Annotated in this window: 57 protein-coding genes and 1 pseudogene (2 of these 58 cut by a window edge); 28 read left to right on the top strand and 30 right to left on the bottom strand. The window is 71.8% G+C overall.

Translation table 11 applies throughout. The features are described from left to right. From OG446_RS20705 to OG446_RS20695, 3 genes are all read left to right on the top strand, one after another. On the top strand, positions 1-81 hold the end of the coding sequence (locus OG446_RS20705) for an ABC transporter ATP-binding protein (RefSeq protein ID WP_328895442.1). It extends 1,056 nt beyond the left edge of the window; only the last 81 of its 1,137 coding nucleotides appear in the window; the start codon falls outside the window, past its left edge; the stop codon is at positions 79-81. 207 nt (positions 82-288) lie between these two features. Continuing rightward, complete coding sequence (locus OG446_RS20700; RefSeq protein ID WP_328895441.1) at positions 289-702, top strand: hypothetical protein; 414 nt, start codon at positions 289-291, stop codon at positions 700-702. A gap of 34 nt (positions 703-736) precedes the next feature. Beyond that, complete coding sequence (locus OG446_RS20695) at positions 737-1,447, top strand: nucleotidyltransferase family protein (RefSeq protein ID WP_328895440.1); 711 nt, start codon at positions 737-739, stop codon at positions 1,445-1,447. A gap of 109 nt (positions 1,448-1,556) precedes the next feature. Here the strand turns inward: OG446_RS20695 and OG446_RS20690 are convergent, their stop codons facing one another. From OG446_RS20690 to OG446_RS20640, 11 genes are all read right to left on the bottom strand, one after another. Next, positions 1,557-3,191, bottom strand: coding sequence for a DoxX family membrane protein (locus tag OG446_RS20690; RefSeq protein ID WP_328895439.1), 1,635 nt, complete (start codon positions 3,189-3,191; stop codon positions 1,557-1,559). A gap of 191 nt (positions 3,192-3,382) precedes the next feature. Beyond that, a complete protein-coding gene (gene rlmB / locus OG446_RS20685) occupies positions 3,383-4,339 on the bottom strand; it encodes a 23S rRNA (guanosine(2251)-2'-O)-methyltransferase RlmB (protein WP_328895438.1) in 957 nt (318 codons plus the stop codon). A gap of 82 nt (positions 4,340-4,421) precedes the next feature. Beyond that, positions 4,422-5,825 (bottom strand): cysteine--tRNA ligase, encoded by a 1,404-nt coding sequence (gene cysS, locus OG446_RS20680; RefSeq protein ID WP_328895437.1) that lies wholly within the window; start codon positions 5,823-5,825, stop codon positions 4,422-4,424. Positions 5,826-5,939: 114 nt separating this feature from the next. Next, entirely contained in the window at positions 5,940-6,344 is a 405-nt protein-coding gene (locus OG446_RS20675) for a PPOX class F420-dependent oxidoreductase (protein WP_328895436.1), read from the bottom strand. Then, positions 6,341-7,606 carry an MFS transporter gene (locus OG446_RS20670; RefSeq protein ID WP_328895435.1) on the bottom strand — a complete coding sequence of 422 codons (1,266 nt, stop codon included), beginning with the start codon at positions 7,604-7,606 and terminating at the stop codon, positions 6,341-6,343. The genes OG446_RS20675 and OG446_RS20670 overlap by 4 nt, the downstream gene beginning before the upstream one ends. Next, positions 7,603-9,327 carry an ABC transporter permease subunit gene (locus tag OG446_RS20665; protein ID WP_328895434.1) on the bottom strand — a complete coding sequence of 575 codons (1,725 nt, stop codon included), beginning with the start codon at positions 9,325-9,327 and terminating at the stop codon, positions 7,603-7,605. The genes OG446_RS20670 and OG446_RS20665 overlap by 4 nt, the downstream gene beginning before the upstream one ends. Before the next feature lie 4 nt (positions 9,328-9,331). After that, a complete protein-coding gene (locus tag OG446_RS20660; protein WP_328895433.1) occupies positions 9,332-10,852 on the bottom strand; it encodes an ABC transporter substrate-binding protein in 1,521 nt (506 codons plus the stop codon). A 27-nt stretch (positions 10,853-10,879) separates the two neighbouring features. Further along, the gene (locus tag OG446_RS20655; RefSeq protein WP_328895432.1) at positions 10,880-11,473 is read right to left on the bottom strand and encodes a GNAT family N-acetyltransferase; all 594 of its coding nucleotides are present in this window, start codon (positions 11,471-11,473) and stop codon (positions 10,880-10,882) included. Positions 11,474-11,675: 202 nt separating this feature from the next. Then, positions 11,676-12,182, bottom strand: a complete 507-nt coding sequence (ispF, locus tag OG446_RS20650; RefSeq protein WP_328895431.1) for a 2-C-methyl-D-erythritol 2,4-cyclodiphosphate synthase — start codon at positions 12,180-12,182, stop codon at positions 11,676-11,678. Further along, complete coding sequence (gene ispD, locus OG446_RS20645) at positions 12,172-12,918, bottom strand: 2-C-methyl-D-erythritol 4-phosphate cytidylyltransferase (protein ID WP_328895430.1); 747 nt, start codon at positions 12,916-12,918, stop codon at positions 12,172-12,174. Before ispD ends, ispF begins: the two co-directional genes overlap by 11 nt. 449 nt (positions 12,919-13,367) lie before the next feature. After that, positions 13,368-13,850, bottom strand: a complete 483-nt coding sequence (locus OG446_RS20640; protein ID WP_006380568.1) for a CarD family transcriptional regulator — start codon at positions 13,848-13,850, stop codon at positions 13,368-13,370. 702 nt (positions 13,851-14,552) lie between these two features. Here OG446_RS20640 and OG446_RS20635 point away from each other — a divergent pair. Then, positions 14,553-15,227 (top strand): DUF461 domain-containing protein, encoded by a 675-nt coding sequence (locus OG446_RS20635; protein ID WP_328895429.1) that lies wholly within the window; start codon positions 14,553-14,555, stop codon positions 15,225-15,227. A 170-nt stretch (positions 15,228-15,397) separates the two neighbouring features. Here OG446_RS20635 and OG446_RS20630 read toward each other — a convergent pair whose 3' ends face one another. Together OG446_RS20630 and OG446_RS20625 are read right to left on the bottom strand one after the other, a co-directional pair. After that, positions 15,398-16,078: a response regulator transcription factor gene (locus tag OG446_RS20630; RefSeq protein ID WP_073733027.1), complete on the bottom strand. Its 681-nt coding sequence runs from the start codon at positions 16,076-16,078 to the stop codon at positions 15,398-15,400. After that, on the bottom strand, positions 16,075-17,349 hold the full coding sequence (locus OG446_RS20625; protein ID WP_219570657.1) for a sensor histidine kinase: 1,275 nt from the start codon (positions 17,347-17,349) through the stop codon (positions 16,075-16,077). Before OG446_RS20625 ends, OG446_RS20630 begins: the two co-directional genes overlap by 4 nt. Positions 17,350-17,547: 198 nt before the next feature. On the opposite strand from OG446_RS20625, the gene phoU reads away from it, so the two are divergent. Together phoU and OG446_RS20615 are read left to right on the top strand one after the other, a co-directional pair. Continuing rightward, complete coding sequence (phoU, locus tag OG446_RS20620; RefSeq protein ID WP_148019406.1) at positions 17,548-18,225, top strand: phosphate signaling complex protein PhoU; 678 nt, start codon at positions 17,548-17,550, stop codon at positions 18,223-18,225. A gap of 195 nt (positions 18,226-18,420) precedes the next feature. After that, on the top strand, positions 18,421-18,570 hold the full coding sequence (locus OG446_RS20615; RefSeq protein ID WP_187285195.1) for a hypothetical protein: 150 nt from the start codon (positions 18,421-18,423) through the stop codon (positions 18,568-18,570). Between the two features lie 90 nt (positions 18,571-18,660). Here the strand turns inward: OG446_RS20615 and OG446_RS20610 are convergent, their stop codons facing one another. Further along, positions 18,661-19,989, bottom strand: coding sequence for an MDR family MFS transporter (locus OG446_RS20610; RefSeq protein ID WP_328895428.1), 1,329 nt, complete (start codon positions 19,987-19,989; stop codon positions 18,661-18,663). Positions 19,990-20,173: 184 nt separating this feature from the next. Here OG446_RS20610 and OG446_RS20605 point away from each other — a divergent pair, with 184 nt between their 5' ends. The 4 genes from OG446_RS20605 (at position 20,174) to OG446_RS20590 (ending at position 22,425) form a co-directional block, all read left to right on the top strand. After that, a complete protein-coding gene (locus tag OG446_RS20605) occupies positions 20,174-20,932 on the top strand; it encodes a phosphoglyceromutase (RefSeq protein WP_326659314.1) in 759 nt (252 codons plus the stop codon). Positions 20,933-21,069: 137 nt separating this feature from the next. Continuing rightward, the gene (locus OG446_RS20600) at positions 21,070-21,879 is read left to right on the top strand and encodes a hypothetical protein (RefSeq protein ID WP_328895427.1); all 810 of its coding nucleotides are present in this window, start codon (positions 21,070-21,072) and stop codon (positions 21,877-21,879) included. 58 nt (positions 21,880-21,937) lie between these two features. After that, the gene (locus OG446_RS20595; RefSeq protein ID WP_148019431.1) at positions 21,938-22,186 is read left to right on the top strand and encodes a hypothetical protein; all 249 of its coding nucleotides are present in this window, start codon (positions 21,938-21,940) and stop codon (positions 22,184-22,186) included. Beyond that, positions 22,183-22,425 carry a hypothetical protein gene (locus OG446_RS20590; protein ID WP_328895426.1) on the top strand — a complete coding sequence of 81 codons (243 nt, stop codon included), beginning with the start codon at positions 22,183-22,185 and terminating at the stop codon, positions 22,423-22,425. Before OG446_RS20595 ends, OG446_RS20590 begins: the two co-directional genes overlap by 4 nt. A 281-nt stretch (positions 22,426-22,706) precedes the next feature. Here OG446_RS20590 and OG446_RS20585 read toward each other — a convergent pair whose 3' ends face one another. Further along, complete coding sequence (locus tag OG446_RS20585; RefSeq protein ID WP_328895425.1) at positions 22,707-23,504, bottom strand: hypothetical protein; 798 nt, start codon at positions 23,502-23,504, stop codon at positions 22,707-22,709. A 245-nt stretch (positions 23,505-23,749) separates the two neighbouring features. On the opposite strand from OG446_RS20585, the gene OG446_RS20580 reads away from it, so the two are divergent. Next, positions 23,750-24,757: a phosphotransferase family protein gene (locus OG446_RS20580; RefSeq protein WP_328895424.1), complete on the top strand. Its 1,008-nt coding sequence runs from the start codon at positions 23,750-23,752 to the stop codon at positions 24,755-24,757. 28 nt (positions 24,758-24,785) lie between these two features. Here OG446_RS20580 and OG446_RS20575 read toward each other — a convergent pair whose 3' ends face one another. The 3 genes from OG446_RS20575 to mshA all read right to left on the bottom strand — a co-directional run bounded on the left by OG446_RS20575 (position 24,786) and on the right by mshA (position 28,615). Then, positions 24,786-26,507, bottom strand: a complete 1,722-nt coding sequence (locus tag OG446_RS20575) for a glycosyl hydrolase family 28-related protein (protein WP_328898355.1) — start codon at positions 26,505-26,507, stop codon at positions 24,786-24,788. Positions 26,508-26,671: 164 nt separating this feature from the next. Then, positions 26,672-27,199, bottom strand: a complete 528-nt coding sequence (locus OG446_RS20570) for a YbjN domain-containing protein (RefSeq protein WP_328895423.1) — start codon at positions 27,197-27,199, stop codon at positions 26,672-26,674. Positions 27,200-27,250: 51 nt separating this feature from the next. Beyond that, entirely contained in the window at positions 27,251-28,615 is a 1,365-nt protein-coding gene (gene mshA / locus OG446_RS20565) for a D-inositol-3-phosphate glycosyltransferase (protein ID WP_328895422.1), read from the bottom strand. 242 nt (positions 28,616-28,857) lie between these two features. On the opposite strand from mshA, the gene OG446_RS20560 reads away from it, so the two are divergent. From OG446_RS20560 to OG446_RS20550, 3 genes are all read left to right on the top strand, one after another. Further along, on the top strand, positions 28,858-29,634 hold the full coding sequence (locus OG446_RS20560; RefSeq protein WP_328895421.1) for a class I SAM-dependent methyltransferase: 777 nt from the start codon (positions 28,858-28,860) through the stop codon (positions 29,632-29,634). A gap of 262 nt (positions 29,635-29,896) precedes the next feature. Further along, positions 29,897-30,955, top strand: coding sequence for a C40 family peptidase (locus OG446_RS20555; RefSeq protein WP_328895420.1), 1,059 nt, complete (start codon positions 29,897-29,899; stop codon positions 30,953-30,955). 321 nt (positions 30,956-31,276) lie between these two features. Further along, the gene (locus tag OG446_RS20550) at positions 31,277-32,617 is read left to right on the top strand and encodes a PP2C family protein-serine/threonine phosphatase (RefSeq protein ID WP_328895419.1); all 1,341 of its coding nucleotides are present in this window, start codon (positions 31,277-31,279) and stop codon (positions 32,615-32,617) included. Here the strand turns inward: OG446_RS20550 and OG446_RS20545 are convergent. The 4 genes from OG446_RS20545 to OG446_RS20530 all read right to left on the bottom strand — a co-directional run bounded on the left by OG446_RS20545 (position 32,599) and on the right by OG446_RS20530 (position 34,871). Further along, the gene (locus tag OG446_RS20545; RefSeq protein ID WP_328895418.1) at positions 32,599-32,934 is read right to left on the bottom strand and encodes a DUF2516 family protein; all 336 of its coding nucleotides are present in this window, start codon (positions 32,932-32,934) and stop codon (positions 32,599-32,601) included. The two genes, OG446_RS20550 and OG446_RS20545, sit on opposite strands and share 19 nt — an antisense overlap. 117 nt (positions 32,935-33,051) lie before the next feature. Continuing rightward, positions 33,052-33,687 (bottom strand): hypothetical protein, encoded by a 636-nt coding sequence (locus OG446_RS20540; protein ID WP_328895417.1) that lies wholly within the window; start codon positions 33,685-33,687, stop codon positions 33,052-33,054. 43 nt (positions 33,688-33,730) lie between these two features. Then, positions 33,731-34,195 (bottom strand): helix-turn-helix domain-containing protein, encoded by a 465-nt coding sequence (locus OG446_RS20535; RefSeq protein ID WP_328895416.1) that lies wholly within the window; start codon positions 34,193-34,195, stop codon positions 33,731-33,733. A gap of 229 nt (positions 34,196-34,424) precedes the next feature. Continuing rightward, positions 34,425-34,871 carry a MarR family winged helix-turn-helix transcriptional regulator gene (locus OG446_RS20530; RefSeq protein WP_328895415.1) on the bottom strand — a complete coding sequence of 149 codons (447 nt, stop codon included), beginning with the start codon at positions 34,869-34,871 and terminating at the stop codon, positions 34,425-34,427. A gap of 109 nt (positions 34,872-34,980) precedes the next feature. Here OG446_RS20530 and OG446_RS20525 point away from each other — a divergent pair, with 109 nt between their 5' ends. From OG446_RS20525 to OG446_RS20505, 5 genes are all read left to right on the top strand, one after another. After that, positions 34,981-35,904, top strand: a complete 924-nt coding sequence (locus tag OG446_RS20525) for an alpha/beta hydrolase (protein ID WP_328895414.1) — start codon at positions 34,981-34,983, stop codon at positions 35,902-35,904. Between the two features lie 135 nt (positions 35,905-36,039). After that, the gene (locus OG446_RS20520) at positions 36,040-36,552 is read left to right on the top strand and encodes an NUDIX domain-containing protein (protein WP_328895413.1); all 513 of its coding nucleotides are present in this window, start codon (positions 36,040-36,042) and stop codon (positions 36,550-36,552) included. A gap of 127 nt (positions 36,553-36,679) precedes the next feature. Next, positions 36,680-37,774, top strand: coding sequence for a MerR family transcriptional regulator (locus tag OG446_RS20515; protein ID WP_328895412.1), 1,095 nt, complete (start codon positions 36,680-36,682; stop codon positions 37,772-37,774). A gap of 163 nt (positions 37,775-37,937) precedes the next feature. Next, positions 37,938-38,675 carry an alpha/beta hydrolase gene (locus tag OG446_RS20510; protein ID WP_328895411.1) on the top strand — a complete coding sequence of 246 codons (738 nt, stop codon included), beginning with the start codon at positions 37,938-37,940 and terminating at the stop codon, positions 38,673-38,675. Between the two features lie 231 nt (positions 38,676-38,906). Continuing rightward, a complete protein-coding gene (locus tag OG446_RS20505) occupies positions 38,907-39,740 on the top strand; it encodes an NAD(P)H-binding protein (RefSeq protein WP_328895410.1) in 834 nt (277 codons plus the stop codon). Between the two features lie 92 nt (positions 39,741-39,832). On the opposite strand, the gene OG446_RS20500 is transcribed toward OG446_RS20505, so the two are convergent. The 3 genes from OG446_RS20500 to OG446_RS20490 form a co-directional block, all read right to left on the bottom strand. Next, the gene (locus OG446_RS20500) at positions 39,833-40,228 is read right to left on the bottom strand and encodes a GNAT family N-acetyltransferase (RefSeq protein ID WP_328895409.1); all 396 of its coding nucleotides are present in this window, start codon (positions 40,226-40,228) and stop codon (positions 39,833-39,835) included. A gap of 80 nt (positions 40,229-40,308) precedes the next feature. Beyond that, positions 40,309-41,046: a hypothetical protein gene (locus OG446_RS20495; RefSeq protein ID WP_328895408.1), complete on the bottom strand. Its 738-nt coding sequence runs from the start codon at positions 41,044-41,046 to the stop codon at positions 40,309-40,311. A 244-nt stretch (positions 41,047-41,290) separates the two neighbouring features. Further along, the gene (locus OG446_RS20490) at positions 41,291-42,238 is read right to left on the bottom strand and encodes a helix-turn-helix domain-containing protein (protein ID WP_328895407.1); all 948 of its coding nucleotides are present in this window, start codon (positions 42,236-42,238) and stop codon (positions 41,291-41,293) included. Between the two features lie 100 nt (positions 42,239-42,338). On the opposite strand from OG446_RS20490, the gene OG446_RS20485 reads away from it, so the two are divergent. Further along, the gene (locus OG446_RS20485; protein WP_328895406.1) at positions 42,339-43,370 is read left to right on the top strand and encodes a saccharopine dehydrogenase family protein; all 1,032 of its coding nucleotides are present in this window, start codon (positions 42,339-42,341) and stop codon (positions 43,368-43,370) included. Positions 43,371-43,391: 21 nt separating this feature from the next. Here the strand turns inward: OG446_RS20485 and OG446_RS20480 are convergent, their stop codons facing one another. After that, positions 43,392-44,219 (bottom strand): alpha/beta fold hydrolase, encoded by an 828-nt coding sequence (locus tag OG446_RS20480; RefSeq protein WP_328895405.1) that lies wholly within the window; start codon positions 44,217-44,219, stop codon positions 43,392-43,394. A gap of 76 nt (positions 44,220-44,295) precedes the next feature. On the opposite strand from OG446_RS20480, the gene OG446_RS20475 reads away from it, so the two are divergent. Beyond that, entirely contained in the window at positions 44,296-44,904 is a 609-nt protein-coding gene (locus OG446_RS20475; protein WP_328895404.1) for a sigma-70 family RNA polymerase sigma factor, read from the top strand. 3 nt (positions 44,905-44,907) lie between these two features. Here the strand turns inward: OG446_RS20475 and OG446_RS20470 are convergent, their stop codons facing one another. After that, entirely contained in the window at positions 44,908-46,314 is a 1,407-nt protein-coding gene (locus OG446_RS20470) for an MFS transporter (RefSeq protein ID WP_328895403.1), read from the bottom strand. Positions 46,315-46,616: 302 nt separating this feature from the next. Here OG446_RS20470 and OG446_RS20465 point away from each other — a divergent pair, with 302 nt between their 5' ends. Further along, positions 46,617-46,949, top strand: coding sequence for a hypothetical protein (locus tag OG446_RS20465; protein ID WP_328895402.1), 333 nt, complete (start codon positions 46,617-46,619; stop codon positions 46,947-46,949). A gap of 5 nt (positions 46,950-46,954) precedes the next feature. Here OG446_RS20465 and OG446_RS20460 read toward each other — a convergent pair whose 3' ends face one another. Next, positions 46,955-48,070, bottom strand: a complete 1,116-nt coding sequence (locus OG446_RS20460; protein WP_328895401.1) for a DUF4037 domain-containing protein — start codon at positions 48,068-48,070, stop codon at positions 46,955-46,957. A gap of 123 nt (positions 48,071-48,193) precedes the next feature. On the opposite strand from OG446_RS20460, the gene OG446_RS20455 reads away from it, so the two are divergent. From OG446_RS20455 to OG446_RS20440, 4 genes are all read left to right on the top strand, one after another. Next, entirely contained in the window at positions 48,194-48,682 is a 489-nt protein-coding gene (locus OG446_RS20455; protein WP_327171999.1) for a MarR family winged helix-turn-helix transcriptional regulator, read from the top strand. Between the two features lie 119 nt (positions 48,683-48,801). Beyond that, positions 48,802-50,292: a DHA2 family efflux MFS transporter permease subunit gene (locus OG446_RS20450; protein ID WP_328895400.1), complete on the top strand. Its 1,491-nt coding sequence runs from the start codon at positions 48,802-48,804 to the stop codon at positions 50,290-50,292. Between the two features lie 55 nt (positions 50,293-50,347). Next, positions 50,348-50,872, top strand: coding sequence for a pyridoxamine 5'-phosphate oxidase family protein (locus OG446_RS20445; RefSeq protein ID WP_328895399.1), 525 nt, complete (start codon positions 50,348-50,350; stop codon positions 50,870-50,872). Between the two features lie 64 nt (positions 50,873-50,936). Then, on the top strand, positions 50,937-51,455 hold the full coding sequence (locus tag OG446_RS20440; RefSeq protein WP_328895398.1) for a DUF2199 domain-containing protein: 519 nt from the start codon (positions 50,937-50,939) through the stop codon (positions 51,453-51,455). 16 nt (positions 51,456-51,471) lie between these two features. On the opposite strand, the gene OG446_RS20435 is transcribed toward OG446_RS20440, so the two are convergent. Further along, positions 51,472-52,155 (bottom strand): TetR family transcriptional regulator, encoded by a 684-nt coding sequence (locus OG446_RS20435; RefSeq protein WP_389054860.1) that lies wholly within the window; start codon positions 52,153-52,155, stop codon positions 51,472-51,474. A 36-nt stretch (positions 52,156-52,191) separates the two neighbouring features. Beyond that, entirely contained in the window at positions 52,192-53,004 is an 813-nt protein-coding gene (locus tag OG446_RS20430) for a TetR/AcrR family transcriptional regulator C-terminal domain-containing protein (RefSeq protein ID WP_328895396.1), read from the bottom strand. Positions 53,005-53,091: 87 nt separating this feature from the next. Here OG446_RS20430 and OG446_RS20425 point away from each other — a divergent pair. Beyond that, a pseudogene (locus OG446_RS20425) lies at positions 53,092-54,046 on the top strand (ATP-binding cassette domain-containing protein). Continuing rightward, positions 54,039-54,739: the 5' portion of an ABC transporter permease gene (locus tag OG446_RS20420; RefSeq protein WP_328895395.1), read on the top strand. Its footprint extends 76 nt past the window's final position; 701 of the gene's 777 nt are visible here — the first part of the coding sequence; the start codon lies at positions 54,039-54,041; its stop codon lies off the right edge, out of view. The pseudogene OG446_RS20425 and the gene OG446_RS20420 overlap by 8 nt, the downstream one beginning before the upstream one ends.

Genomic DNA, 54,739 nt, shown 5'->3' with positions numbered 1-54,739 from the left:
GGCACCAAGCTCCACGTCGTGCCCCGCCCGGACGAGCTGCACGTCTTCGCGACGTCGACGGGTGAGCGTCTCACCGCCTGATCCCGCACACGCACCGCGACGGCCCCGCACGTTCTCCGTGCGGGGCCGTCGCGCGTTCGGGGGTTTGGGGCGACGGGGGCAAATTCCCCGGCACAACGGTCATTTCACTCCGGGACGTCAACACGGGATTCGAAAAGCAGACTCGAACCGTCCCTCGCGCGAGTGACGTAATGTCGTCAATTCATCACTGCCCGCTACGCTCGCTCCGTGACCCACACCGCGCGCCGTATCGGCCGAACTCTCGCTTTCGTCCTGCCTGTCGTCATGGTCCTGTCCGGGACCCTCGCGGTCACCGCCGTGCCGTGGGCAAATCACAACTCCGAGTCGACGTTGCTCACCGCGTCGGCCCAGACCGTCTCCAAGCGCGCCAAGGCGCGCACCCCGCAGGACATCCTGCGCGACAAGCTCCTCCTGGAGCTCCAGGAGAAGGACCCGGGTGTCGCACTGACGGATCTCCAGCGGGCCGTGGAGGGGCGTCCGTCGCTCGCGCGGCACTGCATGTCGATCGCGAAGGCGCTGGGCAAGGCCGCGGTCGAGCAGTACGGTCCGACGCGCGCGCACCGCTTCTCCCGTCCGGTCTGTGACACGTCGTTCGCCTCGGGTGTCGCGCAGTTCAGCTGACCGTCCCGGCCGGGCACGGCATATCGTGCCTGGCATGCATACGTTTCCGACGCAGGCCGTGATCCTGGCGGGTGGCCAGGGGTCACGGCTGCGCCCGTACACCGATGACCGCCCCAAGCCGATGGTCGAGATCCCGGGTACCGGGACGCCGATCATCGGCCATCAGCTTGCCTGGCTGGCCGCCGAGGGCGTGACCGACGCCGTGGTGTCGTGCGGGCATCTCGCCGAGGTGCTGCAGGAGTGGCTGGACGCGGCGGTGCTGCCGTTGCGGGTGACGACGGTGGTGGAGTCCGAGCCGCTGGGCCGCGGTGGCGGGCTGAAGTACGCGGCGGCCCGGCTGCCCGATCCGGAGCAGCCCTGGTACGCGACCAACGGTGATATCTGGACCCGTTTCTCGTTGCGTGAGATGGCCGCGTTCCATGCGGAGCGTGATGCGACCGCGACGCTGGCGCTGGCTCGTCCGCGCATTCCGTGGGGTGCGGTGGAGACGGATGCGTTCGGGCACATCACGGACTTCATCGAGTCTCCCCCGTCGCCGTATCTGATCAACGCGGGTGTGTACGTGTTCTCTCCCGCGTTCACGGGGATGCTGCCGGACCGGGGTGACCATGAGCGGACGACGTTCCCGAGGCTGGCGCGGGAGCGCAGGCTGGCCGGGTATCCGTTGCCGCACGGGGCGTACTGGCGGGCCATCGACACGGCGAAGGACCTGACGGAGGCGGCGAAGGAGCTGGACGGGCGGTAGGTCTCCTCCCTCCCTGGTCGCATCGCACGTCCTGGTCACATCGCACGCCGAAGGGGCGGGCACCGGATTCACTTCCGGTGCCCGCCCCTCCTGCGTGGCGTGGTGGGTGTCAGCCGAGGAGGCCGCCGATGGGGTTGCGGCCGCCGCCACCGCCACCGTCGCCGCTGGTGCCGCCCGTGGAGCCGGTGCCGGGGTCCGTGCCGCCGGTGGTGGAGCCGCCGGTGGGGCCGGAGGAGCTGGGGCCGGAGCTGCTGGAGGGGGGCTGCTGGGGGGTGGTCTGCTGCGGGGTGGTCTGTCCGGTGCCCTGGGTCTGGCTGGGCTGGCCGGCTCCGGCGGCCTGGCCGGACTCGCGGACGCTGTCCGTGGCGGGTGTGGAGGCCTTGGCGGACGGGGTGCGGGGTGCGGTGGTGCGGGAGGGGGTGGGGTGCTGTCCGGTCGGGGTGTGGGAGGCCTTGCCGCTGCGGGACTTGTCGGGGAGCGGGGTGCCGGGGAGCTGGTTGGTGGGGACGCCGTTCGGGCCGGGGACGGTGACGACTTCGGTGGAGCGGACGGCGCCGCCGAGCATGGAGCCGATGAGGAGGGTGAGGCCGACGACGACGGTGGCGACGACGGCGCCGCGGCGCAGGACGCGGCGGCGGAGGTCCCAGATCTCGGAGCGGGGGCCGAGCTTGCGCCAGGCTTCTCCGGCGAGTCGTCCGTCGACGGAGTAGACGGGGGCGCCCGCGATGACCAGGGGGCTCCAGGCGGCGAGGTAGATGATGTCGGGTGCGTCGTAGACGGCGACGGTGCGCCAGCTGACGGTGACCAGGAGGGCGGCGGACAGGAGGGCGCCGATGGAGGCGGCGACGCGCTGCCAGAGGCCGAGGACGGTGAGGACGCCGACGACGACCTGGAGGAAGGCGATGGTGAGGCCGGCGCCGACGGGGTGGGAGAGGGCGAAGTCGCGCAGGGGTTCGGCGAGGGCCCAGGGGTGGAGCGAGGTCAGCCACTTGACCATGGAGCCGCGGTCGCCGCCGTCGAAGTAGACGGGGTCGCAGAGCTTGCCCATGCCGGCGTAGATGGAGATGAAGCCGAGGAAGACGCGCATCGGCAGGAGGACGACGCCGAGGTTCATGCGGCGGCCGGGGTAGTACGCGTGCCGGACGGTGTCGTTTCCGGTGCGGCGGTCGCGGGTGTCGGTGATGTCGTCGCCGTCGTAGGCGTCGCGGTCGTGTCCGTCGGTGTCGTACGGGCCGGGCTCGACGGGGTCGTAGGCGCCGACGGCCTGGCGCATGGGGGGCAGCAGCGGGCCGCCGGGGCGGCGTGGCTGGTGCGGTGCGGTGATGACGGGGTTGGGCTGGGTCTCTTCGAGGCGCGGGATGACCTGGGTGCCGGGGCTGCCGGGTCCGCTGTCGAACTCGTAGGAGGCGTAGGGCTCGTACGGGTCGTAGGCGGTGTCGGGCCGGCCCGCGGTGGAGTTCCGTACGGCCTGGAGGAGTCCGCTGGCGCCGGGGTCGCCGGGGGCGGACCTGCCGCTCCACACGACGGGGGCGCGTCGGCCGCGTCCGGCCCCGGTGCCGCTCATGGCGGGGATCCTGGGTGCTCCGGCGGGTGCCACACCGCGCAGCCGTGCGCGCTGGCCGGGGGCGAGCTGCACCCGGAAGCTGGCGTGGTTGACGATGACCTGCGCGGGGTCGCAGTCCACCTTGGCCATGCTCAGGGCGGGTTGTTCGTCGAACCGAGGCGTTCTGGTGTCCACACTCATCTAACCGAGTGATGTGTGTTTAGGACACTGCCTTGACGGTGTCGAAGTGTCCGAGGCCCGTCAACAGGGGGTGGTGGGGTGCGCCGGGGCGTGCGGATGCCCGGATGCGCCCCCCCGGTGCGGGCCCGGTCGGCCGCCGCCTGTGCGGGTGGTCCTGCGGGACGGGCCGTGCGGCCCGTCCCGGCGGTGGATCAGGCGCGGCGGCGTGCGACCTCGTACATCACGATGCCGGCGGCGACGCCGGCGTTGAGGGATTCGGCGCCGCCCGGCATGGAGATGCGGACCCGGTAGTCGCAGGTCTCGCCGACGAGGCGGCCGAGGCCCTTGCCCTCGCTGCCGATGACGATGACGACGGGGCCGCCGAGGGCTTCGAGGTCCTCGACGGTGTGCTCGCCGTCGGCGGCGAGGCCGACGATCGCGATGCCTTCCTTCTTGTACGCCTCCAGTGCCCGGGTCAGGTTGGTGACGCGGGAGACGGGCGTACGGGCGGCGGTGCCGGCGGAGGACTTCCAGGCTCCGGCGGTCATGCCGGCGGCGCGGCGCTCGGGCACGACGACGCCGTGGCCGCCGAAGGCGGAGACGGAGCGGACGATGGCGCCGAGGTTGCGCGGGTCGGTGACGCCGTCGAGGGCGACGATCAGCGGGTCCTCGCCGTTGTCGTAGGCGGCGGCGGTGAGGTCCTGCGGCTCCGCGTACTGGTACGGCGGGACCTGGAGGACGAGGCCCTGGTGGTTGAGGCCGTTCGTCATGCGGTCGAGCTCGGGGCGCGGGGCTTCCATCAGGTTGATGTTGCCGCGTGCGCCGGCGAGCTGGAGGGCCTCGCGGACGCGCTCGTCGTTGTCGATGTACTGCTGGACGTAGAGCGTGGTGGCGGGCACGCCGTCGCGCAGGGCCTCGAAGACGGGGTTGCGGCCGACGACCATTTCGGAGGTGCCCTTGACGCCGCCGCGCCGGGGGGCGGGGCGGCGGTTGGCGGCCTGCTTGGCCTTGGCGGTGGCGATGCGGTTCTTCTTGTGCTTCTTGCGCTCCTCGGCGGGCGGCGTCGGCCCCCGGCCTTCGAGGCCACGGCGCCGCTGGCCACCGCTGCCGACCTGCATGCCCTTCTTGTTGGACGTGCGGCGGTTCCTGCGCTGGCTGTTCCCGGCCATGACCTACCTGTTTCGTTGCTTCAGACGTGCGTACGTATAAGTGAAAGTGTGCCGCCCGGCGGGCCGGGCGGCACATGGAGGACTACTGGCGCGGGCCGAGTGTCCACCGTGGTCCGGTGGGGCTGTCCTCGATGACGAGCCCGGACTGGTTGAGCTGGTCGCGGATGGCGTCGGCCGAGGCCCAGTCCTTGCGGGCCCGTGCGGACTGGCGCTGGTCGAGGACGAGGCGTACGAGGGTGTCGACGACGCCGTGGAGGTCGTCTCCGCGGTCGCTCTCGCCGGCCCAGTGCTCGTCGAGCGGGTCGAGGCCGAGGACACCGAGCATGGCACGGACCTCGGCGAGGCGTGCGACGGCGGCTTCCTTGTCGTCGGCGGCGAGGGCGGAGTTTCCCTGGCGGACGGTGGTGTGGATGATCGCGAGGGCCTGCGGGACGCCCATGTCGTCGTCCATCGCCTCGGCGAAGGCGGGCGGCACCTCGGAGGCGGGGGCGACGGTCTCGCCGGCCTTCTCGGTGACGCGCTGGACGAAGCCCTCGATGCGCGCGAACGCGGATTCGGCCTCGCGCAGGGCTTCCTCGCTGTACTCGATCATCGACCGGTAGTGCGGGGTGCCCAGGTAGTAGCGGAGCACGATGGGGCGCCAGGCCTTGACCATCTCGCTGACGAGGACGGAGTTGCCGAGCGACTTGGACATCTTCTCGCCGGCCATGGTGACCCAGGCGTTGTGCACCCAGTACTTCGCGAAGTCGTCGCCGTAGGCCTTGGCCTGGGCGATCTCGTTCTCGTGGTGCGGGAAGATCAGGTCGATGCCGCCGCCGTGGATGTCGAAGGCGGTGCCGAGGTACTTGTGCGCCATGGCGGAGCATTCGAGGTGCCAGCCGGGGCGGCCGCGGCCCCAGGGGGTCTCCCAGCTGGGCTCGCCGGGCCTGGACGCCTTCCACATGGCGAAGTCGCGCTTGTCGCGCTTGCCGGTCTCGTTGTCGCCGGAGGGCTGGCGCAGGTCGTCGAGGTCCTGGTTGGAGAGTTCCAGGTAGCCGGGGAACGAGCGGACGTCGAAGTAGACGTTGCCGTCGGCCGCGTAGGCGTGGCCGCGCTCGATGAGGCCGCGCATCATCTCGATCATCTCGGTGATGTGGCCGGTGGCGCGGGGTTCGTAGGTGGGCGGCAGGCAGCCCAGCGCGTCGTAGCCGTCGTTGAAGGCGCGCTCGTTCTCGTAGCCGATGGCCCACCAGGGGCGGCCCTGTTCGGCCGACTTCTTGATGATCTTGTCGTCGATGTCGGTGACGTTCCGGACGAACGTCACGTCGTAGCCGCGGTAGGCGAACCAGCGGCGCATGATGTCGAAGTTCAGTCCGGACCTGATGTGCCCGATGTGCGGGGCGGCCTGGACAGTCGCGCCACAGAGGTAGATCGAGACACAGCCCGCTGTGAGCGGGACGAAGTCACGGATCTGCCGGGCGCTGGTGTCGTACAGGCGAATAGTCACGCCTCAAGGGTAGTGGGCGCGCACCAGTGCCCCGCGACCCCTTGGAGGATTGCGTGGACAGTTGTTACGGCTCCGGGCGGGCCGGAGCCGTGAGGGGTGATCGTCGGGGACGGCTCAGATGCGTCCGACGACCTTGCGGGGCGTGATCCGGACGACGACGCGGGGGTCGTCGTCGCCGGAGGCGGGGTTGAAGTCGGCGTACTTCTTGCCGGTGTACTTCTGTGACAGCTCGTCGATGAGTTCCTGGCCGCCTTCGGTGGTGAGGGTGGCGGTGCCGCGGATCTCGGCGTAGGTGTACGGGGCGTCGAAGGGCTGGACGACGACGGAGACGCGGGGGTCGCGGGCGAGGTTCTGTTCCTTGCGGCGGCCGGTGGTGGTGGAGATGAGGACGTCGTCGCCGTCCCGCTTCACCCAGACCGGGGACACCTGGGGGCTTCCGTCGGGCTGGATGGTGGCGACGGTGACGAAGACCGGGGTGTCGAGCAGCGCCTTGAGGTCTTCGGAGAGTGCGGCGGTCATGGCGTACGTCCTCCTGAGCGGGTCGGTGATGTCTCTACGCCTACCCTGCCCGCGCTTCCTCGTCCCTGTTTCGGGTCCGCGCCCACCGGAAGGGTCAGTGCGAGGGCGGCGCCGGCCAGCGGGACGGCGGCGAGGGCGGCCCAGCGGACGGGTGCGGGGGCGTCGAGGAGGGCGCCGGTGGCGGCGCTGCCGCCGAGCACGGCGAGCCCGGAGACGGAGGAGAGCGCTCCGGTGGCGAGGCCCAGGTGCCGGTCGTCGACGAGATCGGGTACGAGGCCGCGGGCGGCGGGCACGAGGAGCATCTGGCCGAGGGTGAGGAGGACGACGAGGGCGGCCGGGGGCAGCAGTCCGGCGGGGCCGGCCGGGGTCAGGGGTACGGCGGCGAATCCGGCGGCGACGGTGACGAGCCCGGTGACGAGGGCGGTGCGCGGGGCGAGCCGGTGGGCGGACCAGCGGGTCAGGGGCAGCTGGGCGAGGACGACGAGGAGGGAGGAGAGGGCGAAGAACCAGCCGAGGGCGGCCTGGGATCCGGTGGTGCGCTGCACCTCGGCGGGCAGCGAGAGGTAGAGCTGGTTGTACGCGACGAGGTAGCTGCTGTACGCGAGGCAGAGCAGCAGGAACGGGCGCTGGGTGAGGACGTGTCGTACGGCAGCCGTGGTGCGTACGGCCGTACGGGTGACGGGGTCGCGGTGCGGCATGAGCCGGGCGTGCCCGGCGAGGACGGCGACGAAGACGAGGACGCCGGCGAGGCAGGAGGCGCGGAAGCCCCCGTCGAGGAGGAGCAGCAGCGAGCCGAGGAGCGGGCCGAGGAAGGCGCCGGCCTGTCCGGCGGCGGAGAACCGGGCGAGTACGTGGGCGCGGGGGGTGCCGGTGCGCTGTTCGTGCCGGACGGCTTCGCGGGCGGTCTCGGACTCGACGGCGGGTGAGAAGAGGGCGGCGGCGAATCCGGTGAGCAGGACGGCGCCGATGACGGTGGCGGTGGATCCGGCGAAGGCGAGCCAGCCGAATCCGGCGATGCGCAGGGCGCAGCCGGTGAGGACGACGGGGCGGGGGCCGTAGCGGTCGGTGAGGGCGCCGCCGATGACGAAGAGGCCTTGCTGGCTGAAGGTGCGCAGGCCGAGGACGAGGCCGATGAGCCAGCCGGTCATGCCGAGGCCGGTGCCGAGATGGGTGGCGAGGTAGGGCAGGACTGCGTAGAAGCCGGTGTTGAAGGCGAACTGGGTGGTGGTGAGGAGGCGGAGGTAGGGGGTGGTGGTGCTCATCCGGTGCGCTTCCTGGCTCCGGCGCCTCGTACGGCCGCTGCCGTGAGGGCGGCGAGGGCGCCGAGGACGGCGAGGGCGGCGGCGGGGGCGAGAACGGACCAGGGGGCGCGTTCTGCGTAGGGGAGGTTTTCGGAGAGCATGCGCCCCCATTCGGGTGAGGGCGGCTCGGTGCCGAGGCCGAGGAAGCCGAGGGAGGCGAGGGCCAGGGCGATGGCGGGGATGCGCAGGGCGGCGTGGCGGGCGACGGGGGGCAGGACGCCGGGCAGGAGGTGGCGGCGCAGCAGGTGGAGTCGTCCGGCGCCGAGTACCCGGGCGGCGGCGAGGTGCGGGGCGGCGCGTTCCTGGGTGTACAGGGCGGCGGTGTGGGCGGCGAGGGGCGCCCAGGCGACGGCGGTGACGGCGGCTGCGGCGCTCCAGGGGCCGGGGCCTGCGATGCCGGCGACGACGAGGCCGGTGAGGATCGCGGGCAGGGCGTTGGCGGTCTCGGTGAGCGCTCCGGCGCCCGCGGCTCCGAGGGCGAGGCCGAGGAGGAGGGTGGCGGCGGAGACGGCGAGGGCGGTCAGGGCGGTGCGGGCGGCTCCGTGGCCGAGGCGGGCGAGGATGTCGCGGCCGAGGGAGTCCGTGCCGAAGGGGTGGGCGGTGGAGGGTCCGGCGAGGCGGGCGGCGGCGTCGATGTGGAGCGGGTCGCGCAGGAGTCCGGCGAGGGTGACGGCGGCGAAGAGTGCGGCGAGGAGGAGTGCGCCGGTGATCAGGGACCGGCGTGCGCGGGCGGCCGGCGGGACGAGGGCGGGCAGGGCGCCGTCGTCGAGGGCGGGGCCGAGGAGGGCGCGTGCGGTGAGGCGGGTGGTGAGTCCGGCGGCGGTGCCGAGGAGCAGCAGGAGCAGGACGCAGGCCTGGAGGACGGGCAGGTCCTGGGCGAGGGCGGCGGCCAGGGCGGTGCCCCCGAGGCCGGGGATGGCGTAGAGGGTTTCGACGGCGACGGCTCCCCCGGTGAGTCCCACGACGACCATGCCGAGCTGGGGCAGCAGGCCGGGCAGAGTGCGGCGCAGGGCGTGGCGGGCGGTGCGGTGTCCGGGCATACCGGCCGCGACGGCGGCGCGGGCCCAGGGTTCGGCGAAGGCGGCGGGCAGTGCGTCGTCCAGGAGCCGGCCGAGGAGGGCGCCTGCGGGGATGCCCATGGCGAGGGCGGGCAGCACGGTCTGTGCGGGGGTGCCCCAGCCGAGTGCGGGGAGCCAGTCGAGCCGTACGGCGACGGCGGCGGCGAGTACGGCGGCGATGAGGAATTCGGGGAGGGCGGCGAGGACGGCGGCGCCGGTGCCGGCTCCTGCGGTGACGTTCCGGTGGTGTGCCCCGCGGCGCAGGGTGCGGGCGGCGAGGGCCGCGGCGGTCAGGACGGCGACCAGGAGCGAGGCGCCCATGAGGGTGAGGGAGACCCCGAGGGCGGGTATCGCGTCCGGCGCGACGGGCTGTCCGGAGACCCAGGAGGTGCCGAGGTCGCCGCGCAGGAGTCCGGCCGACCAGTCGCCGAGGAGGTGGAGGGGGCTGCCGTCCAGGCCGGTCTCGGCGCGGATGGCGTCGAGGGTCTCAGGGGTGGGCGGCCGGTCGGCGTAGCGGGCGTGCAGGATCGTGAGGGCGGGATCGGTGCGGGTCAGGCGGGGCAGCAGTCCGATGACGGCGAGGACCGCGAGGAGTGCGGTGAGCCGGCCGGCCAGGTGCTTCACCGGTTCATCCGAGGCGGGTGTCTGCGGTGATGAGGGTGCGTTCCAGGGGGTCGAGGGAGACGCCTTGGACGCGGCTGTCGTCGTAGCCCTGGACGAAGCGTTCGTGGAGCAGCGGCACGAGGGCGTCGGTGCCGAGGACGTCGGCCTCGGCACGTGCGGCGGCGGTGTGGCGGGCGTCGGTCCCGGCGGTGGCGGCGGCCTTGTCCACGGCGGCGTCGACGCGCTTGTCGCAGAGCTGGGAGATGTTGAAGCTGCCGTCGCAGGTGAAGTCGGAGGCGAGGTAGGAGACCGGGTCGGCGGTGTCCAGGAGGGTGTTGCGCGCCTGGATGAAGGCGTCGTACTTCCCGGCGAGTGCGTCGGCCTCCAGCTGGGCGTAGTCGCGGACGACCTGCTTGACGGTGAAGCCGCGCTTGGTCAGCTGCTGCTGGACGACGGTGGCGACCTCGGGGAGTTCGGGCCGGTTGGTGTAGGTGGCGAGGACGATCTCCTTCGTCCTGGCGACCTGTGCCTTGTCGGCTGCCTTCGCCCGGCCGGCGGGGGTGGTGCGGGCGTCGTCGGCCCAGGGGACGCCGGGGCCGAGGAGGCCCTGTGCGGCGTCGGCACGGCCTTCGTAGACGGCCTTGACGAGGGCCTTGGAGTCGATGGCCTCGCGGGCCGCGGCGCGCATCGCGGGGTCGGCGAAGACGCCGTGCTGGGTGTTGAGGGAGAGGCCGTTGGTGCGGGCGGAGGGGAACTCGTGGACGAGTCCGTCGCCGAGGAGGGAGGCCTGGGAGATCGGTACGTACTCGGCGACGTCGACGGCCTCGGTGCGCAGGGCGTTGGCGCGGGCGGTGCCGTCGGCGACGAAGGTGACGTCGGCGCCGGGGGCCTTGGCCTTGTCGCCCCAGTAGGTGTCGTTGCGTTCGAGGGTGGCGCTGACGGCGCCCTTGACGGCGGCGAGCGTGAAGGGGCCGGTGGCGTGTCCGGCCGGGTCGACCCCGGCGCCGGTGTAGGCGGCGGCGGACAGGATCGTGAGGGAGGGGTTGGCGAGGCGCTGGGGCAGCAGGGGGTCGGCCTCGTCGGTGACGATCCGTACGGTGTCGGCGCCCCGGGCCGTGGCGGTGAGGCCGGTGTCGGACAGGACGCGGGGCTTGGGCGACGCCTTGCCGGCCGCGGTCAGTGAGCGGACGACGGCGGCGGGGTCGACCTTCGTGCCGTCCTGGAAGGTTGCCCTGCGCAGGGTGAAGGTCCACTCCTTCGCGCTGTCGCGCTTCCAGGAGGCGGCGAGTGCGGGCTTCGCCGTGCCGTCACGGCCGAGGGTGGTGAGGCCCTCGATGACCGCGAGGCGGCTGAGGGTGACGGCGTCGTCGCCGTAGGGGGACATGGCCTGGGCGGGCGGGAAGGCCATGACGACCCGGAGGCGCTGTCCGCCGGCCGCGGCACCGTCGGACGCGCCGCCGGAGCAGGCGGTGGCGAGCGGGACGAGGAGGGCGGTCGCGGACAGGGTCAGCGGCAGCGCGGAGCGACGGCGTCGGGGCGTGAGCATGGCAACGACCTTATATGAAAATGATTGTCATTTAGAACGGAGGGGTCGCATCGCTTCCGGCGGCAGCGGCAGCTCGAAGTGGACGATGCCCTGCCCCCCACCGGGCAGCGCGCGCTCGTCGCACACCTCCCGCGCCAGCGACCGCCAGAACGGCTCGGCACCCGGCACGGCGGGATCGGTGTGCAGGTAGATCGCTTCGTACCCGCCGGCCCGCGCGACGAAGTCGCAGAGCTCGCGCACCATCCGGCGCGCGAGGCCGTACCTGCGGTGCTCCGGCGCGACGTAGACGCGGCAGAGCTGGGCGGTGCTGCCGGACGGGAAGCGGTCGGCGACCCACTGCGGATTGGGCGGCGCCTGCGGGCCCCGGTCCCGTACCGCACCCGTCGCGACGATCTCGCCGTCGCGCTCGGCCACCAGCAGGGTGCAGCGCACGGGGCGCAGGTAAGCGGCCTCGGGATCGATGATGTCGGCGTGCCAGCGCGGTACGTAACCGGAGCGCAGGTCGCGGTAGACGGTGTCGAGCATGACGGCGCGCGCGCCGCCGACGTCCGGCGGTCCGGCGGTGCGCACGACGTACCCGCCGGCCTCGGCCCGTACCGGAGCGATCGTCGTCGTGCTCATCCCGGAGCTTCACCGTCCCTTGTGCGCCACGTCATTGCCGTACCAGCGTACGTGCAAGTGATGTGCAACAAGCCTGCGGGCTCCGGGGACCCCCAGGTCGGGCCCACCGACGGTGATTCAGTCCGCGTCCGTGCAGGACGAAGCCGAGCAGGGTGCTTGCCTGGGCGACGCCGGAGCAGACCCCGGAGCGGCGGCGGGCGGATCAGCCGGTGCGGTAGACCAGGGCCGTCGCGATGCCGGCGATGCCCTCGCCCCGGCCGGTGAAGCCGAGCCCGTCGGAGGTGGCGGCGGAGAGCGAGACGGGTGCGCCCACGGCGGCGGACAGGACCTTCTGCGCCTCGTCGCGCCGCTTGCCGATCTTCGGGCGTACGCCGACGACCTGGACGGCCACGTTGCCGATCTCGAAGCCCTCGGACCGGACGATCCTGGCCGCCTCGGTCAGCAGCGTGACACCCGCGGCGCCGGACCACTCGGGGCGCCCGGTGCCGAAGTGCTGCCCGAGGTCGCCGAGGCCGGCGGCCGAGAAGAGCGCGTTGCAGGCGGCGTGCGCGACGACGTCGGCGTCGGAGTGACCGGCGAGGCCGGGACCCTCGCCCTCCCACAGCAGGCCCGCGCACCACAGCTCACGGCCCTCCTCGAAGGCGTGGATGTCGGTGCCGATCCCGACGAGCGGGATCACGGGTGTGGTGCCGGAAACCTCAGAAGCCATCGTTCGCCCTCCTGCGTGCGAGAACCGCCTCGGCCAGGACCAGATCCAGCGGCCGGGTCACCTTGAACGCCTCCTCGTGGCCGGGCACGACCACGACGGTCGCCCCGAGTCGCTCGACCATGCCCGCGTCGTCGGTCGCGCCCTCGCCGCTGACGGCGACCTCCTCGTGGGCCCGCATCAGCGTGTCGCGGTCGAAACCCTGCGGGGTCTGCACCGCGCGAAGCCGGGCCCGCACCGGGGTGGAGAGCACCGGCTCGGGCTCCCCCGGCGCCCCGGGCTCGACCTCCTTGACGGTGTCGGCGAGCGGCAGCGCGGGGACGACGGCGGGCGCCCCGTCCCGTACGGCCTCGATCACCGCGTCGACCGTGTCGACGGGCACGAGCGGGCGGGCCGCGTCGTGGACGAGGACGACGCCGATGTCCTCGGGCAGCGCGTCGAGGCCGAGCCTCACCGACTCCTGCCGGGTCCCGCCTCCGGGCACCACCAGGAAGTCGGTGCGCTCGGGCAGGGCGTGCTCGTCGAGCAGGTGCCTCACCTCGGGCGCGCCCTCGGGCGGCGCGACGACCACGACCAGGGACACATGGCGGGAGGCCGCCATGGCCCGGACGGCGTGGATGAGCATGGGCGTCCCGCCCAGCGCACGGAGCGCCTTGGGGGCGCCCGGGCCGAGCCGCACGCCGCGGCCGGCCGCGGGAATCACGGCGGCGGTGCGGTAAGGACGCGATTGATCAGACATCGGTTGCACTCCGAAGCATCGGCATGTTTGTCTCCACGGCCGACGTGGGTATGGCCACAAGCGAGCCGGGCGCTACGCCATGACTCGACCGGGACCCTTTCCGTGACCCCGGGCGAGACGGGTACCACCCCGGCCGCTCGGGATCGGCCTCACACGTCGACTTCACAAGATCGCGAGCAAAGTACCGGGGGATCGTCGATGAGGCCAACGCATCGGCGTATCGGGGAGAACATCCGGTTTCATCAGGCCACGGCCACGCCGCCCGCAGGCGTCCGCCGGACCGGATGCGCCGCCCGGTATGCCGCGTGCCACAGCCGGACACCGCACAGTCGGACATGCACAGCCGGGCATGCACACCCGGACATGCCGCAGCGCCCGACGACACACACCGTGAAAACGGCTGGTCAGCGGGCACCGCGGCACATTATTTACGACCGGTGCGATCCGGTTCAGGACGCGAGGACCTCGTCGAGAAGAGCCTCGGCCTTGTCCTCGTTCGTGTTCTCCGCGAGAGCGAGCTCACTCACCAGGATCTGGCGAGCCTTGGCGAGCATGCGCTTCTCACCTGCGGAGAGACCGCGCTCGCGCTCACGACGCCACAGGTCACGAACCACTTCCGCGACCTTGATGACATCACCGGATGCGAGCTTCTCGAGATTTGCCTTGTAGCGTCGGGACCAGTTCGTCGGCTCCTCGGCATACGGCGCGCGCAGCACCTCGAAGACCCGGTCCAGCCCTTCCTGCCCGACCACGTCGCGCACACCTACGAACTCCGCATTGTCCGCCGGTACACGCACCGTCAAGTCGCCCTGGGCGACCTTGAGCACCAAGTAGGTCTTGTCCACGCCTTTGATCTGGCGAGTTTCGATAGCCTCGATCAGCGCGGCCCCGTGATGGGGATAGACCACGGTGTCGCCAACCTTGAACGTCATGTGACAGGTACCCCTTCCGTGGCTATCAAGAGTAACACGAGAACAGCTTCTCCTGAATGGCGTTTTCGCAGGTCAGGGCATATCTCGGGGCTTGACAACTGCAACACGGACGTGCTGCGGAAGGCCCGCGGAGGACGGTATTCGCAGGTCGGAGCCGCTGTGCGGGCGAGGAGAAACGCGGACGCTACACCGACCGGAACCCGCTCGGAAGTGACGAGACGTCCCGTTTTGCCGGGTTCCGGATGATGAACATTCCGTACTCCGTTCGGAGATCGATCACCCGTACGGCGGTTAGCGGCGGCGGCAGTACCGGTGGTCAATGAAATTGATCAACGCCGGACGCCGTGAGGATTATGTGCAATGAATGCGCCACAGCCCCTTGAACAGTCGCTGAACAGGGACACGAAGCGCGGGGGTAACAGACGGCGAACGTTGAGGCAGAACGTGCGGCAGAACAGGTGCCGGAACATGTCGCGGAATTGATCAAGCGCGTTATGTGAACGGCGTGCGAATGATCTCGCGCACGCCGGCCCGCGATCATCCGAGCCGTCGGGCAGGATCCTCCGGGCCGTCAGGGGCGGGTCGGGTGCGGGGCGGGGACGGCGGCTCGGTAACCTGGCCGCTGACACACCCTTAGGGCGGCTTTACACCGCTCGCCCGACCCCGTCCGTAAGCCCGCTCGTTCAAGGAGTTGCCGCCGCCGTGAGCCGCAGCCTTCGACACGGCGCCCTCGCCGCCACTGCCATCGTGTTCTCGATCGCCGCGCTCTCCGCATGCGGAGCCGGCAAGAACGCGCAGACGCTCGAAGTCAGGCCTGACAACGCCGCCACGTCGTCCGGCGACATCAAGATCCAGAACGCCAACGTGGTCACCCAGCCGGAGCACGGCGCCGAAGGCCCCGCCGCGGTCACCGCGACGCTGTTCAACAACGGCACCGAGGCGGAGACGCTCGACGCCATCACCCTGACGGGCGGCAGCGGCTCCGTGGAGCTGCACGCCGCCAAGGGTTCGGGGCCGGTCGTCGTACCGGCCGGCGGCCGGGTGATCCTCGGCGGCAAGGGCAACGCCTCCGCGGTGATCGAGAACGGCCACGAGGCCACGCAGAACGGCAACGTGCAGCCGCTGGTCTTCAAGTTCAGCCGGACCGGCGACATCCAGCTCGGCGCCTCCGTCGTGCCCGCCACCGGGTACTTCAAGGGCTTCGGCCCCAGCGCGCTGCCGGAGACCCCGAAGAAGCCGGAGAACTCGCCCGAGGCGACGCCGTCCGGTTCCGCGTCCGAGACCCCGGGCGCCTCGGGCAGCCCCTCGGCCCCGGCCTCGGAGGGCGACACCACCACCCCGAGCGACGCGGCGTCCGACTCCCAGCAGCCGGGCTGACCGCACCCCGTACAGGTGTGGCTGAGGCGCCTCCCGGGCTCGGGAGGCGCCTCAGCCACACCTGCTTGTCGTATCACCCCCGGGCCAGGGCGGCGGGCCGGCCAGAGGTTCCGGGAATCAGGGGGCGGCGTGGCGGGGCTCCTTCACCCACCCCCCGGTTCCAGGACCCTCTACGGCTCGAACTTGTACCCGAGACCCCGCACCGTCACGAGGAACCGCGGGGCGCCCGGGTCCGGCTCGATCTTGGCGCGCAGCCGCTTCACGTGGACGTCGAGGGTCTTGGTGTCACCCACGTAGTCCGCGCCCCAGACCCGGTCGATCAGCTGCATCCGGGTCAGCACCCGGCCGGCGTTGCGCAGCAGCATCTCCAGCAGGTCGAACTCCTTCAGCGGCAGGTCGACCTTGCCGCCGGAGACCGTGACGACGTGCCGGTCCACGTCCATCCGCACGGGTCCGGCCTCCAGCGCGGCCGGAGTGACCTCCTCCGGCTCCCCGCGGCGGCGCAGCACCGCGCGGATGCGGGCGACGAGCTCGCGCGAGGAGAAGGGCTTGGTCACATAGTCGTCGGCCCCTATTTCCAGACCGACGACCTTGTCGATCTCACTGTCCTTGGCGGTGACCATGATCACGGGAACGTTGGACTTGCTGCGCAGCTGCCGGCAGACCTCCGTGCCGGGCAGGCCCGGCAGCATCAGGTCGAGGAGCACGAGGTCGGCGCCGTTGCGCTCGAACTCGTCCAGGCCGTCGGGGCCGGTGGCCGCGATGGCGACCTCGAAGCCTTCCTTGCGGAGCATGTAGGACAGGACGTCGCTGAAGGATTCCTCATCCTCGACGACAAGCACTCGGGTCACGGAAGAGCCTCCGGGGCAGGGAACGAATCAAAAGTGTCGGGTGCGGCGCCCGGGTGGGACGCCTCGTCGCCGTTGACGATGAGGGGACCGCCGGATGTGCGGTCCCGGGCCCGTACGGAGCCCGCTTCGGGCAGCCGCAGGGTGAAGGTGGAGCCCTGACCCTCCGAGCTCCAGACGGTGACCTCCCCGCCGTGCGAGGCGGCCACGTGCTTGACGATGGCGAGGCCGAGGCCCGTGCCACCGGTGGCGCGAGAGCGGGCCGGGTCGACGCGGTAGAAGCGTTCGAAGACCCGTTCCCGGTCCTTCTCCGAGATGCCGAAGCCCTGGTCGGTCACGGCGATCTCGATCTCGTCCCCGCCGGGTACGACCACCCGGCGGACGGCGATGCCGACGCGGGTGCGGGCGGGGCTGTAGTTGACGGCGTTCTCGACGAGGTTGCCGAGCGCGGCGGCGAGCTGGCCGCGATTGCCCCATATGCGGAGCTCGGCGGTGCCGCCCGAGGCCATGGTGATCTGCTTGGAGCCGGCCTGCTGCCGGCAGCGGTCGATGGCCTCCGCGACCAGCTCGTCGACCCGGACCGGCTCGGCGTCCTCCAGCGGGTCGTCGTTCTGCACCCGGGAGAGGTCGATGAGCTCCTGTACGAGGTTGGTGAGCCGGGTCGCCTCTATCTGCATCCGGCCGGCGAACCGCTCCACCGCCTCCGGATCGTCGGAGGCGTCCATGACGGCCTCCGAGAGCAGGGACAGCGCGCCGGTCGGGGTCTTGAGCTCATGGCTGACGTTGGCGACGAAGTCGCGCCGGACCGCTTCGATGCGGCGGGCCTCGGTGAGGTCCTCGACCAGCAGCAGCACCAGCCGGGAGCCCAGCGGGGCGACCCGGGCGGAGACCGCGAGGGCCTCGCCCCGGCCGGTACCGCGCCGGGGAAGGTCCAGCTCGACCTGTCGTATCTCCCCGTCACGGCGGGTGTCCCTGGCCATGTTCAGCATCGGCTCGACGGCCAGACGCCCTCCCCTGACCAGTCCCAGCGCGTACGCGGCGGAGCTGGCCTTGACGACGCTGTCGCTCTCGTCGAGCACGACCGCGGAGGAACTGAGCACGGACAGGACCGTGTCGACGCCGGGGGGCAGGGGGGCACCGCTGTCGGGCCGCAGGGACGTACGCGTGGGCTTCTTCTGGTCGCGCTCGCTCCAGCGGAACGCCAGCATCGCGATCACGCCGGTACACACCCCGGCGATCGCTGCAGCTGCGGCGACCGCCGCGTTCACGTCCATGGCTCCAGGTTATGCGGCTCCACGGACACTCTCCCAGCCGTCCGAGTGCGTATCCGAACACTCGTCGCCCAGAGTTCACCGAGGGGCAAGCACCGGTTCACTTGTCCGGTCGGAACCCGACGCGTACGGCCGTCACGGTGGCACCGTGGGGTTCAGAGCTGGCCCCGGCCTCGGTTCAGAACTGGAGAGGGACTTCCCATGCGTGACGCGTACCACGAGGAACTCGACTCGATCGGCGAGGGGCTGGTCGAGATGGCCCGGCTCGTCGGATCGGCGATCGGCCGGGCGACGACGTCCATGCTCGACGCCGACCTCAAGCTCGCGGAGACCGTGATCGCCGCGGACCAGAAGGTCGACGACCTCCAGCACGATCTGGAGGCGCGGGCCATCGCGCTGCTGGCCCGCCAGCAGCCGGTGGCGACCGATCTGCGGATCGTGGTGACCTCCCTGCGGATGAGCGCCGACCTGGAGCGCTCGGGCGACCTCGCCCAGCACGTCGCCAAGCTGGCCCGGCTGCGCTTCCCGCAGAAGGCGGTCCCGGACGACCTGCACGCCACCATCCTGGAGATGGGCCAGCTCGCGCAGCGCCTGATGGCCAAGGCTGCCGAGGTGATCATCACCAAGGACGTCGACCTGGCGCTCCAGCTGGAGCAGGACGACGACGAGATGGACCTGCTGCACCGCACGCTGTTCCAGCACCTGATGGACGACCGCTGGAAGCACGGCATCGAGACGGCCGTCGACGTGACGCTGCTCGGCCGCTACTACGAGCGGTTCGCCGACCACGCGGTGTCGGTGGCCAAGCGCGTCGTCTACCTGGTGACGGGCGAGCACGCGGACGAGATCCAGCAGCCGACGCCGGTCGAGGGCGCGTAGCCGGCCGAACACGCACAGCCGGTACGGGACGGGTCCGGCGCCATCGATTCGCACATGCGTTCCTGCGCGTGTGCGCCGTTGATGCGCCCGCCCGGCTGGGCATGCAATGGGGTGGGGCGGCACGACCTTTCCGTACGCCCCGGTCGTGGGCCCCGGGCGGGCGTACGGCCCTGTCGTACACCTTGAGGAGGAACCATGGCCGATTCCCCCACGACCGAACCCCAGCAGGAGACACCCGCCGACGTGGCGCACCGGGGCGTCGTCGGCGCCTGCGGCTGCGGATCGGGCTGCGGGTGCGGCTGCCAGTCCGGTGCGCCGTGCCAGTGCGGCGGCTGCTCCGGCTGACGGGCGCGCGCAGCGACAGAGGGCGCCCCGTGCGGACCGGCATCGTCCGCACGGGGCCGCCCGCGTGCCCTCGTGCCCACGTGCCTCGGCTCAGACCGTCCGCTCCACGGCGGGCTCGGCACCTGCGCCCTGGACCGCGCCTGCCCCGACGGCCCCGCCAGGTCCGCTCACGACCACGGGTGCCGGCACCGGCACCGGCACCGCGCCGTCCTGCGGCAGGTTCCGCATCAGCAGCCAGTAGCCGAACGCCGCCGCGGTGCCCAGCACCGCGCACGTCCCCCACAGCCACCCGGCCCCGAAGTGGTCGATCACCACACCGGACATCAGCGGTGCCACGAGCGCCGCGGCCGACCAGGACAGGGCGTACATGCCCTGGTAGCGGCCCCGGCCGTGAGCAGGTGAGAGCTGGACGACCAGACCGTTCTGCACGGGCGCGTTGACGATCTCGGCGACCGTCCAGACGCAGATGGTCAGCGCGTAGACCGCCACCGAACCGGCGAAGGCCGTCAGTCCGAACCCGTACCCGGCGAGCAGCGACGACACGATGAGCAGCCGGCGCGGGTCGCGGCTCTGGATGAACCGGGTGACCGGGATCTGGAGCACCACGATGAGCACGCCGTTGACGGCGACCGCCGCGCCGAAGTCGGAGCTGCTGAACCCGTCGGCCCCCATGGCCACCGGCAGCCCCACGTACCCCTGCTGGAAGATCAGCGCGATCACGAACGACAGCCCGACGACGCCCATGAACCGTCCGTCCCGCAGCACCGTGCCGAGCCGGACGCCGTCGGTGGGGGCGGCGTCCGCGACCTTGGACATGGCCTTCTGCGGCCGGGATTCCGGCACCTTCATGAAGACGACGACCGCGCAGCACAGCGTCATCACCGCCTCGCCGACGAAACCGGCGAGATAGCTGTACTCGGCGACGAACCCGGCCCCGGCGGACGAGACCGCGAACCCCAGGTTGATCGCCCAGTAGTTGAGCGAGAAGGCCCGCACCCGGTCCTTCGCCGGGACGATGTCGGCGATCATCGCCTGGACCGCGGGGCGCGAGGCGCTGCTGGCCATGCCGACACAGAAGGCGACGGCGGCGATCGCCACCGGATGGACCATGAAGCCGAGCACGGCGACCGATACGGCGGTCGACAGCTGCGCGGCGAGCATCGTGGGCCGCCGCCCGAAACGGTCCGTCATCACGCCGGCCACGAGTGAGGAGACGACCCCGCCGAGCCCGTGCAGGGCGGCGACCAGACCGGCGTACGAGGCGGAGTAACCCCGGTCCAGGGTCAGGTACAGGGCCATGAAGGTGGCGACGAACGCCCCGAGGCGGTTGACCAGGGTGCTGGTCCACAGCCACCAGAACTCCCTGGGGAGACCGGAGACGGATTCACGGGTGGCCCGTCTGAGACCGGCGACAGACATACGGGTTCCCCCCGGGACGTACGGATGCGAGTGCGGGCGGTAAGCGGTCCGCCGACGGTCCGAACATTACAAATCCCGGATTCGGCGCTGCCACCCAATTGACGGCCGGCGTCAATCCACGCAGCCCTGTCCGCCCTGTGGCCGGGCGCGCGCGGCCCGTACGGGTTCGATTACGCTCGGACCCATGGCCGACGCACCGTACAAGCTGATCCTCCTCCGCCACGGCGAGAGCGAATGGAACGCGAAGAACCTGTTCACCGGATGGGTGGACGTCAACCTCACCGAGAAGGGCGAGAAGGAGGCGGTCCGCGGCGGTGAGCTGCTCAAGGACGCCGGCCTGCTCCCCGATGTACTGCACACCTCGCTCCAGAAGCGCGCCATCCGCACCGCCCAGCTCGCGCTGGAGTCCGCGGACCGCCACTGGATCCCCGTCCACCGCTCCTGGCGCCTGAACGAGCGCCACTACGGCGCCCTCCAGGGCAAGGACAAGGCGCAGACCCTCGCCGAGTTCGGCGAGGAGCAGTTCATGCTCTGGCGCCGCTCGTACGACACCCCGCCGCCCGCCCTCGAGGACGGCACCGAGTTCTCCCAGAGCGACGACGCGCGCTACGCGACGATCCCGCCGGAGCTGCGCCCGCGCACGGAGTGCCTCAAGGACGTCGTCGTCCGCATGCTGCCGTACTGGTACGACGGCATCGTCCCGGACCTGCTCGACGGCAAGACCGTCCTGGTCGCCGCGCACGGCAACAGCCTCCGCGCCCTGGTCAAGCACCTCGACGGCGTCTCGGACGAGGCCATCGCGGGCCTGAACATCCCGACGGGCATCCCGCTCGCGTACGAACTGGACGAGAACTTCCGCCCGTTGAAGCCGGGCGGGACGTACCTGGACCCGGACGCGGCGAAGGCCGCCATCGAGGCCGTGAAGAACCAGGGCAAGAAGTAACAGCACACGCATCGAGCCCCTGCCTGCGGAACATCCGCAGGCAGGGGCTCTTCGCGTGTGGCGCGGTCGGCGCCGGCAGGTCGGAGCGGGAACATAACGCCGCGCGGGAGCACACCGCCCTCCGCTATGTTCGACCCGTGTCCGAACAGCCGGCCTACGACCGGTCTCTCATAGATGCCCTGCTCAGCAACTGCCGCCGCGCCACGCTGCCCTATCAGCAGGCCCACCGCGGAGAGCTTTTCGGGACGGCGTTCTGGTTCAACGACCTTCTCTCCGAGAACGCCGACGGAACCGAGACGTACTACCAGTACCTCGTGACCGCAGGAACCTCGACCTACTGCCGCATTGCCGAGATACGGATGCGGCCCGAGTTGTCCGAGTCCGCCATGAGTTCCAACAACCTGCTGATGACTGACTTCCAGGAGGGCTGGATCCCGCTCGGCGACTCCGGCGTCTCGGTGATGCCCACCACCGTGCTGCACGCCCTCGCCCGCCGGAAGGGCTGGGCCTGGGCGACCGACGAGATCACCGAGGGACTGGCAGCCAAGGCCGAGGACATCGAGGCTCTGGGCGACGATCCGGTGCCTGCGTACGCACTCGGGCACGACGTGGGGCCGGACCGGACCCAGCGGGAACAAGCCGTGATCCTCGGGGAGGTCATGCGGACGGGGGACGGTCACGCGTTCGTGTGGCGCGGTCCCGTGCCTCAAGGCTGTGTCGGGGCACCGGTCTTCGTGGGTCGCGGACTCGACGGGCGCCACGTCAGGCTGGTCTGTCTCGGCGTGCTGCTGTCGGCCGAGGGCGAGGGCGAGCGGGCTCTGAATCCTGTCGCCACCTTCGACCGCATCCGGGCCGAAGTGCGGAGACTGCCCGAACCGGAGGAGCCCAGCGCCGAGACGGACAGGTCACCACGAGCCGGATCACGGTGGTGGCGCAGGCGCGTGTGACGGCGCTCACCCGGCGTCGTACCCTGTGGCGCATGTGGGGAGAGCGGGGAGAGCAGCCATGAGTGAACCCCTGAAGACCTTTGTCGGCGGCGCCGAGGTCGAGGTGCCCAACAGCATCCCGGCCATCCGCGACGCCCTGCCCGAGGCGAGACGCGAGGAGTTCGACCGCGCCATCAACGAGGCCGGGGTGCACGAGATCCAGGCCGTGATGCGGCACTGGATGCTGGAGGCCGTACCCGATCCGGAGGCCGAGCGGATCCTGGACCGGCTGGCGCGGGACGAGGCCGAGAGGCGGAGCGTCGCTTGAGCCTCAGGATCTCCTACGCGCCTCCCGCCGACGACACCCTGGCCAAGATGCGGGACGGCGACACCTTCCGGGACGAGATGGTGCGCACGCTGGGGCATGACCCGTACGGGCACGGCTCGTCCGCCGTCAAGGGTGAGCACGATCGCCGTGAGGCGACGGTCGCCGGGGCGATCGTGCTCTACTACGTCTCCGGATCGGTCCTGACCGTCACCGTGGTGCGGCTCGTCCCGCTTCCGTAACGCCCCGCGACCGCAAGGACGGTACGGCTCGTGCGCCTCCGCGGGACCGCGACCGCAAGGACGGTACGGCTCGTGCGCCTCCGCGGGACCGCGCCCGCAAAGACGGTGCGGCTCCTCGCGCTCCCGCGGGACCCCGCGCCCGCAAAGACGGTGCGGCTCCTCGCGCTCCCGCGGGACCCCGCGCCCGCAAAGACGGTGCGGCTCCTCGCGCCTCCGCGGGACCCCGCGCCCGCACGCGCAGACGGACCGTGCGGCCCGTCCCGCGCTCCCCTGACCCTCGCTCAGACGAGCTTGGCGGCCTGGGCGTCGATGACGGCGGTCGGCAGCTCGAAGTCGCCGCCCTGGGCGGCCACACCCATGTTGAGCGAGGTCAACGAGGCCAGCGTGGTGCCCTGCCGGATCTGGATGAGCTTCATGGCGCTCTTGACGCCCTCGGCCTCGATCGCCACCGTCCAGGCGACGGCCTCCTCGCCGCCCTTGACCGGCACCTCCGCGATCTTGGTGACCTTCTGCTTCGATCCGGCGGCGGTGAGTGTGAAGCCGGAGGCACACTCGGTCGCGGCGGTGCGCAGGGCGGCCAGCGCCTCGTCCGCGCCCTTGCCGTCGTATGCCTGGAGCGTGGTGAGCGTCGTCGTGACGTTCATCATCGCCTCTAGCATCTTCTCCGGGTCCTCGCTCGCCTTCGGGTCGTCGCTCTTCTTCGGCAGACGGGCCACCTTCCGCTGTGTGAACGCGGCGGGCTTCCCGGCCTTGGCACCCATGAGGGCATCGGCGAACACGTCGCAGGCGGCCTTGTCGACCGTGACGGCGTCGCCCTCGATGGCGTCGGCGGGCGTGCCCTTGGCGATCTTGTGGTCCTTGACGTCGCCCTGGGCCAGCGAGACCTTCTCCAGCTCGGCCGCGGTCAGCGCCTTGGCGGTGGAGTCCGCGCCCTTGTCCGCGGGCTTGGCGGAAGCGGAACCGGCCGCCTTGCCGTTGTCCTTGCCCGCGTCGCTGTCCGAACCGCAGGCCGCGGTGAGCAGGGCCAGGGACATCACGGTGGCGGCAACGGCGGTACGGCGTATGGCAATGGGTCGCATGGCCCGTCCTTCTGTCTCAAGGTGATTCGCCCGCACGAGAGCGGCCGTCGCCGGGTTCGGCGCGGCAGTGAGGCATCGTGGGGGTTTGCCAACTCTATGAGCACACTGTGGTTTGGCAATGCGTCAAAGCGGGCATCGCCCGTGATCGTGACGACGTCGTGATCACCTCATGAAGGCCCTGAACTGGGCATTTGCCACAGATGGCGGCATCACGTCGGGGGTGACCGCTCGAAGGGGGTCTGCTGATGTCTGTCGATTCCGCACTGTCCACCGTGCTGGGTTCCGTGGGCGTGCCGCCGGAACTGGTCGCCTCGTGCGATCCGCTGACCGGAGGTACGTACAACGCGGTCACCCGTGTCGGTCTCACCGACGGCCGGCGGTGGGTGGTGAAGACGCCTCCGCCGGGCGGGAATCATCTCGCCTACGAGCGCGATCTGCTGGTCAACGAGGTGACGTTCTACACCGCGGCGGCCGGCCTGACCGAGGAGGCCGCCGTGCCCGGCATCGTGCGCAGCGGCCTCGACCCGGCCGCGCCCGGGGGCGCGTACGTGATCATGACGGAGCGTCCGGGGCAGCCCTGGCACGAGGTCGGCGGCGCTCTGGCCGACGCCGAGGCGCGGCTGCTGCGCGTGGAGCTCGGGCGGATCGTCGGCCGGCTGCACACCGTGCCGGGGCCGGGCGGTTTCGGCTACCCGTCCGCGGCACTGGGCCCGTTGACCCCCACCTGGCGCGGTGCCTTCACGGCGATGACCGGCGCCGTGCTGGCGGACGCGGAGAGGTACGGGGCGCGGCTGCCGCGTACGCCTTCGGTCATCCGCCGCCGGCTCGACGACGCTTCGTCCGTCCTGGACGACGTGGCCCGGCCGGCCCTGGTCCACTTCGACCTGTGGCAGGGCAACATCCTGGTCGCCGGGGAGCCGGGTGCGCGGCGGATCGGCGGGATCATCGACGGGGAGCGGATGTTCTGGGGCGACCCGGCCGCCGACTTCGTGTCGCTCGCCCTGCTCGGGGACATCGAGGAGGACGAGGACTTCCTGACGGGGTACGGGGAGTCGGCGCCGGGCGGGCCGGTGGAGTTCGACGGTTCCCTGCGGGCGCGGATCGCGCTGTACCGCGCGTACCTCTACCTGATCATGCTGGTGGAGACCGTGCCCCGGAAGACGTCCGGGGAGCAGCTGGAGTGGACGTGGAACGAGGTCGCGCCGCGGCTCGAAGCGGCGCTCGACGACGTGGGGCCGGCGCTGCGGGCCTGATGGCGGCCGCAGCGCCGGCGCTCGTCCTTCAGCGACCCAGCGCTCGTTGGGCGTCATGGAGGTTGGCCGGCCGGACGGTCTCCGGGGTTCCGTACGCCTCCAGGCGGGTGTGCAGGTCGCCGGTGAAGTCGGGGACGTCGATCTGGTCGAACTCCGTCACCTCGCTCACCCCGACGGTCGCGCTGTACGGGGCGAGGCCGTCGATCCGCATCAGGCCGGCCCGGCCGTTGGTGACGCGGATGTTCCAGTGCGTGAAGCGGGCGCCGAAGAGCGGTCCGGCGCTCGCGTCGCCGCCGTGGCGCCCGTTGTTGTTCACGGTGATGTCGGTGCGGACGTTGGCGAACGGCATGCCCCGGTGCGAGTCGAAGGTGCCCATCTCCATCACGCCGCGCGACCAGACGTTGTAGCTGGACAGGCCCTCGACGTTGATGCCGTGCAGCTGGGTCCCGGAGGGCGCCGGGACGGTGCGCTGCTCGATGGTGAAGTCCTCGATCAGGTTGTCGTGGCTGCCTTCGCGGCAGTAGTACGGGTGGTGCGAGCCGCGCCCCGCGACCTTCGTGCGGCGCAGGGTGCAGGCGGAGGCGCCGATGAGGCCGAAGCCGTTGTCGACGTGGCGGACGGTGATGTCGTCGGCCCAGCAGTCGTACGCGCACTGGAACGCGACGCCGTTGTAGCCCTTGTCGAGCAGGTGCGGCGACTGCGGGGTCTCGACCGCTTCGAGGGTGAGGCCTTCGACGCCGGAGCCGGTGAGCGGGGTCGCGAGGGTGGTGAGGCGCGGGTCCCACTCGGGGCGGACGTCGAGCGGGAGGGGCCGCTCCAGGGTGACCCGGCGGCCGTGGACGGCGGTGATGCGGACGGGCCATTCGTAGGGGACGTACGAGGTCAGCTTGGTCTTGTCGTCCCAGTAGTACGCCTCCGGTCCGGCTCCGTCGCCCGCCATGTGCTCCAGGAGGGTGTGGGCGGAGTCGTCGGCGAGCCGGAGCAGGACGAGTGCGCCGCGCTTCAGCTTCCGGGTGTCGTCGACGGTGATCGTGCGATCGCCCAGGCGGGCGGGGGCGACGGTGGTCAGGGTCTGCCACTCGTCCCGCTTGTTGCCGGTCCAGCCCTCGAAGGGCCAGGCCTTCGCCTTGATGGCGTCGGTGAGCGAGGTCCAACGGGCCTCGGGGCAGAGCCAGATGAGCCCGCCGGCCCAGGACCAGCTGGACTTGTCGCCGCCGTATCGGCTGCCGTACGCGCCGATGAGCTCGGTGAGGTTCTTCGTGGCGTTGAGTGTGGTGCGACCGCTGCCCGCGCCGCGCACCACGACGTTGCTGTGGCCGATACGGATGATGTCGTCGATGCGGTACGTGCCCTCGGGGACGATCACCGTGCCGCCGCCGTGCTCTCCGGCAGCGGCGATGGCGCGGTTGATCGCGGGGGCGGCATCGGCGGAGTTGTCCGGCCGGGCGCCGTAGTGCAGGACGTTGGCGGTGAAGCCGTGGCCGGTACGGGGGCGGGGCAGCGCGGAGCCGCCGCGGTAGCCGGCCCGGCCGATGAACGGGATCTGCGGGTGGGTGAAGGGTGCTGCGGTGAACTCCCGCCAGAGCGGGGACAGCGGTGGCCGCCCGCCGACCGGGGCGCCGGTGCCGCCGCTCGCGGCGAAGGCCGTTCCGCCTCCGAGCGTTCCCGTTGCCGCGGCCACGGCAACGGCCACCGCGCTGCCGAGCAGTCCACGCCTGCTGAAGTTCCTCTGCGTCGCCTGGGGCGCCATGAGCCGGTCCGCCTTCCATGCTTGCACTGCTTTTCATGGATGTGAACGATGTTCATATCTGCGTCGGCGGTGAGCATGCCACGAGCCCCGGGCGCAGCGAAAGAGTTGCGCACCGGGGAAACGTCAGGCGGGGGAACAGGCAGGGAACGGCCGGGCGGTAGCCGTTAGTCCGCTGGGCGCTGGGTCAGATGCGTGAACGCTTCCAGGTTGCGCGTGGACTCCCCGCGCGACACCCGCCACGCGTACTCCTTGCGGATCGCGCTCGCGAAACCGAGTTCGAGCAGGGGGTTGAAGGCGCCGTCGGCAGCCTCCAGGACCACGCCGAGCAGCCGGTCCAGCTCCCCGGGCGTCACCACGGACAGCGGCAGTTTGCCGACGAGGTAGACGTCCCCGAGCGAGTCGATCGCGTAACTCACGCCGAACAGCCGGAGGTTGCGCTCCAGCAGCCAGCGGTGCACCGCCGCGTCGTTCTCGTCGGGGTGCCGGATGACGAAGGCGTTGAGGGACAGCGCGTGCGTGCCGACGATGAGCGAGCAGGTGGTGGCGAGCTTGCGGGTGCCGGGCAACTGGACGACGTAATGGCCGGGCGCGGGGCTCTCGTAGTCGAGCCCGGCATCCTTCAGCGTCGCCCCGATGACCTGGGCGACCTGTGCGACCTGCGGCGTCGCCGCTTCCTCGGGTACGTCAGCCATGGAGCGAGCGTACGTCAGGCGCCGGGTGCGGGTCCGGCGGGAACCCCCGTGTCACCCGTGGTGCGAGCGGACCCGGCGCCGGTGGTCCTGCACCGCGTCGGTGTACACGTCCGCGGTCGCCGCCGCCGCCGTGTCCCAGCCGAAGCGCTGCGCGTGCGCGGCGGCCTCGCCGCCCATCCGGTCGACGAGCTCGGGCGCCACCGCGAAGCGCTGAAGCACCTCGGCGTACGCCTCCGGGTCGTGCCCGGGAATCAGGAAGCCGCTGACGCCGTCCCGTACCGCCACCGGCAGTCCGCCCACGGCGGCGGCGACGACCGGGGTGCCGGCCGCCTGGGCCTCTATGGCGACCAGGCCGAAGGACTCGCTGTACGAGGGCATGACCAGCACGGACGCGGCCCGGAACCAGTCGGCGAGCTGGTCCTGCCCGACCGGCGGGTGGAACCGCACGACGTCCGCGATGCCGAGGCGGGCGGCCAGCTTCTGCAGGCCCTCCGGCTTGGCGAGCCCGCTGCCGCTCGGTCCCCCGACGACCGGCACGACGATGCGGGAGCGCAGTGACGGGTCCCGGTCCAGCAGCGCGGCGACGGCCCGCAGCAGCACGTCCGGGGCCTTGAGCGGCTGGATGCGGCCCGCGAAGAGCGGGATCAGGGCGTCCTGCGGCAGCCCGAGGCGCGCGCGGGCCGCGGCGCGGCCGTCGGCGGGGCGGAAGCGGTCCAGGTTGACGCCGGGGTGGACGACGGCGACGGCGCCCGGTTCGGCGTCGTAGAAGCGGACGAGCTCGTCCGCCTCCTCGGCGGTGTTCGCGATCAGCCGGTCGGAGGCGTGCACGATCTGGGTCTCGCCGATGACGCGGGCGGCGGGCTCGGGGGTGTCGCCCTCGGCGAGCGCGGCGTTCTTGACCTTGGCCATGGTGTGCATGGCGTGGACGAGCGGGACGCCCCAGCGCTGCGCGGCGAGCCAGCCGACCTGGCCGGAGAGCCAGTAGTGGGAGTGCACCAGGTCGTAGTAGCCGGGGCGCTGACCGGCCCACGCCTGCATCACGCCGTGCGTGAAGGCGCAGAGCTGGGCGGGCAGCTCCTCCTTGGCCAGCCCTTCGTACGGGCCCGCGTCGACGTGCCGGACCAGGACGCCCGGCGCCATCTCGACGGCCGGCGGCAGCGCGCCGGTGGTGGAGCGGGTGAAGATCTCGACCTCGATGTTGATCGCGGCCAGGCGCTTGGCGAGCTCCACGATGTACACGTTCATGCCGCCCGCGTCACCCGTACCCGGCTGGTGCAGCGGGGAGGTGTGCACGGAGAGCATCGCGATCCGGCGCGGCCTGCGGGGGCCGCCGGGGAAGGAACCGGTGAAGCCTGCGGGGAACCTGAGACGCGGCGCGACACGGCTGCTGCCGAGCCGGGAGACGTACTGACTCACGTCGTCCGGTCCTCCTCGCTCAGGGCACTGGTACCGACTTCGTTCACGGCATGGCACGAAAAGGGCGCACGGTCCCCTCTCGGAAGGCGCACGGTCCCACCCGGAAGGCGCACGGACCCTTTCGGAAGGCTGAACAGCGGAACTCCTCCTTTCATTTCCGCTTTGCCAAATCATTACGGTAGGGCTCCGGCGTGTCGCGACGCACGGCCGCCGGGCCCGGCCGAGTGGTTACGCTCTGTGTCATGCGCCCGATCGGCACCGCCACCCGCGGGACCACCAACCCGAACCGGCTGCGCCGCATGGACCGCTGGATCGCCGCCACGCACGGCCCCGCCCTGCGCCGCGCCGACGCCCCCGTGGCGGTCGACCTCGGGTACGGCGCCGCGCCCTGGACCGCCCTCGAACTGCTGGAGCGCCTGCGCACCGCCGAGCCCCGCACCCGTGTGGTCGGCATCGAGATCTCCCCGGAACGCGTCGAGGCGGCGCGGCCGTACGAGCGCGAGGGCCTCACCTTCCGGCACGGCGGCTTCGAGATCCCCCTGCCGGAGCGGCCCGCACTGATCCGGGCGGCGAACGTCCTGCGCCAGTACGACGAGGCCGAGGTCGCCGCCGTGTGGCAGCGGCTGTGCGACCGGCTCGCGCCGGGCGGCCTGCTGGTGGAGGGCACCTGCGACGAGATCGGGCGCCGCCACGTCTGGGTGGCGCTGGGCCCGGAGGGCCCCCGCACGGTCACCTTCGCGACCCGGCTCGGCTCCCTCGGCCGCCCGTCCGACCTCGCGGAGCGGCTGCCCAAGGCGCTGATCCACCGCAATGTGCCGGGCGAGCCCGTCCACGCCTTCCTGCGCGACTTCGACCGGGCCTGGGCGGCGGCGGCACCGTACGCCTCGCTGGGCGCCCGGCAGCGCTGGATCACGGCCGTGCGGGCGCTGTCCGGCGCGTGGCCGCTGACGGACGGCGTACGGCGGTGGCGCCAGGGCGAAGTGACGGTGAAATGGGCGGCACTCCAACCAGAGCGGTAGCCCAGCACACGGAGAACAGGGTGAACTCTCCCGGCGCCGGGAACGTCGGCACGGCATCGTTCGTCCCTGAACAGGGGGGCCTGATCCACACGGGCGGACGCCAGGGGCCGGGGAGCGCCAAGGGGGTTCGCGAGCTGCGGAGATGTGTCAGCCTCTGTTGCTTTTCGGTAGGGCATGGCACGATCTCGTCGGCGCCATAAGTTACTGACGGTAAATCAGATCCGTACCGCATCCGCAGGGATCCGCTCGGAGGGGGAGCTTCGTGTACCGACGCCACTGTGCCGCTGCCGCGATCACTCTGGTCTGCGCAATGGCCGTCCTGGCCTCACCGGTCCAGGCCTTCGCCGCACCCGCGCCCCCCTCGCCCGCCGCGGACCGGCCGGTGAAGAAGAGCCTCGAAGAGGTGCGCCAGGAGATCGACGGCCTCTACCGGGCCGCCGGATCGGCCACGGACGCGTACAACCTCGCCGAGGAGAAGACCAAGAAGCAGTCGGGCGAGATCGTCAAGCTGGCCCAGGCCATAGTCGAGGGCCAGGCGAAGATCGCCGAGCTCAAGAGCAGAGCGGGCGCCCAGGCCCGCGAGGAGTACCGCAACGCCGGACTGCCCCCGGGCGCCCGGCTCATGCTCAGCGGGGACCCGCAGCTCTTCCTGGACGGGATCGGCCGGGCCCAGCAGGGCCAGAAGGCCGCCAAGGGACTCCTGGGGGAACTGAACAGGACCCAGGAGGACTTGAAGACGTACACGCAGGACGCGAGCACCAACTGGACCAAGCTCGAAGCCAATCGCGTCAAGCAGGCCAAGGCCAAGAAGAAGATCAACGAGCAGATCGCGGCGGCGAAGAAGCTGGAGTCCCAGCTGGAGAAGAAGGAGCGCGCCCGCCTCCTCCAGCTGGAACAGGAGGCGGAGTACAAGTCGCAGAGCGCCTGGCTGAGCTCCGGCGCGCTGAAGGAGATCAACCGCGGGGCGAGCGCGAGCGGCAAGAAGGCGGTGGCCTTCGCAACCTCCAAGATCGGCCTGCCGTACGTGTGGGGGGCCGAGGGACCCAAGTCGTACGACTGCTCCGGACTGACCTCGCAGGCCTGGGCATCGGCCGGCCGGCCGATCCCGCGCACCTCGCAGGAGCAGTGGCGGCAGCTGCCGCACATCGCGATCGAGGACATGCGCCCCGGCGACCTGATCATCTACCACAGCGACGCCAGCCACGTCGGGATGTACATCGGCGACGGCGCGATCGTCCACGCCCCGCGCCCGGGCCGCGACGTCACGCTCGCCGGAGCGGGCTCGATGGAGATCCTCGGAGTCGTCCGCCCGGACAGCTAGGACCTCTCGCCCGGATCAGGTCGGATCAGGTCGGATCAGTGAGCAGGGCCCGGTGCGTTCGCACTGCGCGGGTACCGGCGTGAGCGGCGCCACTTGGGCCCGGGAGGGCGGCGTGACCTTTGTCATGCCGTTCCGGGCGCCTCGGAACGGCACATCGCGCCGGATCCGTGACCTGACGCGGCTTATGGCGGTGCATATGCCGGAGGCCGAGTGCCGTGCACCATTCCGTTCCCGCATCCCGTACCGCTATCGTCCCCGTCTGGCGGGTCGTCGATCGTCGTTCCGCCGCGCCCTCGGGGGGAGGGAAGGAAACCCGAACCGATGCCCGTACCCGTACCGCAGCAGCGTGCCGTTCCCGCTGCGGAGGCCAGCAACGGCACCGACCTCACCCTCCTGGTGATCGAGGACGAGCCGTCGGGCACCTTCAGCGTCCCGGAACTCTCCGCCGCGACCGGTGCCCGGGTCCGTATCCGCGCCGCCCGCAACCTGACCGAGGCGGGCCGGCTCCTCACCGACGACGTGGACTGCATCCTGCTGGACCTGGCGCTGCCGTCCGGCGACCGGAGCGCGGAGGCCGACGGACTCGCGACCCTCCAGCACGTGCTCCGGATCGCGCCCCGGCACGCCGTGCTCGCCCTCACCGCCGAGGACGACGCGGAGCTGGCCGCCGAGGCCGTACGGGTGGGGGCACAGGACTACCTCTTCCGCGGCGAACTCGACGGCAGGCTGCTCAGCCGCGCCATCCGCTACGCCGTCGAACGAAAACGCGCCGACGTCACCCAGCACAAGCTCACCGAGTCCCGGCTGCGCGCCCAGGAGAACGCCCGGCTGGAGCGCGGCCTGCTGCCCACCCCGCTGCTCGACGGCTCCGATCTGCGCTTCGCGGCCCGCTACCGCCCCGGCCGCAGCCGCGCCCTGCTGGGCGGCGACTTCTACGACACGGTCCGCACCCCTGACGGCACGGTGCACGCGATGATCGGCGACGTCTGCGGACACGGTCCGGACGAGGCGGCACTCGGCGTCGAACTGCGCATCGCCTGGCGGGCCTTGACCCTGGCAGGACTCTGCGGCGACGAACTGCTCTCCACGCTCCAGCAGGTCCTGGAGCACGAACGGGAGAGCGAGGAGATCTTCGCGACGCTCTGCACCGTCGACATCGCCCCCGACGGCCGCCGCGCGGGCCTGTGCCTGGCGGGCCATCCCGCACCGCTGATCGCCCGGCGCGGACGGGCCGCGCACCTGCTTCCGTACGAGGACGGCGGACCGGCGCTCGGTCTGCTGCCGCGCGCCCGCTGGCCGCGCCGGCAGGTGGAACTGGGCGGCTCCTGGAGCCTGATGATGTACACGGACGGGCTGATCGAGGGCCGCGTCGGCAACGGCACGCAGCGCCTCGGCCAGGACGGGATGGTCGCGATGATCAACCGCCAGCTGGCCGAGGGCCTGGCCGGCGAGGAGCTGCTGGAAGCGGCGGTCACGCACGTCCGCGAGCTGAACGGCGGCGAGCTGACCGACGACGTCGCGGTCCTCCTGCTCGACCGCGACCAGGACACCGCGCGCGACACCGCCCGTAACCGGGCGCAGAACGGCGGCCGGGGCCGGAGCATCCCTCGCCCCCGCCCCGGACAGGTGTCACCCGCAGGCGTTCAACGCCCGCCGTTGTAGGGCCCGTACGGCCCGTCGCTGCTGGATCCGCCACTCCGGCGGCCACCGCCGGACACGGCCTTGAGTGCGGGCCGTACGTCCACGAAGAACACGATGGACGCGATCAGCCCGGCGATCTGCAGGAAGAGCATCGGCACCCAGAGGTTCACCACCACCGCGATGCCGAGAATGATCAGCCAGAACGACTTCTTCTGCTTGTCCGCGGCGCGGTAGGCGTCCTCGCGGGCGATCGCGGCCATGATGAAGGCCGCCACGGCGAGGACGGTCATGACCGTGAAGATCAGCCCGAGGATGGAATTGAAGCCTTCGAGCAACATGAGGTGCACCGCCTAGTGAGTGGATGAGCGCTCGCGGCCAAGGTACCGGGACAACGACCGGGGCATGTGAAAAGGTGCCCGCCCGCCGCCCCGGCACACCTGCCGGGCAACGCCGCGCTACTTGGTGGTGGGCGGCGTGGTCTTCTTGGCGGCGGGCTTGCGCGCGGGCGCCTTCTTGGCGGGCGCGGGCGACGGCTTGGGCGCCTCGGCCTTGACGGTCTTCGGCGCGGGCTTGACGGCAGGCGCCGGCTTGGCGGCGGGCTTCGGCCCGGGCTTGGCCGTCTCCGGCTTCGACTCCTTGCGCGGCTCGACGACGACGGCGATCTCGACGATCTCCTCGGCGGTCTCGCCCCGCCACGTCCGCACGCTCTGCTCGCCGCGCTCGGCGACCTTCTCGTACGTCTCCCGGGCCCTGACCGCGTACTCCGCGGCCACGCCGACGCCGCGCAGCGCCAGGTCCTGGGCGCTCTCGCCCAGCTTCTTCAGGTCGGTGTCGAACGCCCCGATCACCTCGGTGACCTTGGCCTGGAAGGTGGCCTGCGCCTCCTTGGCCTGCCCGGCCACCTTCTCCTGCACGGCCTTGGGGTCGGTGTTGCGCACGGCCTCGATGCGCTCCGGCGCCTCGGCGCGCAGCTGCTCGATCAGAGCCGGAACCTTGCGGGCCTGCTGCACGGCGAGATCAGCCGTGCCGGCGGCGAAGTAGAGGGGGGTCGGGTCGGTGAGGGTCTTGCGCAGGTCATCGGTGATGGCCATGACTGTGGTCCTCCCGGATCATCAGACTCAGTGATTCAGTGACTCACTGTGAGGGTTTTGAAGGCTTTGAACCTGTATCGGCAGCACTGCCGTCGGCACTGAAGGGCTCATCCGCACCGGATGGGTGCCCCTCGGCGTCCGCGGGGTCCACGGGCTCGTCCTCGAACCCGTTCTCCTTGCGGAAGGAGGCGTAGATCTGCAGCAGCACGCTCTTCTGCCGCTCGTTGATCGACGGATCGGCGAGAATCACCGCCCGCGTCTCCAGCTCGTCCCGCTCCCGCTCATCCAGGATCCCGGCCCGTACGTACAGGGTCTCGGCAGAGATCCGCAGCGCCTTGGCGACCTGCTGGAGGACCTCGGCACTGGGCTTGCGCAGCCCGCGCTCGATCTGGCTGAGGTAGGGATTGGACACCCCGGCGGCATCGGCGAGCTGCCGCAGCGACAGCTGCGCGGTACGGCGCTGCTCGCGCAGGTACTCGCCGAGATTGCCGACGTTGAGTGAGGCCATACGTCGATAGTGGACCCATGGCGCTAACTATTGCAAGCAGGTGCTTGCAAAAGTGTGCCGTACCACTCGGACGGGCGACCGGGGCCGCGCACGGCAATTGCCGTCCGAGCGCGACCTCCGCCGTGACCGCACCGGCAGGGCCCACCCAAGGAGGCCGCTCCCCCGGGGCCCAGCGCGCCGGTTGCCGCCGCCCGGCCCCTGCGGTATTCAGCCGACTCCGCACGGACCCTCAGCCCGGTTGACCCTGGCCGTCCGCCTCAAGGCTCGCACGGAGAGCGGCCAGGGTGGTGGCAAGGCGCTCGATGTCGGCGGCGGGAACCGTCCGCGTCAGCGAGGCGAGCGCGCCCTCCACCACGGGCCGGGAGGCCGCCAGCACCTTCTCGCCCTCGATCGTGAGGCGCAGCACGGAGGAGCGGCGGTCCTGCGGGTGGGCGACCCGCACGCACCAGCCCGCGGCCACCAGCCGGTCGACCGCCTTACTGACGGCCCCCACGGTGATCGCCAGCTCACCCACGATGTCGAGCACGCGACACCCGTCCACCCGGTCGATGATCTGCAGGAACTCGAACTGACCCAGCACCAGACCGTGTTCGGCACGCAGCCGGGCGCTTACGGCGTTGTAGAGCCGGGTCTCGACGCGGACGAGATCAAGGAAGGCCGGCGTGACGTGGCTCACAAAACCTCCAGTAGATTCCCGGGAATCATCTTCCCGGGAATCCGGTTGGGCATGGACAGATGGATTCCGAGGAATCCATCCTCGCATCCCGACCCGATGGAGGCCCACCATGTCCCGACGCCAGCGCCAAGCCCTCGTCGCCCGGCTCCGCTCCGTCCCGCGCCCAGAGACGCAGCCCACCCCCGCCGAGATGCGCGGCTCGTTCGCCGCGGCCATGACGCGGCCGGCTCCGGAAGGCGTCGCCACCCGCAGGACCGTCCTGGGCGGGCGGCCCGCCCTGGACCTGGAGCCGGCCGGAGCGGCAGACCGCGGACGGCTCCTCTACCTCCATGGCGGCGGCTACGTCATCGGCTCATCGGACACCCACACCGGCCTGGCCGGTGAACTCGCCGCCCGCACCGGACTGCGAGCGACATCGGTGGACTATCGGCTGGCTCCCGAGCACCCCTTCCCTGCGGCGGTCGACGACGGACTCGCCGCCTACCGCGACCTGCTGGCGACCGGAGCCGACCCGCGAGAGATCGTCGTGGCAGGTGACTCGGCCGGTGGCGGCCTGAGCATCGCCACCCTGCTCGCCGCCCGCGAGGCCGGGCTGCCGCAGCCGGCTGCCGTGGTGGTCTTCTCCCCGTGGGTCGACCTCACCCTCTCCGGAGAGAGCATGCGCACCAAGGAAGACGCCGACCCGATCTTCACGGAGGCCGACGTGCGCGCGTACGCGGATCTCTACATCGGATCGGGCAACCGCGACCACCCCCTGGCGAGCCCGGTGTTCGCCGACCTCGCCGGCCTGCCCCCGATGCTCGTGCAGGTCGGCGCGGACGAGGTGCTGCTCGACGACGCGGTCCGCCTGGCCGCCCGCGCAGGTGCCGCCGATGTCGAGGCCACGCTGGAGATCGGGCCGGGTCTCCCGCACGTCTATCAGACGGAGTACGGGCGTCTCGACGAGGCGGACGCCGCACTCGACCGTGCCGCCCGCTTCCTCGCCGGCCACCTCGGGGCCCTGGTCGGCACCGGTCACGTACGGGAGCGATGAGCAGGAGCGTTCGCAACCTCTGGCGCAGCGGTCACGGGCCGATTGCAGACGGTCCGTCGGCGTACGACGACGCCTGTCGTGCTCAGCCTCGATGACCGAGCGCGAGAGGCGGGTTTGTCAGTGGGCTCTGCCAGGGTGTCCGTCGTGGACGAACTCGTGGAGCGTGTCGACGATCAGGACCGTGTGCTGGGGCCGGTGGTCAGCCGCCGGCGGGCCGTCCGGGAGGGCTGGCTGCACCGGGTCGCCGTGACGGTGTGCCGTGATGCGCGCGGTCGGATCCTCGTTCACCGGCGGTCGGAGGGGCTGTCGCGCTTTCCCGGGTGCTACGAGGTCGTGGTCGGCGGCGCCGTGGGTGTCGGAGAGTCCTATGAAGAGGCCGCCGCGCGGGAGCTGGCCGAAGAGCTGGGCGTGCGGGTGCTGCCGCGCTTGCTGTTCACGTTCCTCAACCGCAGCGGCTTGAGCCCTCACTGGCTCGGCGTCCACGAAACCGTGGTGCCCGACACCGTGGCCGCCGATGCCGACGAGGTCGCCTGGCACGGCTGGCTGAGCGAAGCGGAGCTGCGGTCGGCCCTCCTGGAGTGGCGCTTCACGCCCGACAGCCACGAGGCCTTCAGCCGGTACCTCGCGTTCCGGGCTGCGCGGTCCTGACCTTGCCCGTTGCTCGGGCCGGGTGCCGGATGGAGGTCAACCAGGGCCCCTTGGTTGACCTTCACCTTGGGGGAGCCCACAGCATCGGTGGTGCCGGGCGACGCGCCCGGTATGAGGAGGAACGGGCATGGAGCTGCTGACCATCGGGACGTTCGCGAAGGCGTCCCGGCTGTCGCCGAAGGCGCTGCGCCTCTACGACGAACTCGGGCTGCTGACACCCGCCCGCGTCGACGCGGTGACCGGCTACCGCCTGTACGCACCGGCCCAACTGGATCAGGCCCGGCTGGTCGCCTGGCTGCGACGGCTCGGGATGCCTCTCGCTCGTATCCAGCAGGTCTGCGCTCTGGAGGCGGGTCCGGCAGCAGAGGAGGTCCGCGCGTTCTGGGCCCAGGTCGAAGCCGACATCGCCGCACGGCGGGACCTGGCCACCTTCCTCATCGACCACCTCTCCTGGAAGGACCCCGCCATGTCTGCGCTCACCAAGCCCCTGGGTATCCGATACGCCGCACTTTCCGACACCGGCCTCGTCCGCGAGAGCAACCAGGACACCGCCTACGCGGGGTCCCGTCTGCTCGCCGTCGCCGATGGCTTCGGCAGCGGAGGTGCGCCCGCGAGCGCCGCCGCTGTCGACGCGCTCAAGAGCCTCGAAACCGCCGGCATCCCGGCGGGCAGTCTCCTCAACGCCCTCGAAGCCGCGATCGGCCGCGCCGAGCAGGCCGTGCACGGCGTTTCCGGAGCCGGTCCGTCCTCCGAAGCGGCCGGAACCACACTCACCGCGATGCTCTGGACCGGCACTCAGCTGGCCCTCGTCCATATCGGCGACTCCCGCGTCCACCTCCTGCGCGACGGGGAGCTGTTCCAGATCACCCACGACCACACCGTGGTGCAGTCGATGATCGACGAAGGACGCATCGGCCCGGAAGAAGCCGCCTCCCACCCCCAGCGCTCCCTGCTGATCCGCGCCCTGGGTCAGGGCGCGGACGGCACCCCCGACATGCGTCTCCAGGACGCTCAGCAGGGAGACCGCTACCTGCTCTGCTCCGACGGGCTGTCGGCCGTTGTGCCGGCCGAGGAGATCCACCGGGTGCTCCACGGGATCGGTGAGCCCGAAGACGCGGTCCGCGAGCTCGTCGCCCTCGCCAACGGCTCCGGCGGCCCCGACAACGTCAGCTGCGTGGTCGCCGACGTCGTGGAGCTCCCGCAGGCCCCGAAAACCCGTTGACGGGCCACGCCGAGCCGCTGCTACTCTCCCGGAGGCCGTGCGAGAGAACGAGGAGGTGGTACCCGTGAACGCAGTATCGACATGGGTGCTCCCTTCCGGAGTCATGGTCGGGCGATAGGTCGTCCGGGAGCGCCGCATCTGGGCACTCCCGAAAGGCACGACCATGCAGTTCACTTCCGAACAGCACCTCGACGACGGCGTTCTCGAACGCGCATTCACGCTCGGCGAGATCCCCGGCATCCTGTGGACGCCCGTACCGGCGTCCTCGTCACCGTCGCCGCTGATCCTGCTCGGCCACCCTCCCCTCGGACTGGACAGGATGTACCCGCGGCTGGCGGCCCGGGCCCGGCACTCCGCGGCGCAGGGCTTCGCCACGGCCACCATCGAGCTCCCGGGAAGCGGCGACCGGCCCCGCCTGCCCGTCGTGGACCGGGCCCGCGCCGGCCTGCGCCGGGCGTTGGAGGCCGGCGAGCCGGTCAGCGACGAGATCATCGACGCACTCGTCCTCCCGCTGGTCGACCAGGCGGTCCCGGAATGGCAGGCGGCCCTGGACGCCCTCCTTTCGCTGCCCGGAATCGGCGGCCCGGTCGGGTACTCGGGGGGCGTCATCTCCCTCGGCATCCGGCTGGCGGTGGTCGAGCCGCGCATCGCGGCCGCCGGCCTCTTCGCCGGGAGTTTCGTGCCGCGTGCCACGTTCGAGGAGGCCCGCCGGGTCACCATTCCGCTGCACGTCCTGTTGCAGTGGGACGACGAGGGAAACGACCGGCAGGCGGCCCTGGACCTCTTCGACGCCTTCGGGTCCGAGGAGAAGACGCTGCACGCCAATATGGGCGGTCACACCGGCGTCCCGCAGTTCGCCGGGGACGACGCGGCCCGGTTCTTCATCCGCCATCTGAAGTGAGGCGGCCCGGACGCCACGCCGTCAGCGGACGGTAGGCGCTACCGCCGGACGCAGACGCGCAGTGCCCCTACCAGCCGGTAGGGGCACTGCGCGTCTGCGTCGACCGGCGTCCCGACTCGGTACGAATGCCCGGCAGGCGTGCTCAACGGCCCTTGACCTGAAGCACGATTGAGCTTCTAGCGTGTCCCTCGGCCGAACACCGATGAACACCGACGCCGGGAGAACACGCTCATGATCCTCGTGACCGGAGCCACCGGAAACATCGGCAGCGCGCTGCTGAAGGAGCTGCACGCAGATGGCGCCGGGCCGCTGAGAGGGCTCACCCGTCACGCCGCACAGGCCGCCTTCCCCGAAGGAGTCGAGGCCGTGCAGGGCGACTTCGCGGAGCCGGCGTCGTTGAAGGCCGCGCTGGAGGGGGTGCGTGCGCTGTTTCTCGTATCGCGTCTGGGGCCGGACGCCGACATCCTCGAAGCCGCGCGGCAGGCGGGCGTGCGGCACGTGGTGCTGGTGTCGTCGATCACCGCCCTGACCCATCCGCACCTCGTCCCCGCCCAGGAGAACCTGGCGGTGGAGCAGTTGCTCAAGGAGAGCGGTATGGCCTGGACGATCCTGCGGCCGACCCAGTTCGCCTCGAACACCCTGATGTGGGCGGCCTCGGTCCGTGAGCACGAGACCGTCCGCGCACCGTACGCGGACACCGCACTGCCGACCATCCATCCCGCGGACATCGCGTCGGTGGCACGGGTGGCCCTGACCGAGCCCGGCCACCAGGGACGCACGTATGCCCTGACCGGCCCGGAACCGGTGTCGGCCCGCCAGCAGGCCGAGGCCGTCGCGGCAGCGCTGGGCCGGGAAGTGCCCTTCGCCGAGATCAGCCGCCGGCAGGCCCACGCCCGGATGGCCGCGGTCTTCGGAGCGGAGGCCGCGGACGCGGTGCTCGACGTCACGGGCGGAGACGTCAACGACGAGCTGCTGGCGGTACGCGACACGGTTCCGCAGGTCACCGGGGCCCCGGCCCGGCCGTTCCGGCAGTGGGTTGCGGAGAACGCCGCGTCCTTCCGCTGAGATACGGCCGGTGTCCGTTCTCCGGAGGGCGGCGCGTTCCAGCGGTCCTTCGCCCTAACCCCCGGCCCCGGCAATGGCGCGGGGCGGTGGCATCAGAGGGCGATCAGGCCCGCCGCCGTTTCCCGGAAGCCGCAGGCGCCGAAGTAGAACGCGCGCAGATGCTCTTCGAAGTCGACGTGAAGCCACGTGCACTTCGCGGCACGGGCTTCCTCCGCGGCAACCGCGACAAGCCCGGCGCCGATCCCTCTCGACCGAAGATGCCGGGCCACCACCGTGTCCAGGATGAACGCGTGCGCTCCTCCGTCCCAGACCACGTTGACGAACCCCGCCAGAGAGCCGTCCTGCCGGGCGCAGACCCAGCCGAGGCTGTGGCGCTCAAGCCGTGCCCGCCAGTCGGCCGGATTCACCGGGGAGCCGAAACCGTCGGCGTGCAACGCGTCGAGGGACGCGTTGTCGAAGTCACCCCGCCACTCGTACGTGATCGCCATACCGGGGATCTTAGGTGCCCCGGCACACCACTGAAGCGGCCCCGCTTCAGGAGGAGTTGGCCCGGCCGGCCCGCTCCCGCTCAGCTGTGCCGCATCCAGACGTTGGGCTCCCGGTACACGCCGTGGTCGGCGGACCGGTCGATCCGGAGCAGGCTCAAGCCGTCCGGAATCACGTAGTCGCCCGACTCGGGAAGGGCCAGGCCCGTCCACCGTTCCCACTCGGCGACGGTGCCGGTCATCGTCTGCGAGGCGGGCGCCGCCGCGAGGATCTCGGCGCCGAGACGCTGATGGGTCCGTATCCACGGGTCGAGGGCCAGGCCGTCCTCACGGCTCCACCGCATGAAGGTCTGGATGGGTGTCAGCGGATACCGGGCCTTCGTCGTCGGACGGACCGGCGCGATGACCTGGGTCAGGCCGGCTTCCCCGGCAGTCCGGCGCAAAGCCCTGATCGTCTCCCCTGCCAGCCCGCGCCCCTTGAGCGACGGGGTGACGACGGCTCCGCAGACGACCAGCGTGTTGGCTTCGGTGCCCTGCTCCCGGCCTTCGACCGCGCGGACGAGGGCCTGGGTGTACCCAGTGGGGAGCGTCTCGGTCAGACCGTCCCAGTGGATGGGTACACCCCAGCCCGACGCGACCGGCACCTCGTACTCGTCCACCAGAGTGAGGTCCAGAGCGGCGAACCACTCACCGACCCTGCCTATGTACTCCTTCACCAGCCGGTCGGCGCTGATGAACGCCGGAAATCCCTCGCTGAAGAGCTCCTTCAGCTGCTCATCCGGCCAGGTGCGGGCGTCGGTCCGCTCGATCTTGAATTCCATGCCCGTTCTTAGCACGGATGTTCCAGGCACTTGCTGCGGTCCGGCAGCCGGGCGGCCCGGCGGTCAGCCGGACATCGCCACGCCGGACAGCGCCGCCGGCGCCTCGTCGGAGGAGTACGAACAGGGCGTGACTCCTCCCCGCCCTGAGGGGCCGGGCTTCTCGCTATGCCTGGTTGGCGTGGCGACGGGCCGGCGTCACCGGCCGGGACTGTCGGGCAGGGACCGTCAGCGCAGGCCGGAACTGTCAGGCCGGCCGCGCGCCACGGAACGCCCGCCGGTAGCTGTCCGGCGGGACGCCGACGATCTTCTTGAACTGGCGCCGAAGCGTCGTGGCGGTCCCCATGCCGGTGGCGACGGCGACCGCCTCGATGCTCTCGTCGGTCGCCTCCAGCAACTCCTGGGCGCGGCGCACCCGCTGGATCAGGAGCCACTGGATCGGGGTCTGCCCGATCACCGACCGGAACTGCCGCCCGAGGTGCCGCGGGCTCGTGTTCGCCTTCCGCGCCATGTCGGTCACCGACAGCGGCTGGTCCAGCCGCTGCTGGACCCAGGCGAGCAGCTGGGCGAGTGCGTGGTCGACCGAGGCCTGCACCGGGGTGGACGCGAACTGGGCCTGACCGCCCGGCCGGTGCGGCTGCATGACGAGGCGGCGGGCGACCGAGTTGGCGACGGACGCCCCGTGGTCGAGGTGGATCAGGTGCAGGCAGAGGTCCACCGCTGCGGCCTTGCCCGCGGACGTGAGGACGCTGCCGTTGTCGGTGTACAGGACGTCCGGGTCGACCTCTGCCAGCGGGTGGCGGGCGCTCAGCTCGGCGGCGTGGGCCCAGTGGGTGGTCGCCCGCCGGCCGTCGAGCAGGCCCGCAGCACCGAGCACGAACGCCCCGGTGCACAAGGAGGCGACCCGCGCACCCGCCTCGTGCGCCGCGCGTACCGCCTCGACCAGCTCCGCGGGCGGGGGTACGTCGATGTCGACGCACGCCGGCACGATCACGGTGTCGGCGGCCGCCACCCGGTCCAGTCCGTGGTCGGGCTCGACCTTGAACGGGCCGACCTGCACCGGACCCGGTCCGCAGAGCTGCACGTCGTACCAGCCCTCCGTCGCTTCGCGCGGGGGATTGCCGAAGATCTCGTACGCCACGCCCAGTTCGAAGTGCAGCAGGTCACCGGCGGCCAGCAGCGCGACAGTTGGCATGTCCGAAAGTGTACGCATGCTGTCGGTCCGGACCCTCACGGTCGCGCTCCGTCCCGGCCGAGACTGGAGTCCTCACCACATCGAGAGCGAGCGGGGAACCATGAACACAGCGGCTGCGGTAGTGGTCTACGGAGCGACCGGGCACACCGGGCGGTTCATCGTCGCCGAGCTGCGGCGGCGCGGGTTCGTCCCGGTCGCCTCCGGCCGGAACGCGGCCCGGCTGGAGGCGCTGGCGGCCGAGTGGGGCGATGTGGAGGTGCGGCCGGCGGGCGTGGACGACCCGGCCGCCCTGGACCGGGCCCTCGCCGGCGCGTCAGCGGTCATCAACTGCGCGGGCCCCTTCGCGGTGACCGGCGGCCCGGTCGTCGAGGCGGCCCTGCGGGCGGGGATTCCTTACGTCGACGTCGCCGCGGAGATCGAGGCCAACGTCGCGATGTTCGCCGACCACACGGAGGCGGCCCTGGGATCGGGCACGCACGTGGTGCCCGCGATGGCCTTCTACGGCGGACTGGGCGACCTGCTGGTCAGCGCGGCGATGGGCGACCGGACGGCCGCGGACTCGGTCGATGTCGCGTACGGGCTGAGCAGTTGGCGTCCTACGGCAGGCACCCGGGAGGCGGGGCAGGTGTCCCACGACCGCCGCGCGGGCCGCCGGGTGCGGTTCACTGACGGCGCTCTGCGCTACCACCGGGACGAGGTGTCGCACGGCGAGTGGTTGTTCCCCGAGCCGCTGGGCAGGCGTGCGGTGATCGAGGAGTTCACCATGGCCGATGTCGTCACGGTGCCCAGCCATGTGAAGGTCCCCGAGGTCCGCACCCACATGTCCGTCGAGGCAGCGGGCGACCTGGCCGGCGAGGACACCCCGGCGCCGGAGGCGGTCGACGCACTGGGGCGCTCGGACCAGACGTTCGTCGTCGACGTCGTGGTCCGCGCGGACGGCGTCGAGCGCCGCGCCACGGCGCGCGGCCAGGACATCTACGCGGTCACCGCGCCCCTGGCCGTGGAGGCCGTCGCACGCATCCTGACCGGCCGCACACGCACCACGGGCGTGGCCTCGGCCGGTGCGATGTTCGACGCCGCTGACTTCCTGCGCGCGCTGGCCCCGTACGTCACGGTCGAGCTGTCGGGCTGACCGGACCGGACCTCCGGACGCTCAGGCCAGGAACGCCGACACGGTCTCCGTGAACCGGCCGGCGTCGTCGACCCACGGACAGTGCCCGGCCCCCTCCTGCACCACCGGCGCCGCGTCGGGGAACAGCCCGGCGAAGGCTGCTGTCGACCGCGGCGGGCTGTTCAGGTCGAACTCCCCGGCCAGCAGCAGGACGGGCGCCCCGAAGGCTGCCAGCGCCGCACGGGTGGCCGGCGGGTCGAAAGCGCCCTCGGCCCCGAAGTGGGCGACGGCCTCCGGGTTGTCCGGCCGGCTCGCCGCGTGGTGGTCCCGTGCCGCCTCGTCCCACCGGCCGTAGAAGAACGGGTCCACGGCCGCCCAGTCCGTGCCCGCCCCCCGGGTGATCGCCTCCAGCGCCGCGAACGCCGCCGGGAACCACGGCTCGTCGCTCCGCAACCGGGCGAGCTCGCGGCGCTCCTCGCCGGTGATGTCGATGCCGACGGCCCGGGTGCCGGGCGCGATGAGGGCGAGCCGGCCGACGCGCGACGGATGGCGGGCCGCGTACTGCACCGCGATGTTCGCGCCCGCGGAGTGAGCGAGCAGGTCCGTACGGGGCAGGCCGAGGTGACGGCGCAGCGCCTCGACGTCGTCGACGAGGCGGTCGCAGCGGTAGGTGGCGGAGTCCTCGGGTACGGCTGAGCGGCCGGTGCCGCGCAGGTCGGGGACGATCAGGCGGCGGTGGGCGGACAGCCCTCCGAGGTCGCCCAGGTAGCGGGAGTCCGCAGGTCCCCCAGGGATGCAGAGGACCGGGTCGCCCTCTCCGTGCGTGCGATAGGCGAGCCGGGTTCCGTCGGGTGCGCTGAAGGTGGGCATGCGGCGATGCTGTCATTCATAACCAGGTTGTACAACCTGGTTATGACCAGCTGGCGGCCCGGTATATAACTGACGTGTGGCAGCCGCAGAGAACACCCGCCAGAGCGCGACGCTGACCGAGGAACAGGCCGAGCGGATGCTCGCCGGGATGAACGACGTCATCCGGGCCGGCGAGGAGATGCGCAGGCTCCGCGCCGAGATGATCAAGGTGTTCGTCGGCTTCGGCTGGACCCAGGACCGCATCGCCCGGCTCACCGACATGAGCCAGCCCGCCGTGTCCAAGCAGGTGGCGAAGTACCGGGCCGCCGATCCCGAACCCCCGATGGACCTCTCCCTCGACCAGCGCGACATCCCGTGGCTCGAAGGCCGCCTGTGGGGCCTCGCCGAGGACATCGCGGAGACGTACGCCGACACCGCCCGCTGCTCACCGAGCATCGACGCACTCGCACGCGGCAGGAAGCGCTTCACCCCCGAGAACGTCGACGGGCTGCGCCGGCTCGTCGAGGAGGACCTCCGGCTGCACGCCGCCGAGCTGCCCGGCGGGCACCGGAGCGCGTACGACGAGATCAGCCGCGCGCTCGACCTGCCCTCCCGGCCGGACGCCGCGCCGCCCGGGACGCCATCCGTACGACGCGCCCTCGCCCACCGGATCCAGCGCGACCGGCTGAGGGGCGGGACCGCCTGAGACTCAGGTGCTGCGGGCGCGGACCGCGAGGGTCGCGGCCAGGACGCTCGGCACCAGGAGCAGGCCGAACGCGGCGGCGTAGGCGGGCAGGTCGGCGGAGCCGAATCCCAGGAGAAGGTTGAACACGGCGGCGGCCACCCCCATCACCGCCATCTGGCCCAGGTTCTGACTGGTCTGCATCGCGCTGCCGGCGTATCCCTGCCGGTCCTGCGGGCTGTGGGTGAGCGAGAGCAGGGTGAGGGACGGTGCGGCCATGCCCATGCCGACGGCCGCGAGCACCATCGCCCCGGCGGCGGTCAGCGCGGGCAGTCCGGGCAGCGTCCCCACCGCGGCGACCGCCACCGCGACCCCCATCACCGACGCGCCGGCCGTGACCAGACGGTGGCGGGAGACACGCCCCTGGAGGCGGCCCTGCAGCCAGGAGGAACCGGCCCAGGCGATCGCGGCCCCCGTGAAAGCCAGTCCGGTCTGCACGGGCGGAACGCGCCGGGCGGTGGTCAGCAGGAGGGGAACGAAGGCCTCCAGCGTGAAGTACGCCCCCGACGTCAGACCGCGCAACAGCACGGCGGCCGGCAGTCCGCGCGCGGCACGCCAGGTGCCCGGCGGCAGCAGTCGCGGCACGAACACCACCAGCAGGGCGAGCCCCGCCACCCCGCACAGCAGATGCCGTACGTCCCAGCCCGACACCGCGTACTGGCCCAGCGCCGCGCCCACGCTCACCGCCGCCGCGACCATCAGCGCGGGCCGCGGAGCCCGTTCCGTCGACGGGCCGGGCTCCGGCTCCTCCGGAGGCGCCTGCCAGGAACGGCTGCGCAGGAGGAGGGCCACGGCCAGCGACGGAATCACGGTGAGGGCGGCCAGGCCGAAGAACACGGCGCGCCAGGACCACCACTCGGCCACCAGCCCCGCCAGCGGCGGACCGGCCAGGGACGGGATGATCCAGCAGGTGCTCATCAGCGCCAGGGCGCGGGCCCGCAGCCGGTCCGGGTAGGCGTGTGCGATGGCCGTGTTGATGGCCACCGCGATCATCCCGGCCGCCACCCCGTCCAGGAACCGCCCGACCGCCAGCTGCCAGATGGTGGTGCTGGTGGCCGACACGACCAGGGTGACCACCGCCAGCACGACACCCGCCGCCAGCGGGCGCCCCGCACCCGCCCGGTCCGCCCAGTCGCCGCCCAGCACCCCGCCGAACAGGCTCGCCGCGACGAAGCAGCCCGCCACCAGCGGGTAGAGCGGGACCCCGTCCAGATCGCGGGCGGCCACCGGAAGCATGGGGACGACGGCGAGTGCGGCGAACCCGGTCAGGAACATGACCGCGGCGAAGCCGATCGTGGCGGCCGCGTACGTCCGCGAGAACAGCCGCTCCTCCGCGCCCCCGGGTACCGGATGCGTCGTCGCCGGGCCGGTCATCGCCGGCCGCCCGACGTCGGCCCGTCGTTCCCGTTGCCGCAGAGGGCATGAGCGTGGACGAACGCTTTCGGATCATGGGTCACGGGCGTTCAAGCTAGGCGGGCCGCCCAACTGCCCGCCACTGGATTTCGCGCCTGCCCCACCCGTGCGGGCGCCACTCGTGCCACCCCCACACGTGCGGGCCACACACGTGCGGATCCCTCCCCTGCGGATCCCTCCCCTGCGGGCCCCACCCGTGCGGATCCCTCCCCTGCGGGCCCCACTCGTGCGGATCCCTCCCCTGCGGGCCTACGCTCGACCGCATGGATGAGCTGCTGCCGTTCCTCGTGTTCGCCGGTGCCCTCGCCGCGGTCCTGGGCGGCTTCGCCCGGCTGGCCTCGCGGGTCCGCCGCCGCGGCCTCGCCGGTGCGGCGATGCAGGCCGCGATGGCGTCGTACGACGAGGCGTTCCGGGTGACGGCCCACGACTCGTACTACGAGATCCGGGCGCAGGCGGAGCGGCAGGCGCCGATGGCCTCCCCCGACGATCCGTGGCGGCCGCTGCGCGACCTGCCCGGCAGCCGGCCGGAGGCAGGGAGCGCACGCATCCGCACCCCGCGCCGCCGCCGCCGGTGGTGGTGGGCTCGCGACCGCTGAGCCCCTCACCGTCCGCCCACCGCCGCACTTGCTGCCCGCAGCGCGTCCCCATCCCTCCCCATGAGCAGGTCCGTGCTGTCCGCCCACTGGTCGACGACCCCGGTCAGCGGCAGGCCGCGCAGGTCCGGGTCGGTGAGCGAGTCGGCCAGCGGGCGGGCGAAGCGTTCCGCGTGCAGGACGAGGTACGGACGGCCGTGGTACGGGCGCGGCGCCCGGTCCACCGGATCGACCAGGCCGGTCGCGTTCTGGCGGATCGCCACTGCCTCGTACGCGGCACACAACAGCCGCTCACGCTCCGGGTGGTCCGTCGCCGCCAGCACTCCGCGCAGTGACGGCATCAGCTCCTCGGCCGCCTCCAGCCGGGCGAACGCACTGCCCAGCCATTTGCTGTACGGGACAAAGCGCCGCTCCAGCAGCAGGCTGAGCCGCATGAGGTCCCGCACCAGCCGGGCCGCGACGACGGCCGAACCGAGTGCGTCGCCGACCTCGGCACAGCGCCCGACGAAGGCCTCCTCCTGGGCGATCCGCTGCCACTGACAGGCCAGCGCATAGCGCCACACCTGCTCCGGGTAGCGGGCCAGTCGCGCGCGTGCGGTGGTGAGGAGGCCGGGCCCGTCGTGGAACACCGCGCCGGCGGTGACTCCGGCGAGCCTCTGCTGCGGCATGGCGAGCCAGTCCCGTACGCCCGGTTCCGTGGTCGTGGCGTCGAGGCCGACCTCCCGGGTGAGCCAGGCGCCGGTGTCGTGCGCGACCACGCGGTGGTTGACGGGGCCGTCGGTCGCCGCCATGTGGCCGACCGGGTCGAGCGGATCGGCGGCCGGGCGGAAGTGGGTGGGCCAGCCGCGGACCTCCTTCGGCAGCCGGTCCGCCAGCAGCCGCCGGATCGTCTCGCCGTGGGCCACGGCGTCGTCCGGCGCGAGGAAGAGTTCCAGGCGCGGGCCCCAGTCGTGGTCGACCGACCGTATGGTGTCGAAACCGAGCACCTCCGAACCCGGTCCGATCCGCGCGGCGGCGTACGGCAGGCCGGGGAACACGTCGTCGAGGACGGGCCGTACCGCCTCCTCGTACAGGATCCGGGAGAGCTCCAGACCGGGCAGGAACGCGGCTTCGGCAGAGGTCATACGGCCACTGTGCAGGCGGCGGGAACGGTCGGCCACCGATTTCCGAGGCGGCCGGAGACCACGAGAAGGATAAAGTCCGTTTGCGGACGATCCGCCACAGACCGAGTTGTTACGCTGGCGGGCATGACCGCCATGGCACCCACCCGCACCGCACCGGACCTCTCCTACCTCCTGGACCACACCAGTCACGTCCTGCGGACCCAGATGTCGGCGGCGCTCGCCGAGATCGGGCTCACCGCGCGCATGCACTGCGTCCTGGTCCACGCCCTGGAGGAGGAGCGCACCCAGATCCAGCTCGCCGAGATCGGCGACATGGACAAGACCACCATGGTGGTGACGGTGGACGCCCTGGAGAGCGCGGGGCTCGCCGAGCGCAGGCCCTCCAGCCGGGACCGGCGGGCGCGGATCATCGCCGTCACCGAGCGGGGTGCCGCACTCGCCGCGCAGAGCCAGGAGATCGTCGACCGGGTGCACGAGGAGGCCCTGAGCAGCCTGCCCCGGACCGGCCGGGAGGCCCTCCTGCGCGCCCTGAACCAGCTGGCCGGCGAGCATCTGGCGGCCCCGGCCGAGCATCCGCGAGCGGCCCGCCGAGCCCGCCAGAGCCAGAAGTAAGCGGCTCCACCCGAACACACGGACCGCGCCATCCGCAGAAAATAGAACCGAAAGAAATAGTCCGCAACAAAACCATCTGCTACGTTCTCTCTTGTCGAACCCACCGACAGGAGAGCCCGATGTCTGCCACCACGCCCAGCTCGCCCCCCGCCGCCACATCCGCGCCCGCGCCCGCCGGCAACCCTCCTTCCCCCGCCGCCCGTTCGCGCCGGCTCGCCCTCGGCGTGATCGCCACCGGTCTGCTGATGACCGTGCTCGACGGCTCGATCGTGACGGTGGCGATGCCCGCCATCCAGAACGACCTCGGGTTCACGCCCGCCGGCCTCAGTTGGGTCGTCAACGCCTACCTGATCGCCTTCGGCGGTCTGCTGCTGCTCTCCGGACGGCTCGGCGATCTCCTCGGCCGCCGTCGGATGTTCCTGGCCGGCACCGCGGTCTTCACCGCGGCCTCCGTACTGGCCGGGGCGGCCGGCTCCCCCGCCCTCCTCGTCACCGCCCGCTTCCTTCAGGGCGCCGGCAGCGCCATGGCCTCCGCGGTCGGCCTGGGCATCCTCGTCACCCTCTTCACGGAGAGCCGCGAACGGGCCCGGGCCATCGCCGTGTTCAGCTTCACCGGTGCGGCCGGGGCCTCGATCGGCCAGGTGCTCGGCGGGGTCCTCACAGACGCGCTCGGCTGGCACTGGATCTTCTTCATCAACCTGCCGATCGGCCTCGCGGTCCTCCTCGTCGCGGTGCGCGTTCTGCCCGCGGACCACGGACCCGGCAGCAGCGCCGGGGCCGACGCGATCGGCGCGCTCCTGGTCACCGGAGGCCTGATGCTGGGCATCTACTCCGTCGTCGAGGTCGAGTCGTACGGGTGGCTGTCGGCACACACGCTCGGTCTGGGCGCCCTCGCGCTGGCCCTGCTCGCCGCGTTCGTCGTCCGGCAGGCCACGGCCGCCACCCCGCTCCTGCCGTTGCGGATCCTCCGCTCACGCAGTGTCGCCGGAGCCAATCTGGTCCAGATCCTCATGGTGGCCGCGCTGTTCTCGTTCCAGATCCTCGTCGCGCTGTACCTGCAGCGGGTCCTCGGTCACGGAGCCACCGCCACGGGTCTCGCCATGCTGCCGGCGGCCGCGGTCATCGGCGCGGTGTCGCTCGGGATCTCGGCCCGGCTGAGCGCACGGTTCGGCGAACGCAGCGTCCTGCTCCTCGGGCTGGCCCTGCTGATCGGGATGCTCGGCCTCCTCACCCGGCTCCCCGTCCACGCGCACTACGCCACCGATCTGCTTCCCGTGATGTTCCTCGCCGCCGGATTCGGCCTCGCGCTCCCGGCGTTGACCACGCTCGGCATGTCGGGGGCGGGCGAGGAGGACGCGGGGCTCGCCTCCGGGCTGTTCAACACCACCCAGCAGATCGGCATGGCGATGGGCGTCGCCGTCCTGTCCACACTGGCCGCCTCCCGTACGGACACGCTGCTCGCGGCGGGCGGCAGCCGGGCCGAGGCGCTGACCGGCGGCTACCACCTGGCGTTCGCCGTCGGCACCGGGCTGCTCGCCACCGCCTTCCTCGTCGCGCTCACGGTCCTCAGGCGGCCGGACCGCCGGGCCGCCGCCACCCCCTCCACCTGACCGCACCCACACCACCGCACCGCACCCCACCCAGCCAAGCCGAAGGACGGACCCCATGACCACGCACCCCACCACCCCCGTCGAGAACGAGCCCGAGTCCGGCCCCGAGTCCGGCCCCGGCGCAGGCCCCGCCCCGCGCGTGCTCACCGAAGCGGAACTGTCGCGGCTGCTCGCGGAGCAGCAGTTCGGCGTCCTCGCGAGCGTGCGGCGCACCGGGCACCCCCACCTGACGACGGTGCTGTACTCCTGGGACGCCGGAGAACGGATGGTGCGTGTCTCCAGCACTGCCGACCGCCTCAAGCCGCGCCAGTTGCGCACCGATCCGCACGCGGCGCTGCACGTGCAGGGCCAGGACGTGTTCTCGTTCGCGGTCGCCGAGGGCGAGGCGGAGGTGTCCGCGCCGGCGGCCGTGCCCGGTGACGCGGTCAGCCGTGAACTCCTGTCCCTGACGCCCGGTTTCGAGGACCCGGACGAGGAGGCGGCCTTCCTGGCACAGGTGGTCGCGGACCGGCGCGTGGTGATCCGGATCCGGGTCTCGCGGCTGTACGGAACGGCGCTGGACATCCCCGCCGCGGACTGAGTGCAAGCGGCGACGGTCCACCGGGGCCATGTGCCCGACAAGCGGACGCTCTAGGATCCCGCCCATGGCTACCGACCCCGGCTACACCTGCTCCCGCTGCGGCGAACACCACACGGAACTCCCGATGGGGTACTCGACCATGGCGCCCGACGTCTGGGACGCGGGCCTGGAGAGCGACCCCGACAGCATGCTCTCGACGGACCAGTGCATCGTCAGACACGAGCACTACTTCATCAAGGGCCTGATCGAGATACCCGTGACCGGCAGCCCGGAGCCGTTCTCATGGGGTGTCTGGGTGTCCTTGAGCCGGGAGAACTTCGCCCGCGCCCTCGATGTGTGGGAGACCCCGGGCCGGGAGTCCGAGAAGCCGTACTTCGGCTGGCTCACCACCGAGTTGGGGCTCTACACCCCCCGTACGACCAACCTCAAGACCAACGCGCACACCCGCCCGATCGGCCGGCGCCCGCTGATCGAGCTGGAGCCCACCGATCACCCGCTGGCCGTGGAACAGCGCACCGGCATCACGCTCGACCGGGTCCGCGAGATCGCCGAGGCGGTGCAGCACGCCGAGGACAGCCGATAGCCGAGAGGGCCGGGAATCAGCTCCCCAGCCCCGACCGCAGCTGTACGAAACCCTGCTCGGCGGCCTCGACCGCGTCCGCGTACACCTGGTCCGCGCTCCGGCCCTCGCTGATGCGCTGCCAGTTCTCCAGGGACAGGATGCGCAGGACCGCGATGATCTGGCCCGCGGCCAGCCGGTCCGTCACCCTGTCGCCCAGGGCACGGGCGAGAGCGGCCTCGGCACGGCTCTGGTACGCGTACAGGCGCGCCACCAGGGACGGCGTCCCGTACAGCAGCCGGTGGAAGGCCAGCACCTGCGGCACGTCGCACAGGCCCGTGACCGGGTCGCGCCGCTCCAGACCGTCCAGGTAGTGGCGCCGCAGCGCGTCCAGCGGGGACTCGCCCTCCGCGCGGCCGGCGACGACCCGCGCGGACTCGTCCTCGTGGTCGGCGAACCGGTGGAGGGCCAGGTCCTCCTTGGCCGGGAAGTAGCGGAACAGCGTCGGCTTGGAGATGTCGGCCGCGGCCGCGATCTCCGCCACCGAGACCTTGTCGAAGCCACGCTCCAGGAACAACGCGATCGCGGCGTCGGAGACCGCCTGATACGTCAGCTGCTTCTTCCGCTCCCGCAGGCTCATCGGCGCGGCCGCGTCCCCGCCTTCTGCCGTGTGCGCCGCGTCGGCTGCCGTACGGGGGCCGGGCTTCTCTCCGCTCATGACCATGAAGAGTAACGCCTCCGACCTCAAGCGAACTTGACGTCAGACGCCGCCCGGACCCGTTCCGGAGGCCTTTGTTCCGCGCTCCCGCGCACGCGATCCGACCAGTACGCCGACGCCGTCAAGCACCCGTTCGAGACCGAACGCGAACGCGTGGTCCGGCTCGTCCGGCGCCCACATCCCCTCGGTCGCCATCAGCCGGGACAGCGCGGGGTGGCGCACGGGGTCGGCCAGCCGGCCCAGCGTGCGGACGCAGCCGTCCGTGACCTCCTGCGCCGATACGCCGCGGGACTCGGCCGCGGCATCGAGATCACTCATCAGCAGCGCCTCGTTCCGCACGAAACCACTGACCAGAAGGATGACGGAGATCTCCTCGCCCGCCTCCAGACCGGCGCCCGCGAGCGCCTGGAGGCCCTGTTCCCACCAGGCGACCGAGTTCGGGCTGGCGGGCGGTCCGGCGATGGGGATGCGGAGCATCCACAGGTTGGCGTGGAACACCCGGCTCTGCGCCCGCGCCCACTGCGACAGCGCCTCCCGCCAGCCGGCCCTCTCGTCCAGGGCGGGCAGCGGGGGCGGCGGCCCCAGGGCCGCCTCCTGCATCAGCACGTAGAGCTCGTCCTTGGCTGCCACGTACCGGTAGAGCGACATCGTGGAGACCCCGAGGTCCTTGGCGACCCGGCCCATGGACACCCCGCCGAGCCCCTCGGCCGCCGCCACCGCGACTGCCGCGTCCACGATGCGTCCCAGGCTCAGCCCGGGCTTGGGCCCCTTCACCGGGCGCGCCCGCAGCCCCCAGGCGGTCTCGATGCTGGCGGGCAGGCCCGTACCGCCCGGCGAACCGTTCTCCTGCGTCACCTGAACCCACCTTCCCTTGATGCCCATCCTAGTTATGCGTAACTCTTACACAGTAACGCGTATGCCATACGCACAAGGGGGGAGTCCATGCCGTCACCCGCCATGATCGAGGCCCTCGCACTCACCAAGTCGTACGGAAGACCCGCGCAACCCGTCCCGGACGGCATCGACCTGCGGGCCGACCGCTCCCCCGTCTTCGCCCTGCCCGGCCCGAACGGTGCGGGCAGGACCACCGCCGTACGCATCCTGGCCACGCTCACCACCGCCGACAGCGGCACGGCCCGCATCGCCGGGTACGACGTCGTCGCCGACCGGAGCCGGGTACGCCGCACGATCAGCCTCACCGGGCAGTACGCCGCCTTGGACGAGGCCCAGACCGGCGAGGAGAACCTGCGCATGATGGCCCGGCTGGCCGGCCGCTCCCGCACGGACGCGCGCCGCCGCGCCGCCGAACTCCTCGACCGCTTCGGCCTGTCCGACGCCGCCCGCCGCCCGCCGCACCTACTCCGGCGGCATGCGGCGCAGACTCGACCTGGCGGCCGGTCTGGTCGGCAGTCCGCAGCCGGAGGTCTTCTTCCTCGACGAGCCGACGACCGGCCTCGACCCCCGCAGCCGTCAGGAACTCTGGCAGGTCGTCCGCGAACTCGCCGCCGACGGCGCCACGGTCCTGCTCACCACCCAGTACCTGGAGGAGGCCGACCGGCTGGCCGACCGCATCGCCGTCCTCGACCACGGCCGGAAGGTCGCCGAGGGCTCGCCCGACTCGCTGAAGTCACGCGTCGCGGGACACCGCCTCGACGTCGTCCTGGCCGACCGCGCGAGCTATCTCCGGCTCACCCACCGGGCCGTGCACCACGCACCCGGGACCCTCACGCTCGGGCTGCCGACGGACGGATCGGCGGCCCATGTCCGCGCCCTGCTGGACGAGATCGACCCGGACGGTACGGCGGTGGAGCGGTTCAGCCTGCACAGCGCCACGCTCGACGACGTCTTCATGGCCCTGACCGGGGCGACGAAGGAAACCCGGGCCGCTCATGTCTGAAACCCTCCCCGGCCCCCTCACCCGCGCCGGCACCATGGCGGGCCGCTCGCTGCGCATCAGCCGGCGCAACACAGACGCCCTGATCACCTCACTCATGCTGCCCGTCATGCTGATGCTGATCTTCGTCTACTTCTTCGGCGGCGCGATCGACACCGGCGTCCCGCACTCCTCGTACGTCACCTACGTAGTCCCCGGCGTCCTGCTCCTGTGCGCCGGCTTCGGCTCCGCGAGCACGGCGGTGGCCGTCAGCGAGGACATGAAGAACGGCATCATCGACCGCTTCCGCTCCCTGGACATCGGCGGCGCGACCGTCCTCGCCGGCCATGTCGCCGCCAGCACGGTCCGCAACCTGCTCTCCACCACGGTGGTCCTGGGTGTCGCCCTCCTGATCGGCTTCCGCCCCACCGCCACTCTCACCGGCTGGCTCACCGCGCTCGCCGTCCTGCTCGCCTACATCGTCGCGCTGTCCTGGCTGTCCGCGGCGATCGGCCTGCTGGCCAAGACCCCCGAGGCCGCTGGCGGATTCACCTTCCTGATGTCCTTCCTGCCCTACCCGAGCAGCGCCTTCGTCCCGGTCGACTCCATGCCCTCCTGGCTCCACGGCTTTGCCGACCACCAGCCGATCACCCCGGCCATCGAGTCCCTGCGCGCCCTCCTCCTGAACCAGCCGGCGGGCAACGCCCCGTGGATCGC

This window comes from Streptomyces sp. NBC_00236, from assembly GCF_036195045.1.
Taxonomy (GTDB): domain Bacteria; phylum Actinomycetota; class Actinomycetes; order Streptomycetales; family Streptomycetaceae; genus Streptomyces.
Note: the sequence above shows the minus strand (reverse complement) of the source record. Positions and strands in the feature narration are given on the sequence as shown.

Coding starts and splice junctions, on each gene's coding strand:
- OG446_RS20695 (WP_328895440.1), top strand. CDS start 737: ATGCATACGTTTCCGACGCAGGCCGTGATCCTGGCGGGTGGCCAGGGG.
- OG446_RS20690 (WP_328895439.1), bottom strand. CDS start 3,191: ATGAGTGTGGACACCAGAACGCCTCGGTTCGACGAACAACCCGCCCTG.
- rlmB (WP_328895438.1), bottom strand. CDS start 4,339: ATGGCCGGGAACAGCCAGCGCAGGAACCGCCGCACGTCCAACAAGAAG.
- OG446_RS20675 (WP_328895436.1), bottom strand. CDS start 6,344: ATGACCGCCGCACTCTCCGAAGACCTCAAGGCGCTGCTCGACACCCCG.
- OG446_RS20670 (WP_328895435.1), bottom strand. CDS start 7,606: ATGAGCACCACCACCCCCTACCTCCGCCTCCTCACCACCACCCAGTTC.
- OG446_RS20660 (WP_328895433.1), bottom strand. CDS start 10,852: ATGCTCACGCCCCGACGCCGTCGCTCCGCGCTGCCGCTGACCCTGTCC.
- OG446_RS20655 (WP_328895432.1), bottom strand. CDS start 11,473: ATGAGCACGACGACGATCGCTCCGGTACGGGCCGAGGCCGGCGGGTAC.
- ispF (WP_328895431.1), bottom strand. CDS start 12,182: ATGGCTTCTGAGGTTTCCGGCACCACACCCGTGATCCCGCTCGTCGGG.
- ispD (WP_328895430.1), bottom strand. CDS start 12,918: ATGTCTGATCAATCGCGTCCTTACCGCACCGCCGCCGTGATTCCCGCG.
- OG446_RS20640 (WP_006380568.1), bottom strand. CDS start 13,850: ATGACGTTCAAGGTTGGCGACACCGTGGTCTATCCCCATCACGGGGCC.
- OG446_RS20625 (WP_219570657.1), bottom strand. CDS start 17,349: ATGGACGTGAACGCGGCGGTCGCCGCAGCTGCAGCGATCGCCGGGGTG.
- phoU (WP_148019406.1), top strand. CDS start 17,548: ATGCGTGACGCGTACCACGAGGAACTCGACTCGATCGGCGAGGGGCTG.
- OG446_RS20615 (WP_187285195.1), top strand. CDS start 18,421: ATGGCCGATTCCCCCACGACCGAACCCCAGCAGGAGACACCCGCCGAC.
- OG446_RS20610 (WP_328895428.1), bottom strand. CDS start 19,989: ATGTCTGTCGCCGGTCTCAGACGGGCCACCCGTGAATCCGTCTCCGGT.
- OG446_RS20605 (WP_326659314.1), top strand. CDS start 20,174: ATGGCCGACGCACCGTACAAGCTGATCCTCCTCCGCCACGGCGAGAGC.
- OG446_RS20595 (WP_148019431.1), top strand. CDS start 21,938: ATGAGTGAACCCCTGAAGACCTTTGTCGGCGGCGCCGAGGTCGAGGTG.
- OG446_RS20585 (WP_328895425.1), bottom strand. CDS start 23,504: ATGCGACCCATTGCCATACGCCGTACCGCCGTTGCCGCCACCGTGATG.
- OG446_RS20580 (WP_328895424.1), top strand. CDS start 23,750: ATGTCTGTCGATTCCGCACTGTCCACCGTGCTGGGTTCCGTGGGCGTG.
- OG446_RS20575 (WP_328898355.1), bottom strand. CDS start 26,507: ATGGCGCCCCAGGCGACGCAGAGGAACTTCAGCAGGCGTGGACTGCTC.
- OG446_RS20570 (WP_328895423.1), bottom strand. CDS start 27,199: ATGGCTGACGTACCCGAGGAAGCGGCGACGCCGCAGGTCGCACAGGTC.
- OG446_RS20560 (WP_328895421.1), top strand. CDS start 28,858: ATGCGCCCGATCGGCACCGCCACCCGCGGGACCACCAACCCGAACCGG.
- OG446_RS20550 (WP_328895419.1), top strand. CDS start 31,277: ATGCCCGTACCCGTACCGCAGCAGCGTGCCGTTCCCGCTGCGGAGGCC.
- OG446_RS20545 (WP_328895418.1), bottom strand. CDS start 32,934: ATGTTGCTCGAAGGCTTCAATTCCATCCTCGGGCTGATCTTCACGGTC.
- OG446_RS20540 (WP_328895417.1), bottom strand. CDS start 33,687: ATGGCCATCACCGATGACCTGCGCAAGACCCTCACCGACCCGACCCCC.
- OG446_RS20535 (WP_328895416.1), bottom strand. CDS start 34,195: ATGGCCTCACTCAACGTCGGCAATCTCGGCGAGTACCTGCGCGAGCAG.
- OG446_RS20525 (WP_328895414.1), top strand. CDS start 34,981: ATGTCCCGACGCCAGCGCCAAGCCCTCGTCGCCCGGCTCCGCTCCGTC.
- OG446_RS20515 (WP_328895412.1), top strand. CDS start 36,680: ATGGAGCTGCTGACCATCGGGACGTTCGCGAAGGCGTCCCGGCTGTCG.
- OG446_RS20510 (WP_328895411.1), top strand. CDS start 37,938: ATGCAGTTCACTTCCGAACAGCACCTCGACGACGGCGTTCTCGAACGC.
- OG446_RS20505 (WP_328895410.1), top strand. CDS start 38,907: ATGATCCTCGTGACCGGAGCCACCGGAAACATCGGCAGCGCGCTGCTG.
- OG446_RS20500 (WP_328895409.1), bottom strand. CDS start 40,228: ATGGCGATCACGTACGAGTGGCGGGGTGACTTCGACAACGCGTCCCTC.
- OG446_RS20495 (WP_328895408.1), bottom strand. CDS start 41,046: ATGGAATTCAAGATCGAGCGGACCGACGCCCGCACCTGGCCGGATGAG.
- OG446_RS20490 (WP_328895407.1), bottom strand. CDS start 42,238: ATGCCAACTGTCGCGCTGCTGGCCGCCGGTGACCTGCTGCACTTCGAA.
- OG446_RS20485 (WP_328895406.1), top strand. CDS start 42,339: ATGAACACAGCGGCTGCGGTAGTGGTCTACGGAGCGACCGGGCACACC.
- OG446_RS20480 (WP_328895405.1), bottom strand. CDS start 44,219: ATGCCCACCTTCAGCGCACCCGACGGAACCCGGCTCGCCTATCGCACG.
- OG446_RS20470 (WP_328895403.1), bottom strand. CDS start 46,314: ATGACCGGCCCGGCGACGACGCATCCGGTACCCGGGGGCGCGGAGGAG.
- OG446_RS20465 (WP_328895402.1), top strand. CDS start 46,617: ATGGATGAGCTGCTGCCGTTCCTCGTGTTCGCCGGTGCCCTCGCCGCG.
- OG446_RS20460 (WP_328895401.1), bottom strand. CDS start 48,070: ATGACCTCTGCCGAAGCCGCGTTCCTGCCCGGTCTGGAGCTCTCCCGG.
- OG446_RS20455 (WP_327171999.1), top strand. CDS start 48,194: ATGACCGCCATGGCACCCACCCGCACCGCACCGGACCTCTCCTACCTC.
- OG446_RS20450 (WP_328895400.1), top strand. CDS start 48,802: ATGTCTGCCACCACGCCCAGCTCGCCCCCCGCCGCCACATCCGCGCCC.
- OG446_RS20445 (WP_328895399.1), top strand. CDS start 50,348: ATGACCACGCACCCCACCACCCCCGTCGAGAACGAGCCCGAGTCCGGC.
- OG446_RS20440 (WP_328895398.1), top strand. CDS start 50,937: ATGGCTACCGACCCCGGCTACACCTGCTCCCGCTGCGGCGAACACCAC.
- OG446_RS20435 (WP_389054860.1), bottom strand. CDS start 52,155: ATGGTCATGAGCGGAGAGAAGCCCGGCCCCCGTACGGCAGCCGACGCG.